The following is a 56,731-nucleotide window of genomic DNA, read 5'->3' on the forward strand; positions in this document are numbered from 1 at the left end:
CGCTGGAACACCCGGCCAACGATGCGCACACGCTCCGACTGGGAAAAATGGCCGAGAAACACGGTTTGAAGGTGGGGTATCACGGCCATGAGCAGCAAACGCCCACGTTCTGGGATACGGCCCTGGCGCAATCGCCCGCCAATGCGCTCAACTTCGACCTGGGCCATTACGTTGCCGCCGGAAACCCCGATCCGCTGGTGCTCATTAAGCAAAAGCACGACCGCATTGTGAGCATGCACATCAAAGACCGCCAGACCGCCGAGCACGGCAAAGGCAATCTGGAGTGGGGCAAAGGCGATACGCCCCTGCTGCCGGTTTTGAAACTGATGCGCGAACAGAAGTACACCTTCCCGGCGGTGGTCGAACTGGAATACAAAATACCGGAAGGGTCGAACGCCGTGGCCGAGGTGAAAAAATGCGTGGCCTTCTGCCGAAATGCCCTGAGCTAATCGCTAACCCCTTTGAAAAGCACTGATTGGCAGCCGTTTACCAAAGGCTGTGAATCAGTGCTTTTTCATGTTCTGCTTTCGCGGTCAGCTCACCCAATCGTGCTGGAGTGCGAGTTTTCAGCGGGAATTCAAAGGGATTCCGCACCGAAAAAGGCCGGTTCTGCACCCTAAAAAGCCGCCTTTGCAACATTGTTTTCCGGAAGCCGCCCGTTGGAGTAACCTTTGTGTACTGCAAGTTCAACGCAGGTTAGGTCATGAAAACAACAAAGGTTACTTCCTGCTTCCGCCCGGTTTTGATCGCGGCTCTTCTGTGCACCGGTTTTTCGGCTGCGATGGCCCAGTTTGGCCCTCCGGGGGGTGGCCCGGGCGGTTTTGGCGGTCAGGATGTGGGCCGGAAGAAACAGGAATTCACGGGTGTGACCGAAGAAGCTCCCAAGGGCAACGGCAAAATCACTGGTCTGCTGATCGACTCGACCTCCGGCAAACCCGTCGAATACGCCACAATTGCTCTGATCAGCCCCAAAACCGGTAAGCCCATCGACGGCACCACGTCCGACGACAAAGGAAAATTCGTGCTGACGAAACTGGCTCCCGGCGAATACCGGCTTCAGTATTCGTTTATTGGCTATAAAAACACCGATTCCAAAACGTTCACCATTGCCAAAGGCACCGAGTTGAACATGGGCAATGTGCAACTACAGCCCGATGTTCGCACGCTGAGCGAAGTGGTCGTAACGGGGCAGGCGGCTTTGATCGAGGAAAAAGTGGACCGGCTGGTGTTCAACGCCGACAAGGATTTAACGGCCAAAGGGGGGGATGCCACGGATATTCTGAAAAAAGTGCCGATGCTGTCGGTGGACCTGGACGGCAATGTGAGCCTGCGGGGCAGCCAGAACATTCGGGTGCTGATCAACAACAAACCGTCGACCATCGTGGCCAGCAGCGTCGCCGATGCTCTCAAGCAACTCCCGGCCGACATGATTAAATCGGTGGAGGTGATCACCAGTCCGTCGGCCAAATACGATGCCGAAGGAGCCGCCGGGATCATCAACATCATCACCAAAAAGAACACGCTGCACGGATTGACGCTGAACGTCGATGCCGGCGCGGGCATCCGGGGCTCGAACCTGGGCCTGAACGGTTCGTACCGGCAGGGGAAATTGGGAATTACCTTGGGCGGTTTTGGCCGGGCCATGTACAACCGGGCATCGTCGAGCCTGGACCAAACGACGCTGGTGAACGGAGTGCCGATGAGCACGAGCCAGACGGCCACCGCTTTTGATAAACCGTTGTTCGGGCAGTATACGCTCGGCATTGATTACGATCTGGCAAAAAACCAGTCGCTCTCGGCCAACATTCGGTACGGAACGCGGAATTTTGTCCAGCAGCAGAATCAGCTGACCAACGCCTACATCGGTGACTCGCTGCTGAATTTTACCAATCGCGATGTCAACCGGAAAGATTTGTCGAACTCCGTGGATATCAACCTGGACTACATCCGCACGTTTAAACCGCAGCAGGAGTGGAGCATTTCGACGCAGTACAGCCGGACGGGACTGACCAACAATTTCTACGCTGATCTGCTGGGCGCCGGTGACGAACTGACCGCCCGCCAGCGGAACCTCAACAACAACACCAACCAGGAAATCACGTTCCAGACTGATTACCAGACGCCCATCCGCACAAACCAGTTGCTCGAATTTGGCGCGAAAGCCATCATGCGGCAGGTCGATAGCCGGTATCAGTACCAGATTGGCGGCCCGGTTGGGGAGCTGGTTTTCGATCCGACCAATCCGGCGGGTTCACTGAATTATTCGCAAAATATTGGGGCCGGTTATGTGTCCTACACGTACGTAACGCCGAACAAATACACCTTTAAAGTGGGTACGCGGTACGAATACACGGGCATCAACGCCATCAGCGACGAAACGATGGCCCTGGCGATTCCGAATTACGGCAACCTGGTGCCGAGCATCAACGTATCGAAAAGCCTGAAAGGCGGGGTGACGCTGAAAGCCGCCTACAACCGCCGGATTCAGCGCCCCGGTTTGCAGCAGTTGAACCCCAACCCCAACGCGGCCAACCCCCAGAACATCATGATCGGAAACCCGACGCTGCGACCGGAGCTGACCGACAATTTCGAGCTGAGCCTGAGTTCGACCATCAAGAAAACCTACCTGAATGCCGCCCTGTTCGGCCGGCTCACCAACAACGCCATGACGCAGGTGCGGCTGCCGTCGGATACGCTGGCGGGCGGGATCATCACCACTTTTCAGAACATTGGGGTGCAGCGGACCTACGGCGCCAACCTGTTTTTCAACACCATGCTGACGTCAAAATGGAGCCTTAACGGCGGGCTGGACGGGTTTTACGTTTACATGCAGGGCATGACGCCGGGTGTCGATGGCCGTTCGCAGCCGATCAGCAACGACGGTTTCAGCATCGGCGGGCGGCTGATGTCGCAGTGGACCCTGAACAAAGGCTGGGGCATCCAGGGCTTCGGGTTTCTGCGCTCGCCCATGCCGCAGTTGCAGGGCACGATGGGCGGCATGTACATGTATTCGCTCGGCGTGAAAAAGGATTTTGCCAACAAACGGGGCAGCATCGGGCTGGCGGCCGAAAACTTTGCCGGAAATGGCGTGAAGATGCGCACCGTGCTGAACTCTCCGCTGCTGGCCCAGACCAGCGTGATGCAGCTCTACAACCAGAACGTCAAGCTGACGTTTTCGTACCGCATCGGTAAAATGACCTTCGAGGAGAAACGCAAAAAAAGCAAGTCGGTCAACAACGACGATGTGAAAGGCGAGGCCAATTAATCACCGGTTTTCAATCGAATCACAACCAACCTCTTGATACGTTGCCGGCCGGCCCCGCGGATTTTTCGCGGGGCCGGCCGGTTTTGGGACCAACAGATTCCTCACAATCCCCCGCGGCTGTAAACAAAAAATGCGTCCGGGTGTATTACATTCAGGAATTTACCCCAACGTGCTATGGCCACCATTTACACCCCCAAACAACAACGCGTCCTTTTAATTGTCAGTCTGATTGTCATTGCCGGTTTTATTCTGGTCGGCTTGCGGCAGTATACCATTGCCCTGCTGGGTTCCGGCATCATTTACGTGATTTTCCGTCCCTGGTTTTCCAACCTGGTGCACAAGCGCAAGTGGAACCGCCTGCTCGTTACCATCCTCCTGATTCTGTTTTCGGTGGTGGTTATCATCATGCCGTTTATGGCGCTGAGTCTGCTGCTCATCAACCGGATTCAGTATTACAGCCAAAATACCGGTCAGATTCTCCAATTGATTGAAAAACTGGAAAAAGCCACCGGCATTCAGCTAACCGATCAGGCCAACGTTAAAAATCTGGTGCAGCAGGGCGCCGGTTTTGCCAGCCGCCAGTTTCCGTCGATCCTGAGCGGTACGCTCGACGTGGTCATTTCGCTGGGGCTGCTCTACGTCGGGCTGTATTTTATTTTCATGGAGGAAGAGAAATTCATCAAGGGGTTGCGGAAATATTTGCCGTTTGAAAGCGATACGCTCGATCAGCTGGGGGAAGATCTGAAAAACATGGTGAACGCCAACATCCTGGGTCAGGCGCTGGTATCGGTGGTGCAGTCAATTTTGACCGGGATGACCCTCTGGCTTTTTGGGGTTCCGGATGCGGCTTTCTGGGGTACCGTTGCTTTCTTCTTTGCGTTCATTCCCATTTTGGGAACACCGATCGTCTGGGGCCCCGCCGGAATTCTGATGATTTCACAAGGCCAGACCGGCAACGGAATCGGCATTCTGGTCGTTGGGGCGGTGGTCATCATCAACGTCGATAACCTGCTGCGCGTGATGCTGGCGAAGCGCATGGGCGACGTTCACCCGTTTGTCACGCTGACCGGGATTGTGCTGGGCGTTCCGATTTTCGGTATTCTGGGCCTGGTAATCGGGCCGTTGTTGCTGGCGTATTTCATGGTGCTGTTTCAGGTTTTTGAAAAGCAAAACCGCAAACTTCGGCTGGAAGCCGCCCAGGAAGCCGAGCTGCTGCAACAAAAAATGGGACCATCTGCCAGGACGTAAAAAAATAGTCAAAAAAAAGTAACGCTTCGTGCGTTACTTTTTCCAATGGCGTACGTCTAATATTTTCATATTCGGCTAATGTGAAAAATAGCGCGGTAATTTTTCAAATCCGGTTATTTTCCCATTGAACCAAACCATACTGCCATTTCTGTGGCCCCCCGGTTATTCCAGGCATAATACGGAATCAGGGTGGTCGGTTTGGCCCCGGCGGCTTTCAGAACCACCACGCCCCCCAGCATATCCTTCCGGTATTCGGGCGTGAATTTCTGGTTGGGTGCCTGGGTAATGCCAAGCGCCTGACCGCCGTTATCAACGCCCTCGGCGCAGTAGACCACCGGTCCGCGTTCAATGGCGACTTTCCCCTGATCGGCTTTGACTTTCTCATGGGCCAGCACTTCGCGCACCGGCATATCGAGCGTTAAGGCCACCACGTCGCCCGGTTTCCAGGTGCGGTGCAAGCGGATATAACCGTTTTCGGGGGTTACCGAAACCGGCTGACCATTAATCGTAAGTTTAATCGCCGGCGTTTGTGGCGTCGCGTACCGGTACAAATCACCCGGCATCGGCTGGTTGGTGGCCCAGCCCGGAATCCGGATCAAAACCGGAAACGAAACCGCCTTTTTCGGCGAAACCGTCATTTTGATGGCGCCGTCCCAGGGGTAACTGGTTTGCTGCTGGATTTTAACGGCGGTTTCGTTCACTTTTACCTCGGCCTGGCTGTCGGCAAAAAGGTTGATAAACAGTTCGTTGTTGCGCAGGGCGTAGATGTAGCCGGGCAGCGAGGGCAAAAACCGGGCGACGTTGCTGGGGCAGCAGTTGACCCCAAACCAGGGCGAGCGCCGGGCGGGTTCGCCGTTGCCAAAATCTTTTTTGCCGTTTGACGACATCGGGTTGACGTAGAAAAACTGATTGCCAGCCAGCGACACCCCGCCCAGAAAACCGTTGTAGAGCACCCGCTCGAACACGTCCATGTACTTGGATTCGCCCGTCAGCAGGAACAGCCGGTGATTCCAGAGCAGATTGGCAACGGCGGCACAGGTTTCGGCGTAGGCTGCGTCGTTGGGAAGCACGTACGGATCGTCGAACGCTTCGCCGTTTTCCCGCGCGCCAACGCCCCCCGTAACGTACTGTTTGCGGGTGGTCGCGTCGTTCCAGATTTTCAAAACCGCATCCTGCAGGGCTTTGTCGTTTTGAATGGCCGCCAGATCCGTCATGCCGGCGTACAGATACTGCGCCCGCACGGCATGCCCGACAGCCTCGGTTTGCTGCACCACCGGTTTATGATCCTGAAAATAAGCCGGTCCCAGGTTGTGTGCATCCAGAAAGAGCGGCCGTTTGTCGGAGCGCCCCCGCATGTCCACGAAAAACCGGGTCAGGTCGAGGTAGCGTTTGTCGCCGGTCAGCCGGTAGAGTTTGATCAGGCCGATTTCTGTTTCCTCGTGCCCCGGAACAACGATGAGCTGACCCGGTTTTGGACCAATGGTTTTGACGAGGTGATTGGCGTTTTTAAGGGCAATGTCCAGAAAAGTCCGTTTGCCGGTGGCCTGAAAATGGGCGACGGCGGCTTCGTACAGGTGCCCAACGTTGTAAAGCTCGTGACTGCCGTTTTCGAAGGAATAGGGCGTCGGTCCGGCAATCCAGTCTTTCAGACCCGTGCTGTCCTTGAAAATGGAGCGGATGGTATACAAATATCCGTTGGATTCCTGCGCGGCCGCAATCAGGGTAATCAGGCTGTCGAGGTAGCGATCGAGTTTAGGATCGTATTGGTTCTGAAGCGAATAGGCGGCTCCTTCGGCAATTTTATAAATGTCGGATTCGTCGAAGCGCACCCCCTGGAAAGTGCCTTTTTTCAGGCCGCCCGCGACGGCGAAATTGTCCATCCGGCCGGTTTCGGTGCATTTCTGGAAAGCGTGGGGAATGGTAACGGTGCGGGCCGTTTCGAGCCGGTTATACCAAAAACCCGACTGGATTTTGACGCTGGAGAGGGGAACGGCGGTGATGGGGTAATCCTGGGCAAAACTGATTTGAAACGAAGCCAGCAGGAGAAATAAGCCAAACGAATACTTCATACGTTGCGTAAATTAGGTAATTTTTAAGAGGGTACGATCCGGAATGACGATCAGCCACCCTTCCGGGGCTTTGTGCCCCATTTGTTGGTAGAGCCGCATAAAAGACCGCATTCTGGCCTGCTGCGCGTCGTCCGGCGACTCCGTCAGGTAATTAACCAGGACCACTTTGTCGGAAAACTGCACCACCCGGTTGGGTCCACTGCGCTGCGGTTTTCCGTCGGGGCCGGTATTGACCAGAATCCGGCGGTTATTGTCACCCCGGTGGGCGGCCGAAAACAGCAGGCCAATTTCCGGATGGTCCAGAAAAACCTGCAGGGCCGCTTGCATGGCTTCCTGTTCCGAGGCCCTGAGCAGCCCGTCCGCCACCATTCGGCGAGTGGCTTTTTCGGCGTCGTTCGCGGTTTGAATCAGCGAGAGGGCCGAGCAGACTTTCTGCCACCAGGCCCGGTTTTTCTCAAATTCGGTGCTGTCGATCGTCCGCTCGATGCGCCGGAGCCGCAGCGGCTGCGTGCCTTCCCGGTTGCTGCCCAAAACCGGAAACGAATCCCCACTAGGTAACGCTCGTTTGGACGGTTGGGTTATATAATCATACAACGAATAGCTCCGCTTTTCTTCCTCCCAGCACATAGTGCCCCGAAGATCAGACAGATACGTGTAGAGCCAGAAGTCTATTCCGTTGGCATTTTTGAAACCGCCATCCTTTGCTTCTGAAAAATCCTGTTTGGCCGAGAGAATGTAAAGCCGGTCGGTGGGGCGGGTAAAAGCCACATACAGCAGGTTCATGCACTCGACAAACGTGCGGTACAGCTCGTCCTGGTATTGCCCGGCCAGGGGTGTTTCATCCAGGTCTTTCCGAATGGTAATCGATGCGGTCTGTAACCGTCTGTTTTCCTGCGGAGTAACGCCCGCGATGGTCAACTCGTCCCACTCGCCCAACGGCCCCAGCTCGGCCCACATCGTATCGTTGTTGCGCGGTTTGTGCGACCAGTCGGCAAACGGAATAATCACCACCGGGTATTCCAGGCCCTTTGATTTGTGGATGGTCTGGATGGTCACCGCATCCTGATCGGGGGGGGCACTGACCGAAACTTTCTCCTGAGCGGTGGTCCAATAAGCGAGAAAATCCGATAAATGGCTGCTGTAGCGACTGCTGAACGTCAGCACTTCGTCCATAAACCGGAACAGATAGGCGCTGTCCCGTTCGTTGGTGTAGAGGTCAAAATAGTCCGCCAGCTTTTCGGACAGTTCATAAATGCTGAGCTGCTGCAAGGCTTCCGGATCAAGCGTCGCCTTGTCGATTTTAGAAATCAGGCTGAAAATATCGCCCTCATCTTCGGCTTTGGCCATTTTGTCCATAAACTCCATCCACGCGGCATTCGGCAGGTTCGGGTTGATCAGCCGGTGGTACAAAAACAGCATGTCGTAGCGCACCATCCGGTTTTCGGGCTGGTGGAGCAACTGGAGCAGGGAAACCAGAAACCGCACCCGTTCGGACGATTGCAGCGTCAGCGAATCCTCCGAGGTCAGCGGAATGTCACTGGCTTCCAGGAAGTCGGCAATCCGGCGGGCATTTTTCTTGAACCGGCACAAAACCGCAATGTCGCCGTACTGGTAGCCATCGGCCACGGCTTGCTGAATCAGGGCCAGCGTTCGTTCCACCATCTGGGCGTTAAAATCCGGCGCATCTTCGTCGGTTTTTGCGGCATAGCGATCCGGTTTGTCAATAAAGTCGATCTGCACCCGGCCCACAACCCCCGCTTTGGCCGACGCCTGCCGGAACTGCTCGTCAAACACTTCGGTGACTTTTTCAAATTCGGTGCCGGTATAAAAGTCCGCCATGAACCGAAAAAATCGGTTATTAAACTCCACAATCGACTCGGCGCTGCGCCAGTTGGTGGCCAGCCGGTCCGGTTGCAGGTGGTGTTGCAGGCCCGACAGCCGTTCGAGGGTCATTTCGCTGGGTTCGTGCGCGGCTAATAGCGGGTCCAGTTTGCCGCTGTGCAGGGCCACAATCTGGTCCATGTCTCCGCCCCGAAACCGGTAAATGGCTTGCTTGGCATCTCCCACGGCGAGGTTAAACCGTTGGTAGGCTAAGTTGTTGTCTATTAAGGGTAGAAGGTTGACAAACTGAAGTTTTGATGTATCCTGAAACTCGTCGATCAGGATGTGGTGAAACTTTTCACCCAGCCGTTCGTAGATAAACGGAACCGGTTCTTCGCTGACGACTTTTACAATCAAGCGGTTAAATTCCGAAACGTGAATCCGGTTTTGTTCCCGCAGCAAATCGTCGCATTCCTGTTTGATCTGTTTCAGCAGGGCCACTTTTTGCAGGTGTTGCTCGATGGCACCGAACGTCCGGTAGCGCAGTCCGTTGTCCTGCCGGAGTTGTTCAATCTGGAGAATAAACGCCCGCAGGTCTTCCTTGATCGCTTCAATCTGAAGCTGCTCGGGCGTCAGGTTTTTCTTGCCCGAATGCCAGACATCGTCGTCGATGGCCTTGCGGACGTAGGTGTTGGGGTTTTCCGGAAAACCGCTCAGGACAACCCGTTTCTTGAAATAGGTGCCAACCCCCTTATCGCCGTAATAAAACGATTTCTCCGAAATACCGGCCCGCTGAATGAGCTGGTAAGCGTCCTGGGCCAATTGCTCGATTTTCTGTTCGGTGGCCCGGTTTTTCTCGCGCAGGTTGCGCCGGATGGTTCGGAAATGGTCCGGATTCAGTTCGTTCAGTTTTTGCACGAATTCGTAACTCCGGTCGCCCAACTGCCCTTTGGAAAAGTCGACGAGCGTGCCGGCCAGACCGTACCAGCTTTTGCCGTCGGAGGCATTGTCCAGGTAAAATTCCTCCAGCGCTTCCGACAGGAACGGATAATCTTCCTGCCCCACTTTTTCGAGCAGCCGGTCGATGGCCGTTTGCAGCACCACGTCCGTATCCATCTCAACCTCAAAGCTATAGGGGAGCTCCAGATCATCGGTGAAAGCCGTCACGACGCGCTGGACAAAGCTGTCAATGGTCAGGACCGAAAAGGCGGAGTAGTCGTGGAGAATGGAATGGAAGGTCGAGCGCGCCCGGTTTTGCAGGTCAAGGGGCTCCAGATTCAACTCCCTGGCCAGCTCCGAAAGCTGGGAGTTAAGATCACCGGCGGTAATTTTCTGCAGCTGTTCCAGAATCCGGTCCTTCATGTCCCGGGCGGCCGCGTTGGTGAACGTTACCGCCAGAATATGCTTAAACTGGTGATTTTCAAAACCTTTTCCCAGCTCAGTCCGGTCGCGGAGTGCCAGCTTGAGGTACTCTTTGGTCAGCGTATACGTCTTTCCCGACCCGGCGGAAGAACTGAAAATTTTAAACATAAGGAGGATAGGAGGAAGGGGGGAGAGGACGAAAAGAGAATGGCAAGAGAGGAAAAGGGCAAAAACCGCTCCTCCTTTCGGTCTATTCTGCTTTCTTCCTTTCCTTCCTTATAAATTCAATCGAATGCCCAGGCCGGATTGCAGGCCGAGGAAAAACGGCGCCGGGATCACTTCCACATAGCCACCGGTTTCCAGAAAAACCGAAAAAGGCTTGTTGGGCAAAAAGTACTCCAGACCGGCCACGCCCGACCCACCCACTGAAATGGTGTTGTCATAGAAATTAGCCGAGCTGAACCGGTCCGGAAAATACCGGCGGCTGTTCAATTGCCCACCAAATCCAAAATAATAATGCATCGATTCCGACTTGCCGAAGGAACCGTGCCAGAGGTAATGCCCCTGCACAGTCAGGCCCACATTTTTATAAACACCTTTGCGGTAACTCCGCCGGGTGCCGTAAATACCGCCAAACGTCCCGATGTTTAAATCAAAAGCGTGATTTTCACCAAAATACTTCCGGACGTTCACCCCCGCCGGTTCGCCAATGCGGAAACCGACCGCCCAGTTATTGGTCTGGGCGCGGGCGTGGTGCGTACTGGCAAGGCCAATCAATAGAAAGAGAAACAGCGGGAGGATTCGTTTCATACTCTTCAAAATACTTAAACGGTTGTGGTTAGCGAATTGGCGTAGACGTTCAGCATCGCCAGCACCTGGTCATTTTCGGATTCCGTACCGACGGTAATGCGCAGACAGCCATCGCAGAGTTTAACCCGGTGCCGGTCGCGAACGATGATTTGCTGGTCGATCAGGTAGTCAAAAACCGCCTTTGGGTCGTCAAATTTGACCAGAATGAAATTGGCATCTGACGGATAAACGTGCCGAACCAGCGGTAAATTGAGCAATTTCTGAATTAATTGGTCCCGTTGCGCCAGAATCCGGGCCACCATCGCGTCTTTCGCCGGGACGTTTTGGAGCGCCTTCAGCAACAGTTGCTGCGTAGGACCGCTGATGTTGTAAGGCGGTTTTATTTTGTTCAGGACGTCAATCAAGGCTTCGGAGGCAAAGCACATTCCCGAGCGCAGGGCCGCCAGTCCCCAGGCCTTGGAAAAGGTTTGCAACACCACCAGATTGGGGTACTGATCCAGCAGGCTCGTGAACGACGGCGTGTTGGCAAAATCGATGTACGCTTCATCGACAATCACCAGCCCGTTGAAGCGGGTTAACAGGGTTAGAATGTCGTTTCTGGCGATCAGATTGCCGGTCGGGTTGTTGGGCGAACAGACAAACAGCAATTTCGTGCGGGGCTGAATGGCCGCCAAAACCGCCGGAACATCCAGTTGAAAATCCGGTTTTAGCGGGATTTTGATCAGGTGCACATCGTTGATGGCCGCGCTCACTTCGTACATGCCGTAGGTCGGCGGCACAATCAGAATCGAATCCTGACCCGGCACGCAGGTGGCCCGCACCAGCAGGTCGATGGGTTCGTCGGAACCGTTGCCGATGAAGATCTGCGCGGGCCGGACGCCCTTGATCGGAGCCAGCCGCTCCTTGATGGTCAGTTGGTGCGGATCGGGGTATCGGTTGAAATTGTCCTCCAAAACCGCATCGTCGAACGTCGAACCGTCGAGCGTCGAACCGTCGAACGTCGAGTGTCGAACCGTCGATCCGAATGGATTTTCGTTGGCGTCCAGAAAAATGCCTTCTTTCCCGGTGTATTCATCGCGGGCGGAGGAGTAAGGCGTCAACGTCAGAATATGGGGGCGGAGAAGGGTGGTAAGGTCAAACATAAAATCTAAGTTGGTATTCAGAATCATTCGTCGCGTCCAGCTAAAGGTCGGTCCCAACGGCGGAATTTCCGTTGCCATGCAGTAGAATCTTCAACCGACGTAATTCCACTGTTATCGGCAATTTTTTCCGCACGTTAGACGAACCATTTCGCATTTTCAAGCAGGTTCGGGTTTACCACCCGCCCATTCAGGTTGGGCAGTAAAGGCAGTAAAAATGGCTTCATCCTCCGGCGAATCGATTCAATCAGCAACTGGCTCATGATTTCGCTGTTTTCAGCAAGTTAACACATTTAGCGCGAATTGGCTTCGTTCAGGCTCGCCAGTCGCAGGCTCACCGCGTGTTTGTGAGCCAGCAGCGATTCAGCTTCGGCCATTGCTTCAATGGTGGGTCCCAGCGTTTTAATCCCGTCGGCGGTAATGGATTGAACCGTGATCTTTTTCACAAAACTATCTAGCGACACCCCGCTGTAGGCCCGGGCAAAACCGTTGGTCGGCAGCGTGTGATTGGTGCCGGAAGCGTAGTCGCCCGCCGATTCGGGGGTGTAATTCCCCAGGAAAATCGAGCCGGCGTTGGTTATCTGTTCGGCTACGGTTTCGGGATTTTTGACGCTTAGAATCAGGTGCTCGGCCGCGTAGGCGTTGAGCAGGTCGATGGCCTCTGTTTCGGTTTCGACCAGAATGGCTTTGCTGTTGGCGATGGCTTTGGCGGCCAGGTCGCGCCGGGGCAAACGCTCCAGTTGCGTCACCAGCGCAATGTTGACCGTCGTAACGACCTGTTTACTGGTGGACACCAGCAACACCTGACTGTCGGCGCCGTGTTCGGCCTGCGACAACAAATCGGCGGCCACAAAAGCCGGAACGGCGGTTTCGTCCGCGTAGATGGCGACTTCCGACGGCCCGGCGGGCATATCGATGGCGATGCCTTCTTTCGCGACCAGCATTTTGGCCGCCGTCACGTATTGATTGCCGGGACCAAAAATCTTGTAGACTTTGGGGATGGATTTCGTCCCGTAGGCCATAGCCGCGACGGCCTGCGCCCCGCCAACCCGAAAAACCTGGGTAACGCCCACCAGTTGAGCCGCGTACAAAATCGCGGGGTGGTCGCTGGGGGTGCAGAGAATCACTTCTTTACAGCCGGCCAGTTGCGCCGGAATGCCCAGCATCAGAACCGTACTGAACAAGGGCGCGGTGCCACCCGGAATGTAAAGGCCAACTTTCTCGATGCCGACACTCCGGCGCCAGCACGTCACGCCCGGCATGGTTTCGATCTTTTCGACCGGCTGCAGCTGCGCTTCGTGAAAGGTCCGAATATTCCGATACGCCTGCTGAATGGCGGTTTTTAGTTCATCCGAAAGCTGGGTTTCGGCCGCAGCAAACTGGGCTTTTTGAAACGGCTGACCGGTAAACGCCAGGTTGTCAAATTTTTCCGACAGCTCGCTCAGCGCTTTATCACCCCCGTTCCGAACCTGTTCCAGAATGGGCGCAACGGCTTTTTCAATCGCTTCGGTCGACTGCCCGGGCCGGGCCAGCAAATGCGGCCATTCGGTGCGGGGAGGAAATGAAAGGATTTGCATAAGAAAGGCAGAAGGGAGCAAGGAGGAAGGGACGAAGGGGCATTTTTCCTTCCTCCTTTCCCCTCGTTCTCCTCAATAAATCATTTTTTCAATCGGAATCACCAGAATGCCCTGCGCCCCGGCGGAGCGGATGGCTTCGATGTTTTCCCAGAAATCGTTTTCGTTGATCACCGAATGAACCGAGCTCCAGCCTTCGGTGGCGAGGGGCGTCACGGTCGGGCTTTTCATGCCCGGCAGCAGTGATTTGATCTGGTCCAGCGCACTGTTGGGCGCATTCAGAACAATGTATTTATTGTTTTTTGCGGCCTGAACGGCTTTGATCCGGAACAGCAGTTTGTCGAGCAGACTTTGCTTTTCGGCGGCCAGCGCTGGCCGGGCGATCAGAATGGCTTCGGAACGGAAAATCACTTCCACTTCCTTCAACCCATTGCTCAGCAAGGTGCTGCCCGAACTCACAATGTCGCAAATGGCTTCGGCCAGACCGATACCGGGGGCAATTTCCACCGATCCGCTGATTTCGTGGATTTCCGCCGAAACGTTCTGCTCGCTCAGGTAGTTGCCCAGAATGCGCGGGTAGGAAGTGGCGATGTTTTTACCCCGCAAATCCTCAATACCGTTCCAGTCGGTGGCGCGCGGAATGGCCAGCGACAACCGGCATTTGGAAAAACCGAGTCGGTGAACGGTGTCGACCTGGTGCGTGGATTCGACGGCCACGTTTTCGCCGACAATTCCCAGGTCGGCCACGCCATCTTCGACGTAACCCGGAATATCATCGTCGCGCAGAAAAAGAAACTCGGCCGGGAAATTCGACGATACGGATTTCAGCTTGCCGGTGCCGTAATCGAAACGGATGCCACACTCTTTAAACAACTGGTACGAATCCTCGCTCAGCCGACCGGACTTTTGTAATGCAATACGAAGAATAGAAGACACTGTGAATCGGGTCAGAATTTGAAAGCGCAAAGGTATGAAAAAAACGCTCCCAAGCCGCCGACCGGCACCTTACAAATAATACTCCGCATCGAATAGTTTTTGCTGAACAGTGGCCGAGGTGACGGTATAATTAAAGCCTTTCTGGACCGAAAACGCCCCGACCTCGCCCTTCCGATTCAGGGCAATAAAACCGACCTGGAAATCTTTGGCCCGGGCCGGATCGCGCTTGACAATCCGCTCCACGGCCCGGCGGCAGGCTTCTTTGGGGGAAAGACCCTGCCGCATGAATTCGATCACCAGGTGCGAACCGCACATCCGGATCACTTCCTCACCCTGCCCCGAGCAAGTCACGGCGCCGACCTCGTTATCGACGTACAAACCGGCTCCGATGATGGGCGAATCGCCCACGCGGCCCCGCATCTTGAAGCCCATGCCGCTGGTGGTGCACATACCCGACAGGTTGCCGGCTGCGTCGAGGGCCACCGTGCCCATCGTGTCGTGATTGGGCGAGCCGTTGTCTAACTTGTTGGGAGCGAACGTTTTCTTGCTGTTTTGCGCCGGTTTTTTCTGGTCCAGTTCAACGTTGATGATCGGTTTGTATTCCGATTTGATCAGCCATGTCTTAAAGGCTTTGTCGGCGTCGGCGGACAGTTTGCCGGATTCGAGCGGAAAACCGTTGGCGACGGCGAACTGCTGCGCGCCTTCGCCCACCAGCATGACGTGGGGCGTGGTTTCCATTACTTTTCGGGCCACCGAAACCGGGTGTTTGATGCGTTCCAGAAACGCCACCGAGCCGCAGTTGAACCGGTCGTCCATGATGCAGGAGTCGAGCGTCACGCGCCCGTCGCGGTCGGGATTGCCGCCCAGCCCCACGCAGCAGTTGATGTCGTTTTCGATGGCAATGCCGGCCTGCTCCACCGCGTCGATGGCTTTTCCTCCGCGTTGCAGCACCGGCCAGGCCGCCCCGTTGGCAATGGTTCCGCTATCCCAGGTGGAAACGACGATGGGCTGGCCGGCCACCCGGTTTCCCGCAAAAACCGGGAATGGGTTCAAGCCGAAAAACGGGAGTGAAAACGTACTGAAACGCAGGAACGAACGGCGGCTTTTCATAGAATGAGTTGACGAGGGCGGGTGAAAATCGATACCAAGTGCAAGTTACGAGCAAAGTTTGGTTAAAACCTACCGGCCCTCACAACGAATTATAATAGGCAAAAACGTCCAGCAAAGCCGCCCGGTTTTTCAGATCCGGTTTTTTATCCTTCAGGTAGGCGCTGATCGGTTCTTCTTGGTCCTTCATCACGCTCAGCAGGCTTTTACGGCTGGGCGAAAACTTCGTCAGGTTCCTGCCGTCGCTGGTGTACCAGATGGCTTCCTTGATCAGTTCGGTATCTTTCGAGCCCATGCTCAGGGCGGTGTTGTAGGTCGGTTTCTTGACGTAAATCTGGTGCCGGATCAGCAGTTTCAGCTTGCCGTCGGTGATCTGCTCAAAAAAACCGCGTACGGTCGCGGGCGCGCCGGCTTCGGTGGCGTTGATAAACTGGGTCAAGCGGCCGTTCTGCTCCATTTTAAACTGCTTCACCCGTTCCCCACTGACGGCTTTTACGGTTTTGGGTTCGATCAGAAATTCCAGCGTGTTGGTCTGCACATTGAACCGCACCGGAGCGTCGATGATTTCCAGCAGCGGTTTGTGACCCGGACCGGCCATGTTCTGGTAAAACGAAACCGTAGTTTTGGCAAAAGCCGTGTCGAGGTAAGGATAGCCCAGAATCTGCCCTTCCGGTCCCGCCATCGAGTAAATGGGGATAATATCGAAATTGGAAGCCGTAAAATGGGTGTTCTGGAGCAGGGCATCGCGGGTTACGTTCGGGAGTTGCGCGCTGGCAACCAGGGGAATCAGCAGGGCGGCTGAAAAAAACAGCCGGTTGAGGTGGAAAAATGATTTCATGGCGCTCATAGGATAAGATGAAAACAAATAATTTTGAAATTCTGCTAAAATTAAAAAACACGGCAGCAAAAAAAACAGACGGGCAAAATAGAATTTGGTTGTTAAGGCAATGAAGGTACTCGTTTTGTAGATTTGTAAAGTTGTCATCCTGTTTCATCACCTAACTAATGTTCTGCATGCGGAAAATTTTCCTGACCGGTGTGCTGGCCTGGGGACTCGCCCAGCTCAGCTGGTCGCAGGTCACGTTTCCCCGAAATGGCGTTTACGACGAACGACCGGGACTCTACGCCTTTACCAATGCCACCCTAATTGTTGACCCCAAAACGACCCTCGAAGGCGCCACGCTGCTGATTCGCAACGGTCGGATCGAAGCCGTTGGCAAAACCGTCAACATCCCGGCCGGAACCGTCGTCGCCGACCTGAAAGGCAAGCGGATTTATCCGGCGCTGGTTGATATAGATTCGGATTACGGTATGCCCAAAATCAGGCGAAACCCGCCGGGCGGGGGGCGCGGGGTGCCGCAGTACGACTCCAACAAAAAAGGGGCCTACAACTGGAACCAGGCCATCCAGCCGGAAGTTGACGCCAGTGCGGTTTTTAAAGCCAACGTGCAGCAGGCCAATGAGTTGCGGAGGATGGGCTTTGGCGCGGTGGTGACGCACCCGCACGACGGCATTGCCCGGGGCAATTCGGCGCTGGTGACGCTGGCCGACGACCGGGAGAATACGGTTGTCATTCGCGAGCGGGTGGCGGGTCATTATTCGTTCAGCAAAGGCACCTCGACCCAAACCTACCCGAACTCGCCGATGGGGGCGGTGGCGCTGCTGCGGCAAACCTACTACGACGCCACCTGGTACAAGAAAGCCGGAAAAACCGCCGAAGCCAATATCTCGCTCGACGCTTTAAACCAGTTGCAGACGCTGCCCTCGGTTTTTGAAGTACCCGATAAACTGGGCGTGTTGCGGGCGGATAAGATTGGAGAAGAGTTTGGAATTCAGTACATTATAAAAAGTGCGGGCGACGAATACCAGCGGCTCGACGAAGTGAAAGCCACGGGCGCGTCACTGATTGTGCCGCTCAACTTCCCGCAGGCTTTTGATGTGGAAGACGCCTGGGACGCCGACAACGTGACGCTGGCCGAAATGAAGCACTGGGAAATGGCCCCCGCCAATCCGGGAATGCTGGCGAAAACCGGGGTGCCGTTCGCCCTGACGACAGCCAGTTTGCGGAACAAAACCGACTTTTGGGCCAACCTGCGCAAAGCCATCGAATACGGGTTAAGCGAACAACAGGCGCTGGCGGCCCTGACAACTACGCCCGCCCAATTGCTGAAAATCGACAACGAAGTGGGCAGCCTGAAACCGGGTTTGCTGGCGAACTTCCTGATTACCTCCGACAACCTGTTCAGTGCCGACAACGTAATTCTGGAAAACTGGGTGCGCGGCAAACCGTATATTTATCTGGACAAAAACGGCCCCGACTGGCGCGGAACCTACACCCTGACCATTGGCGACCGGAGCAACCTGAAGCTGAACATTACCGGAAAACCGGGCAAACCGGAGTACCAGATTCTGGCCGATACCGTCAAGATGACGCCTAAAGTGGCCCTGGCCAACGACCTGATTTCCCTGCAAGTCCAACTGGACAAAAAAAAGCCGGGCACAACCCGACTGACCGGCTACCGGGAAGGCACCGGTCTGAAGGGCGAGGGCGAACTGCCGGATGGAAAAACCGTCAAATGGTCGGCGGTTTTGGCGCAGTCATTTTCAACCACGACGGTCGCTAAAGCCGATAGCGCGAAAAAACCGGGTCCGGAAGTGGGCAAACTGCTGTATCCGTTCGTGGGCATGGGCAATCTGGAAAAACCGAAAGCCCAGACGATGCTGATCCGGAACGCAACAGTCTGGACCAACGAAAAAGGCGGGGTGCTGGCGGGTGCGGACGTGCTGGTGCAGAACGGCAAAATTGCGCAGGTCGGCCAACGCCTGAACGCTCCGGCGGGGGCGCAAATCATCGACGGAACCGGCAAACACCTGACGAGCGGCATCATCGACGAACATTCGCACATCGCGCTCTACTCCATCAACGAAGGCGGGCAGACGAGCTCGGCGGAGGTGCGGATGAGCGACGTGGTGAATTCGGAGGACATTAACATTTACCGGCAGCTGGCCGGGGGCGTCACGACCTCGCAACTGCTGCACGGTTCGGCCAACTCCATCGGTGGGCAGTCGGCGATTGTGAAGCTGAAGTGGGGCGAGTCTCCGCAGGAAATGATGGTGAAAGGGGCCGACGGTTTTATCAAGTTTGCCCTCGGCGAAAACGTCAAGCAGGCCAACTGGGGCGACGGCGTTCGGATCCGGTTTCCGCAAACCCGGATGGGGGTGGAGCAGGTCTATTTCGATCATTTCACCCGCGCCCGTGAGTATGACAACGCCTGGAAAGCATATAACGGCCTGAGTGCGAAGGAAAAGGCCAAAGCCGTTCCACCCCGCCGGGATGTGGAGCTGGACGCGCTGGCCGAAATCCTGAACAAAAAGCGGTTTATCACCTGCCACAGCTACGTGCAGTCGGAAATCAACATGCTGATGAAAGTGGCGGATTCGCTGGGCTTCAAAGTAAACACCTTCACGCACATTCTGGAAGGCTATAAAGTGGCCGACAAGATGGCGAAACACGGGGTTGGCGGCTCGACCTTTGCCGACTGGTGGGCCTACAAAATGGAGGTGAAAGACGCGATTCCGTACAATGCCGCCCTGATGGCGCGGGCGGGCGTGGTGGTTTCCATCAACTCCGACGATGCCGAAATGGCCCGCCGATTGAATCAGGAAGCCGCCAAAGCCGTCGAATACGGTGGGATTTCGGAGGAGGAAGCCTGGAAAATGGTGACGCTCAACCCGGCCAGACTGCTGCACCTGGACAGTAAACTGGGGAGCATCCGGGCGGGCAAAGACGCCGATCTGGTCCTCTGGAACGACAACCCGCTGGCGATCTACGCCCGGCCCGAAAAAACCATTATCGACGGTACGGTTTATTTTGATGCCCCGGATGAAGACCGCAAACGCGACGAGCTGCAAAAAGAGCGCGCCCGGCTGATTCAGAAGATGATAACCGCCAAAGCCGGTGGCGCGCAAACCCAACGCCCGACGTTTAGACGGCAGAGAATGTGGCACTGTGAAGACGTGGAAGGCGTAATGGCCGAGGGCGAAGAACAGGCTGGCCAGGCGAAATGAAATGGAAGACAAGAGAGAATAGACAGGAAAGACGCAAAAGTCGGTTGAAAAAAGCTTGGGTCTGCGGTCGCTCTTTTAAAATCTGAAACATGAAAAAAAGAACACTATCCATCCTGCTGCTGGCAGCATCGCTCAGCGGTTTTGCCCAGAATCCGGCTCCGGCGGGTCCGCAGACGCGGGCCGTGGCGCTGACCGGCGCGACGATTCACATTGGCAACGGGCAGGTGATTCCCAACGGCACCATCGTGTTCGACAAGGGCGTGATTACCGCCGTGGGCAACGGCGATACGCCAATCAACGGCGCGGAACGGATCGACGCCAGCGGCAAACACATTTATCCGGGCCTGATTTCTCCGGCGGCCACGGTCGGTTTGCAGGAATTTGCCTCGGTGCGGGCCACGCTCGACTACCAGGAAACCGGCTCGCTAAACCCGAACGTGCGCTCGCTGATTGCCTACAACACCGATTCGGAGGTGATTCCGACGATTCGTAACAATGGCCTGCTGATGACGCAGGCCATGCCCGACGGGGGCGTGATGGCGGGGAGTTCGTCGATCATGCACACCGACGGCTGGAACTGGGAAGATGCGGTTTTGAAAGCCGACGACGGTTTGTGGCTCAACTGGCCGGGCTACTTTGCCCGCAACTTCGATTTTGACACGTTTTCGGTGAGCCTGAAAAAGAACGAGCAGCGCCAGGACGCGATCAACGGTCTGAAGGCTACGTTTTCGGACGCCCGCGCCTACGCCGACCTGAAAAATCCGGCTCCGAAAAACCTCAAACTTGAGTCGATGAAGGGTCTGTTCGACGGCTCGAAATGCCTGTACATCCGCGCCAACTACGGCAAAGACATCATCGAAGCGGTGAAGTTTGCGAAACAACTGGGGGTGCGAAAACCGGTGATTGTTGGGGCCGAAGATGCGGGCCGGGTGATTGATTTTCTGAAGGAGAACAACGTGCCGGTGGTGCTGGGGCCGATGCACCGGCTGCCGAATTTGCAGGACGAGGACGTGTACCTGCCCTACAAACTGCCGGGGATGCTGCAAAAAGCGGGGATTCTGGTGAGCCTGAGCTACGACGGCGAGTGGTGGCGTACCCGCAATTTGCCGTTTCAGGCCGGAACCGCAGCCGGTTTTGGCGGCATCGACCGGGAGGAAGCCCTGAAAATGATTACCTCGAACACCGCCCGGATCATGGGCATCGACAACGTGGTGGGCACCCTGGAAAAAGGCAAACACGCGACGCTGGTGGTTTCGAAAGGCGATTTGCTGGACATGCGGACCAACGTGATCGAACACGCGTTCATCCAGGGTCGTCACATCAACCTCGACGACAAACACAAGCGGCTGTTCCACATGTATCGCGAAAAGTACGGGCAGCCGGATTTAGGGAAATAAGAAAGATTGCTTATAAATTGGGGAGCCTGCGGGATCAGGCTCCCTTTTTTTGTGGGTGTATGCCTTGTAGGTAGTTCGTTTTACGTTTGCACTACTGAATTACGGATTGATTCTCGGTCCGCTAAATTCGGGCAATTACGAAACGAACTGGCCCGGGCGGATGAATCCGGTATACCTGTCGTAATCGCCCACTAACGTTGTCGCATTCGCCTTGAAATGCCCGGTTTTCTTTAGCGAAATTTGCATAAACTAAAACAGAATGACATGCGAAAACTAATCGTCTTCTCAATGATTACCCTGGATGGCGTAATCCAGGGGCCAGGTGGACCCGAGGAAGATACCTCAGGCGATTTTGCGTATGGCGGTTGGGTTGCGCCTTACGATGATGAGGTATATGACGAGGTGGTAAAAAAAGAACTGGAACCGGCCGATTACCTTCTGGGCCGAAAAACATTTGAAATTTGGGAAGACTACTGGCCGAAACACGCCGATTATTGGCCCGGCATCAATGAGGGGGCAAAATACGTGTTGTCAAACACCCGAAACGAATCGGAGTGGCAAAAAACCGTATTCATTCGTAGTGTATCGGATATCGAACAACTCAAAAATTCGGAAGGTTCGGATGTTCACGTGTGGGGCAGCAGTGAGCTGGTTCACCTTCTGCTTCAAAACGATCTGGTGGACGAGCTGAGGCTCAAAATTCACCCGGTAATTTTGGGCGCAGGAAAAAAGCTGTTCGACACGGGCGCGATTCCGGTAGCTTTTAAACTGATGGAAACGATCGTCACCCCAACCGGAGTCATCATCGCCGGTTATCAACGCGCCGGAGACGTCAAGACAGGGGCCGTCGGGGCATAAAGCGCCTAAACAGGCTCTGGCAGACCTGTCCCATTCGGGGGTTGAACTTAATTTTTAGACGATGATTTTACCGAAAGAACGCGATCCCCGTCTGATCACCATCCGGCGGGGCGGAACCCTAACCGACGCTAATCATCAGTTGCTGGCCTTGTGGGCGGCTGCCTGTGCTGAACACGTCCTGCCTTTGTTCGAGCAGGTCAATGCGGACGACAAGCGGCCCCGGCAGGCCATCGAGCTGATCCGGGCCTGGGTGAAAGGCGAAATACCCATGAAACAGGCGCATCAGGCGGCTTTTGCGGCCAATGCGGCAGCCAAAGGAATGCCGGATGCGGCCCGGTATTCGGCCCTGGCTGCGGGACAGGCCGTGGCGGTAGCCCACGTTGCTGCCCATCAACTGGGAGCGGCTGCCTACGCCATCCGGGCGGTCCAGTCGTTGGCCGACGAACCTGAAAAGGAGAGCAGGGGCCGCCAGGAATGTCAATGGCAGCGGGACCAATTGCCGGATGCCATTCGTGAACTGGTTCTGGAGGACCAGATTAATCGAAATCCGATCTGTTGGTTTGTATTCCGTTGTTGAATGGGTGAAAAACCGTGCTGATGAGCTCAACGCGCGTTTAGCCTGGGTTGTCGCATATAGACTAAGTTTTCGACCGGTCAAAAGCTGACATCGAGACGTTTTAGGAAGTGCCGTCGTCAGTACTGTTCGGACTCATTGCATCAAAACGCCTGCACACGGGCCGAAAAAGGTTCCGGCGGATCGTCTGGAAATGCCAGAATGAGTCCCTATTTTTGAAAGCAGCAACAAGTTATCCGTATGAAATTAACCGTATTGATTGCCGGGATCTTTTCTTTATTAAGCGGGTTGGTACAACCTGAAATAGGGGCGCTCCTCAACACCGTAGACGCAACAAAACCGCTCACTCTTAAAAAAGAAAAACCGGTCTGGATGCTGACGTACTTTCGGCAGCGGTATCCGACCCGGATCGAGATCGACGCGCAGGGAAAAACCGTGGAGGTGCCGCTGGAAAATCCGATGCTGATCAATAAACTGCACATCGCCCTGTCCACCGACGGTCGGAATTGGACGCCCCTGAACGACAACAACCCGGTTTGGGAGCATCACATGCGTGATCCCTACGTCCGGCGCGGGCCGGATGGGCTTTGGCGAATCCTGTCGACCGGCGGGGGCGGCAAAGACCGGGAGAAAGTTGGCCCAAGCTGCCTCTATGTCACCTCAAAGGATTTGATTCACTGGCAGGTGAAAGGACCGTTGCCGCTGATGAAAGATGTGCGGGATGAGTCCGGCGCGCTGGCCCGCAACATCTGGGCGCCCGAATGGTTTTACGATGCCAAAACCGGGGACTATGTCCTGTTCTGGTCGTCCTCGTACCAGGATGCGGGCTGGAAAGAAAGCCGGCTCTGGTACAGCCGAACCCGCGACTGGAAAACGTTTACTCCGGCCAAAGTCCTGTTCAATCCGCCCTATTCCGTGATCGACGGCACCCTGCTGGAACACCAGGGAACGTACTATCTCTACCACAAAGAAGAAGAATTCGGGGCTAAAACCGGTGAACGGCGGGCCATCCGGGTTGCTACCGCGAAGAATCTGGAAGGACCCTATACGGTTATCGAGGGACATCTGAACAAGGGACAGCTCGTTCCGGTCATCACCGAAGGACCGACCGTCATGGAAGATCCCAAAAAACCGGGTTGGCTGTTGCTTTACGACTACTGCATGACCAACCGGTTCGGTGTTTCGTCCTCGCCGGATCTCATTCACTGGACCGTGGAAGCGAACGTCAGCTTTCCGTCGGAAGCCCGGCACGGTTGTGTTTCGTTGTTAACCGCCGAAGAAGCCCGGACGTTGCAGGCCGCGTATCCGGGTAAAAAGGAATAATTCGTAGCATACGACAAATTTCTTACCTTCGGATTGGCAACCCTTTAAGACTATGCGCACGTTGAGCATTGAAATATCAGACCTTGAGTATGAAAAATTTGGGATCAGAAACGACCAGCTTTCATTTTCGGAGTTTGTGGACGTCATAAGCCGGGAAATTAGCCGGCAGAATCTCAAAAAATCCGTTGAGCTGGCCGAACGTTACGGATTGTCCGGGATGACGATGGAGGAAATTTCCGAAGAAGTAAAAGCCGTCCGGAAAAATGCGGCTCATCCTTGACACGAACGTCTTTGTATCTGCCCTCATTCAGCGGAGCTATCCTTACTTTATTGTTGACCGCCTTTTCACCGATAGGCGTTTACAGCTTTGTATCTCAGGCAAACTTTTTGCCGAGTACCTTGGCGTCCTGAACCGTGAAAAATTTGCCCGGATCCCAGACTTTCATGCGCGGGCACAGATCCTGCTTGTGGATATCGAAAGCTATTCGTTATCATTTGAACCAACGAAGACCATTGACCTTATACATGACGAAGCCGACAATAGACTTTTAGAGCTTGCTGAAACCTGTCTGGCAGATTATCTCGTGACCGGGAACATCAACGATTTTACCATGACAGACTACAAGGGAACAAAGATTGTTTCGCCCAAAGATTTCTTTGAACTTTTGAACAAATAGCATGAACGCTCCGCAGCCTATTCGCAACCCAAAACCGTAACCACTTATGCAACAGAACCTTCTCTGGACCGGCCGCGAATACGATTCGCTGGAAAACTGCCTGGTTGAACTGGGAGAAACCGGGGCTGAAATCACCTCCACGATCATCGGGCGGTACGGGGAGAAAATCTATCAGGTCGATTACCGCATTCGGACCAACCAGCAGTGGGAGACGCTTGCACTGGAACTCAAAAGCCGGCATTCCAACCAGACGCAGGTGATTCAGCTGGAAAGCGATGGTACCGGAAACTGGTGGCTCAATGGCGAGAAGGCGGACGAGTTCGCGGGGTGTATCGACGTTGATATTCCGCTGACTCCCTTCACCAACACCCTGCCCATCCGGCGGTTGAACCTACGTCCGGGCCAGACGCAGGAGATCCGGGTGCTTTACTGCGATTTGCTGGAGTGGCAACTAAAACCGGTTCGGCAACTCTATACCTGCCTGTCCGAAACGGAGTACCAGTACGAAAACGTGCCGAACGATTTTGAAGCCACCATTCAGGTGGACGAATTCAAACTGGTGGTCGATTATCCCCAATTGTTTGTCCGGACGGCGGTTTTACCGACCGCGTACAACGAAGGCGGTTTTCTCCCCAGACTGAACCGGCCGATATAAACAAATAGCGTATATTTGGAGAAACCAGCAGACCATGACGAAACAAGCGATCATCGAGCGGACCATCAAAGCGATTAATCTGCTCCCGGCCGATAAAGCCGAGGAAATTTCCGATTTTGCCGATTTCGTCAGTAAGCGCTATGAAGCAGATCAGCTAACGCAAGGCATTCAAAAGTTGAGTGCGGAAAGCACGGCTTTTGAATTTTTAAAAACCGAAAAAGACCTTTATACCGAAGACGATCTAAAGCAAGTGTACAATGGCGAAAGGTGACATTGTACTCATTACATTTCCTTTTACTGACCTTAGTGGCAGCAAGTTACGACCGGCCGTAGTATTGACCGATACCCGCCTTGACTTGACGGTTTGCTTTATTACAACCCAACTGGATTGGCAGGAACCGACAGACGTTTTGTTGTCGCCAAATGCCGCCAACGGATTAAAAAGTTATCATTGATTCGGTTAAGCAAAATTGCCACTCTCGACCGTTCTCTGGTGAAAGGACTTCTGGGCCAACTTTCAACGCCAGAGACGACTGATTTAAACTACAAGCTGAAAATCTTACTCCAACTGCTCTGATTGGATGCGTCCTCTTCGGGCTGTTGTCCGGACGGCAGCCTCAAAAACCGCCTATCGCTGATCGGGTAGTTTCCGCCCAGGTTGATCTTTTCGCGTTAATCGCCCGTTCTGATGGCCGCCGAACTGATGAAAAAACCGCTCCTGTTTCTGTTCTTACTTTTTCCCTTTCTGGGAGTGGCCCAGCAACAGGCCGCCAACCGCCCCACGCTCGTGGCTGGCATTCCCGTCAACTACCGGGAAGACTCCGTTGGCTCGTACGTGCTGCCGGATTTATTGACCTGCGCCGATGGTCGGGCGGTGACCAGCGCCAAAATCTGGACCCAGAAACGGCGGCCCGAACTCCTGAAGCTGGTCGAAGAAATCCAGTTTGGCAAAATGCCGTCGCGGCCGAAAGACCTTCACTTTCAGGTTTTTGACCCGGGCACCCCGGTTTTTAACGGCAAGGGGATTCGGAAACAGGTGACGGTGTATTTTACCCGCGATACCGCCGAACACAAAATGGACCTGGCCATTTACCTGCCCAGCGCGGTCCAAAAACCGGTGCCTTTGCTGCTCAATATTTCCTTTGTTGCCTATAACCAGCTCATCGACGACCCCGGTTTGCGGGTCGGCACCGTCTGGTCGCGCGACGGCCAGAAAGTCCGGGCCGATAAACCGACTTCCTTCGGCAAACTCAACATGGAACAGTTTCTGGATGCCGGCATCGGTTTTGCCACGGTCTATTACGGCGCGATCGAACCGGATTTTAAGGAGGGCATCCGGCACGGCATTCGGAAAGCCTACCTGAAACCGCAGCAAACCGCACCAGCCACCGACGAGTGGGGGGCGATTTCGGCCTGGGCCTGGGGGCTCAGCCGGGCAATGGATTACCTGGAAACCGACAAACAGATTGATTCAAAGCGGATTGCGTTGCAGGGTGCTTCGCGGCTGGGCAAAACCGTGCTCTGGGCGGGCATCCGCGACCCCCGGTTTAAGGCGGTGGTGGCCAGCATTTCGGGCGAAGGCGGGGCCGCCCTGAGTCGGCGGAATTTTGGCGAAACCGTCGCCCATATTACCGACTCCACCCGCTATCAGTACCAGTTTGCGAAACGCTACCACAGCTATGCCGACAAGCTAAGCAGCCTGCCCATTGATGGCCACGTTCTGGTTGCCCTCATGGCGCCCCGGCCGCTGTTGCTCCAGACCGGCAGCACGGATTACTGGTCGGACCCGAAAGGGGAATTTCTGTCGGCGTTGGCTGCCGCTCCGGTTTATCAGCTTTTCGGCGAAACCGCCCCGACGACCCGCACGATGCCCCCGGCGGAAGACTCATCGTTGCTGATGAATACCCTGGGCTACTTTATGCACGAGGGCGGCCATGCGGTTTTGCCGACGGACTGGCCCCGCATCCTGGCTTACCTGAAAAAACACCTGTAAGGCTCCAGGCTGGGTTTAAGCGGATCGCGCTGAAAAACAGCGGCTTTGGGTAAGATACAGTCAGGATTTTTCGAATAGAATCCGTATTTTTCCTGCCTAAACCCCTGCCCTCATGCGACAGCCGCAAGCAACCGTTCTTTACCGCTGGTTCAACGAAGTCTGGAACCAGGACAACGAAAAGGCCATTGAAACCTATTTGGCGCCCGATGCGCTGGCGCACGGCATTTTGACCGAGGAGCAGCCGAAGGGCCCCGAAGGCTTCAGGATGTTTTTCAGGAGTTTTAGAAGCCAGTTTGGGGATATAACGATCGATGTTGAAGACGTGATCAGTCAGGATGGGATTGAGTCGGCCCGGATGACGGTCACGGCTACCCATACCGAAACCGGCAAAAAAGTGACGTTTTCGGGAATCAGTATGGCGCGTATCGAAGACGGAAAAATTGCCGAAGCCTGGAATACCTATGACTTCCTGGGCATGCATCAGCAATTGGGGCAAACCCTGGGGCCGGTTTCGGAGTAATGGTATTGTCTACCGTCGTCCTTTCCAAAAACCGCTCGGGTCCTGCTTATGCCAACCGTTAAAAAACCGACCGTCAAACCCGTCAGCAAAAACAACTGGGCCGACTTTGAGGCTCTTTTTCAATCGAAAGGAGGACCAGGTTACTGCTGGTGCATGGCCTGGCGGAAGACGAAGGAGGAACTGAAACACAACACCTCGGCCAACCGGAAAAGATGGATGAAGGAACGAGTGGACGATCGAACTCCGGTCGGGCTGCTGGCCTACCTGGACCAGGAACCCATTGCCTGGTGTTCCATTGCGCCGAGGGACACCTATCAGCGACTCGGGGGTGACGAAAGCCTGGAAGATGTTTGGTCGATTGCCTGTTTTTTCATCAAAAAAGAAAACCGGGGCCAGCGCCTGACGGAAGTCCTGATCGGGGAAGCCAAAAAATACGCGAAGAAAAAAGGCGCCAAATACCTCGAAGCCTACCCTGTGGAGCCGGATTCGCCCAGCTACCGGCACATGGGTTTTGTGCCGATGTTTGAGAAAACCGACTTTTCGTTTGTCAAAAAAGCCGGGTCCCGGCGTCACGTCATGACCTGCAAACTCTGACCAAAAACCGCCCATGCAGCTTGAAACCCACCAGGCCAACGGCCAAAAAACCGCTGAGCTCATTTCGGACGCCATTCTCATTTCCAATGCCGAAGACGGCCTGGATTTGTTGGGAAACTTATATTATCAGGGCTTCGACAACCTTCTGCTGTACGAGAAAAACATCACGCCGGCTTTCTTTGATCTAAAGACGGGCATCGCGGGCGAAATCCTGCAAAAATTTTCGAATTACCGGGTTCGGCTGGCCATTGTCGGGAATTTTGCGTCGTATCAGAGCAAAAGCATGAAAGACTTTATGTACGAAAGCAACAAAACCGGGCACATTACTTTTGTTCAGTCCAAAGCCGAAGCACTCAACCGACTCCTGAAATGACCCACTTTCTCGGCGGCTATTTCCTGCTCAGACTTAAGCCGTTCGCCTGGTCGCCGACCGGACAGGCGGTCTATACCGCCAGCACCTGCCTCAACGACTCCCTGCTGAATACCTGGTCGTATTCGTGGACGAATAAGGCTTCGGAAAAAGACGAAGCGGTCAAAGAAAACTTCGACCTGGACGACGGCCGGCTTGCCCTCCTCCGGGCGTGGGTCGATGAGAAGCACACTACGGGCGTTGTGGGCTGGATGAGCGTTTTTGGCGACCGGGCGAGTGCGCTGGACTACAAACGGCGGTTTTTCGCGCATCTGAACGGTGTCGAAACCCTGGCTGTGTATTTCAATGAACAGCAGACGGCGGACCTGCTGCGGGAATTTGCCCCCGAATCGGAACGCATTGGCGCCATCGGGCTGTATCAGACGCTGCTGAAAAAAGAACGGGAAACGGAAAATTCGGCCGAAATTCTCATCGGTTTTGACCTGATCGGCCTCGAATCCAGCGGAAATTTTCATTCGTTTCATTGCCACGGGATTGGCGGGGAGTTGGCCGACCGGTTTGGCCTTACTCTGAACCACTACGGTCTTTTTGACGACTGTGCCGACTGGAAACCCGTGCTGCATGCGCTTAATACCGGCGAAATCGGGGCCGAGCCCGTGCCCTGGTACGTCGCCAAAGTCAAATTGCTTTCGTCAATTTAATGATATGCCTTACAATGAACAATTAGCCGACCGGGTTCGGGAGCGGCTGGCCGAGTTGCCCAATTTGGAGGAAAAAGCCATGATGGGCGGTCGGCTCTTTCTGTACAACGACAAAATGTTACTCGGGGTCATTGAGGACGAATTGTTGTGCCGCATTGATCCGGAAATTTACGAGCAGTTGCTCGAAAAAAACGGGTGCCGCGTGATGTATTCCGGCAAGCGCCCCATGAAAGGCTACGTGCTGGTGGACGAAAGCGGCCGGCGAACCCAGAAAGAGTTTGAGGAGTGGATCAACCTGACGCTGGCCTTTAATCCCAAAGCGAAATCATCCCGAAAAAAATGATTCACACGCTGGAAACCGCCTGGTCCGCAAATCAGACGCTTGCGGACCGGGCGGTTTTTACCAGGGACTGACACCCGTTTCCGGATTGTTGTCGGTGCTGAAAAAACCGCCGGTCGGGCCGTCCGCATCCAGCGTGGCGTATTTGACGAGCTGAGCCGCAGCGTCCTCCACCCGTCCGGTGCCCCGGTGGTGGTTAAAATCGGTGGCCGTAAAACCCGGATCGACGGCGTTGACCTTGAAGACCGAATCGCGCAGTTCGTAGGCCAGCACCACCGTGTAGGCATTCAAGGCGGTTTTGGAGGGAATGTAGGCCGCACCTTTAACGGCGTAGTATTTCCAGGCCGGATCGTTATGTAGCGTCAGCGACCCCAGCCCCGAGGTGACGTTGACGATGCGGGGCGCTTCGGCTTTCCGGAGTAAATCCAGGAAAGCCTGCGTAACTTGAATGGGGCCGAAAAAGTTGGTGTCGAACACCTGCCGGATGATGGCCGGGTCCGTTGTCGTGGCGGCTTGGGGCATGCCTCCGCTGATGCCCGCGTTGTTGATCAGGACATCCAGCACGTCTGTTTTCTGCCCGATCTGCTGGCGGGCTGCGGCTACCGATTCGGGGGTATTGACGTCGATTTCAATTCCTTCGACCTGCGTGAATCCTTCGGCTTTCAGCGCTTCGACGGCCTGCTGGCCCTTTGCCAGATCCCGGCTTCCCAGGTAAACAAAATAACCGCTGCGGAGTAACTGGCGGGCGGTTTCGTAGCCGATGCTTTTGTTGGCACCGGTGATCAGGACTTTTTTCATGGGTGTTGTGACGGTAAAAACCGGGTTACTAAGTACGGCACAAACCTACGGCTGCGGTTTTTGGAAATCGGTGCACGGTTTTCGGTTTCAATGGTACATTTCGCGGGTGGCGGTTCGGTATTCTACCGGCGTCTGGCCGGACAGGCGTTTGAAAAACCGGTTAAAGTAGGAGGCATCCTCAAAACCGAGTTGGGCCGTGATCTCCTTCACCGACAGATCGGCGTGGAACAGCAACCGTTTGGCTTCCAGCACCAGCCGTTCGTGAATGTGCTCGATGGCGGTTTTCCCGCTTTGTTTTTTAATCATCTCGCTCAGATGGCCGGCCGACAGATGCAGCAAATCGGCGTAGGCCGCTACGTCATGCAGGTCCCGAAACCGGGCTTCCACCAGCTCCTGAAACCGGTTGACCAGATGCCGGTCGGTTTGCCGGCCCCCGTGCCCGAATTGTTCGGTGTACAGCCGGCTCAGGTAAAGGAGCAGCACCCGCAGATAAGCCGCCACCAGTTCGTTTTGCCAGTCGCCGGTTTGTCGGTATTCGGTGGTGATTTTAGCCAGGGTGTCTTCAACAAACAAGACATCCGTGGGCGATAACTGAAGCGCGTGGCCATGCTGCGGATTCTGGATGAGGGGCAGTTTTTTCAACAGCCGGTTGTCGTCGAGGGCCAGAAATTCTTCCGTAAAACAAAGCACCGTGCCGGTCAGCGGTTTTGTTTCTTCCTTCAGGTGAACCTGCTGCGGCACCGTAAAATAGAAGGTATTGGGTTGGAGCGTATACGGTTTCATGTCGACCCAGTGACGGCTGACGCCCTGTTTGACGTACACCAGCAGGTAGTAATCTTTGCGGTGCGGAACCAGAAAAGCGTCGTTCTGGGGTTGCTGCTGGTCATTCACCTCCAGAATACGGAGCAGGTCGCTGCCGCTGCCGTCCAGCGGTTCGAGCGGATAGGTGAGAATGGTCGATTCCGGCTTAAAGACGTGCATGGGGCCGAATGTTGATACGGTTTTCCGGTTTTTCAGTAGGCTTGTTCCACCTGGCGGAGTTCTTCCAGAAAAGCCGGTCGGCGCGGATTTCGTTCCTTCAACTGCTGAATCAGGGCATTCATTACCGGAACGCTCTCCGGAATATCCTGTTTCAGTTGCCCGATGAGTTGAGCCAGCCGCCGGTACTGCGGTCGTTCACTGGCGTTTTTGCCCAGCTGTTCCACAACTGGCAGGTACAGCGTCAGCATCTCCGCCGGAAACCGGGACGCCAGATGCGGGTGCACCTGCTGAAGCCGGTCGAGACTGGGCGATTGGTCCACCAGCGCCAGCAGGGCCGTCCACTGTTTCTCTTCAACGTAAATCGGCGCTAACTGGTGAAAAACCGTATCGGCTTCAAAATACCAGTGTGCTTTGGATTGGCGGGCCTGTTGCCCGGCGGTTTCGGTCACGCGCTGAATCAGGGATTGGTATTCCAGCGTCCATTCCTTCGCCGAAAAGGTTTGTTTCCACTGCCGGTAGTAGGGCAGGGAAAAAGGACCCTCAAATGCCAGTGTGCGGGTCAGGTGGCGGATGGCCGGAATGTCTTTTTCCAGGTAGGCCACGTTGAGCAGTGCTTCTTCCCACTGCCGGACTGTGCCGGGCTGGTTTTTCTGTTCGGCCAACCGAATACCGTCCTCGATCAACGCCCGCGCCCGGTCGTAATGCAGGGCTTCGATGGCTTCCGAAACGGCTTCCCGACGCACTTCGACAAGATCCAGACTGGCCCGAATCAACGCAGCGGCTTCGTGGGTCCGGCCGAGGGCTTTCAAAAACCGGATGCGGGTGGTGCGCAGCAGGCTTTGCGGGTAATCGCTGGGACTGCCCTGGTGGAGCGGCAGCAGCCGGTCGATCAGGGCCAGAAACGTCGTCGGTTCGTGCCGCTTCAACGCCAGTTCAAATGCGGCATCCAGCAGTTGCCTGCCGAAATCGCCGAAGCCAAAATAAACCGGCTGCTGCAATTGATCCGCCAGAAAATCAAAGAGTTGATCCCGAAGCGGCTGGGCGGTTTCCGCCGATTCGGCCAGCGGGTGCAGCACCTTCAGGGTCTCCGAAACCGCATCGCCGAGATGCCCCGCCGAGTCGTCGCTCTGTTGCAAAACCGCCATCAGTTCCACCAGCACCACCCGGGCTATCGTCAGGGCGTCGCGGTAGTTTTGCCGGGCCAGCAACTGCTTTCCACCGGCCAGAATCTGGGTCATTTCCCGGGCCAGCCGGGCCGCCGAACGGGACTCGACGAAACCCCGGGTCGAGTGGGTTTTAATCGCTTTTCTGACCAGTTCGGTGTAGTGTTTGCCCACGTCGATGCGCTCATCCTTGTCGGCAAAATGAAGCTGCAACCGGCTGGCAAACGTTTTGTCGGAAGCCGCGTAGGCGACCACAAACTGCCGGAGTTCGTCGGTGGTTACTTTTTGCAGCAAATTTTCGACGGTCAGCTTTTGGGGGCTTTTTTTGCGATTTGCTTTCGACTGATTCAGCGTTTCGCGCAGCGCAAACAAAACCGCCACGGTATGCGGGCAGGCCGGGATTTCGGCGGGGCAGTCGCAAAAGAAGTCCGCAATGGTGCGGCCCGCCAGCTGGATTTCGACCGAATACACCTCCGACCCTTCAACTTCGGCATTCCAATGGGTGTCGCTGGCTTGTTCGAGGTACAAAACCGCCCTTTGCGTAAAAAAGTGGCGACCTTTTTGCACGGTGTTTTTATCAAGTTGGCGGTCGAACGTATCGAGGGTCAGCATGGGAAAAGAAAAAAGCCGTTCCGGATTGATCCCGTAAAAGTAAGAGAGTTCGGAACGTGGTGGTCAACTTGGCTTTTTTTGCCAACTTTGTTGCCGGAGCCGACTTCGGAAAAACCGGCGTTGAGTGGCGTGGTGGTAAACAAGTAGTTCGATTTATCAGCTAAATACTGATTCATGATTCGCATTTTTCAACAGGATGAAACCGCCGTTCGCAAGATTCGGGATATTGATTCATTTTTGGACACCGAACGAACGCTGTGGGTGGATTTGCAGAACCCGTCGCGGGAGGAAACCAAGAGCGTGGAGGAGAAGTTCGACGTGAACTTTCAGACGCAGCAGGAGCAGGCCGAAATCGAAAGCAGCTCGCGGTACATCGAGGAAGATGAGTTTCTGATTGCGAATTCCAATTTTCTGATTCCGGATAAAGAGCAGATGTACGTGACGGTGCCGGTGAGTTTTATGCTCAAGGACGACACGCTGTTTACGTACCGGAACGCCGATTTACGCTCCTTTGCCGATACAGTCAAGAAAATCAAATCCCGGCGATCGGTGTTCAACGACGGCGCGCAGATTCTGATTACGATTTTTGAATCCCGAATCGACCACGACGCCGATTTGATCGAGCTGGTTTCGCAGGAAATCAAGGCCATCAACCGGCAACTGGACCTGGATGCCAAGCTCGACCGCGAAATGCTGCTGAAAATCAACGACTACCAGGAACTGACGATGTCGATTCGGGAAAATGTGGTCGATAAGCAGCGCGTTATTTCGTCCATGATTCGCAGCGACGGCTGGTTTACCAACGACGAACAGCAGCGGCTCCGGACGCTGATCAAGGACATCAATTCGCTGATCGACCATACGAATTTTATTTTCGAGCGGCTGGAATTTTTGCAGAATACCTTCCTCGGTTTGATCGACCTGGAGCAAAACCGCATTGTCAAGATCTTCACCGTGGTGTCGCTGGTTTTTCTGCCGCCAACCCTGCTGGCGAGCATCTGGGGCATGAACTTCACCCACATGCCGGAACTGAGCTGGTCGCTGGGCTACCCGCTGGCGCTGGGGTCCATCGTCTTGTCGTCGCTGGTCACGCTTTTGATTTTCCGCCAGAAAAACTGGCTGTAAACCACCCGTCCGAATAAATTCCCGTGGGTATGTTACTTTTTAAGGGTTCCGACTTCTCAACAAGTAGAACTTTAAACATGACCCCATGGAGCCTTCTCAATTATCGGTTCAGAATGTGTACGATCAGGTTGCCGCGTTTGCCACGCTGTACGGATTTAAAATTTTATTAGCCATTGTCATCCTGATTGTCGGTCTGTGGCTGGCCAATCAGGCCGTGAAAATGCTGGCGAAAGTGATGAGCAAACGGCAGGTGGACCGCGACGTGCAGCCGTTTCTGCTTTCGCTGGTGAGTGTGCTGCTCAAAGTGCTGGTGCTGTTGAGTGTTGCCAGCACCCTGGGCGTCGAAACCACTTCCTTTGTGGCCATCATCGGCGCGGCTGGCCTGGCCGTTGGTCTGGCCTTGCAGGGCAGCCTGGCCAACTTTGCGGGGGGCGTTCTGATTCTGACTTTCAAACCGTTCCGGGTGGGCGATCTCATCAGTGCGCAGGGCTTTACGGGCCATGTGGAAGCCATTCAGATTTTCAATACGGTTTTGGTCACGCTCGATAACCGCACCATTATACTGCCCAACGGCGCCCTGTCTACCTCCCCAATGACGAACATATCCGGCAAAGGAACGATCCGGGTGGATATGGTTTTTGCCGCCGGGAACACCAACTCCGTCGATAGCGTCAAGGCGTCGATCCAGCGCGTGGTGGAAGCCTGCCCGTACGCCCTGAAAAACCGGGACCACGATATCCTGGTCACCAAGCTCACCGAACTGGCTTTCCACTTTGATGTGCGGGTCTGGACCAGCAGCGAGACGTATTGGGAAACCTACTATTTTGTTCACGAGGGAATTGCGCGGCAGTTTGCCCTGGACGGCATCAAAGGGCCGCAACCCGGTATTCAGGTTTTCGGGGATTTCAGTTCAGTGGGGAAATAGCGTGTTGACGTAGAGGTGTATCGCCGAGTTAAGCGGAGAAATACTCTGCTTAACTCCACGATACACCTCACTTCACCCATAACCGACTTAAAACCGGCCAGTGATCCGAAATAAATACGTTGTCTTTCATGATCGGCAGGTAGTCGTGCCGGTTGACTTCGATGCCCGGACCCACCAAGATAAAATCAATGACCGGGCCGCGCTGGTCGGTTTTAAAACCGTTGTACGTGCTTTTGCCGCCGGTATGCGGGTTTTTCGAAAGCCGCTCGGTGTTGGTCAGCTTAAAGGCCGAATCATTCATCAGGGTTTGTAACGCGGGTGAGATTTCCGGGGTGTTAAAATCGCCGGTCAGGACGACGGGCAAACCGTTGCTCAATTCTTTTGTTCTGGTAATCAGTAATTTGGCGCTGTTCTGGCGGGCGGTTTCACCCAAATGATCGAAGTGCGTGTTGATCACGAACAGCTGCGTTTCCGTCCGCTTGTCCTGAAAAATGCCGTAGGTGGCGACGCGCGGCAGCGCGGCATCCCAGGACTTGCTGCCCGCTGCTTCGGGCGTTTCCGAAAGCCAGAAGGTGCCGTGTTTGAGCAGCTCAAACTTCTGTTTGTTGTAAAAAATGGGGGAAAACTCGCCCTGGGTTTTGCCATCGTCCCGGCCCACGCCAATCCAGGCATACTGGGGCAACTGATCCTGCAAATCCGCAATCTGCCCGGCCAGCGCTTCCTGGATTCCGGCAAAATCCACCTGATAATCGCGGATAACCCCCGCGGCCAGTTCCCGGCGATTGGGCCAGGCATTCAGGCCGTCTTCCGGGGTGTTGTAACGAATGTTGAACGACAGAACATTCACAGGCAGTCGGGCGGTTGCGGGCGAAACCGGCTGGGCCGAAAGCGACGTAAGGAAGCCGAACAACGCCAGAATCAGAAAACGTAATTTCATGCCGGGATGGATTTGATCGCGACGAAGTAAACCGTCGGTATTGGGAAAACCAACTTCCCGTCTGTATATTTCAGGAAGCAGACTGCCAGGGGACGGTTTTACCGGTTGTTCGTGGCGCCTGATCCCCCGCCGGTTTTTCGGAGCCGTAATGGCCCGAAACCGCGCGGACGCTCAAGGCCCTCTAATACCCGGTTTTTTCTACCGGGCTGTTGCTGAACTTTCACGTAAACAACTAAAATTTCTGATGCACATGACTACGCAACCGCTTTCTTCCGCCGGTCTTCTGGTTTGGACGTTCCAATTCTGGCGTACCTATTTTGGACCCATTTCGCTCTGGATGCTCTTTGCCGCGCTGGGTCGAGCGGTGCAGATGAAGATTTTCGGCCCCATTCCTTCGTCCCTGTTCGTGAGCCTGGAAATCCTGGTCGAAGCCGCCCGGATCATCACCATTCTGGTGATTGTCGGGCACGGAAACTGGCGGCAGGGCGTCCAAAATCTGGGCGTTCTGTTTCGGTTCAAAAAGCAGCAATGGCGCGAAACCGGGCGGACAGCTCGGACCATGTTGCGCCTGCACTGGCCGGTTTTGCTCGGCAATCTGCTGTTGTTCAGTTTGCTGGCCTACGGATTTAACGCAATCAACCGGTTGATCGCCGAGCACCGGGCGGTTTTTTACGGACTGAAAGACTTTGGATTTATGCACCAGGCCGCCACTTCCATGCCGCTGTTTTTTTTCCTGAAAAACCTGACCGTGATTCCGTTTACCGTTATTTTTGAATACGGTTTATTCATGGCCCTGGCCGGAAAGCTGCCCCGGTTTTCGGGAAACGAGCACGTAGCCGTTTTCAAAAAGTAACGAAGCCCGCCCGCCGGAAGGGATGATGAACTCCCTTCCGGCGGGCGGACAGGCGGCAGTTATAAGGTCACCGGAACATTTCCTTCGGCAATCCGGATCAGATCGGCAGTGGTGAAATGCTTCCCGTACCGGTAAGGCTCCCAGCAGGGCAGGCTAGGCTTCCAGAATGGATTCTGGCTCAGAAAGGAGGTGTTATCACCTTCCAGCAAGCCGACAAAAACCTCCGTAACGATGCGGGCTCCCACTGCACCCAGTTTAACGCCCATCTGCTGTACTTCCGCTTCCTTGAGAATGTAGTACCAAAGGGGCGTACTGTTTTCAAAATTGACCTTGTATGGCTTGAGTTCGGCTAATTGATCGGCTTCCAGGGGCTGCAACCGCATGGCATGGGCGATCCGCTGACCGGAGGGCAGGCTGAACGTCAGACCGCGCAGTAAGTTGCGTGAGGCCAGGGAAATGACTTCGCCCCCACCAAAACCGAGCAGTTGAAACAACGGGGATGATAGCTTCGTGTCGATCAGCTTGTTGGGGCGTGTGCTGCCATCGCCCAGGTTAAAAAACGTGTGCCAGTCGATAAACCGCCGTCCCGACCGCTTTCCACCCCGCAGGTCGTCGGGGTCCGGGTTGGTTGGGTCGGCGGCAAAATCAAAAATGTCGGCAAAGAACGGCGCCGGATTGGGCTGGTTCACCGTACCAAAATTGGCCCGGTAGGAGGGCCGGATCTGGCTGTGCCCGAAGCGGTAGGCGGCAACGGAAAACTCAACCGGGATGAAGGGCTGGTTGTGCCAGTTGTAAAACTTCCGGCCATTTTCCAGCACATCCCTGACCACGTCTTCCCCACAAAGCAGCGGCAGAAACTCGTGAAGAATGATCCACTGGTAATGCCAGCGAACCAGTTCCTGAGCTTCGGAGTAAACAACGGAGGGCGATTTGGTCGGGAACTTCGTGCGAATTGCCTCCACCAGAACGTTATGGAACCGCAGAAACAATACCTGCAACTGCGACACGATCAGGTTTTCGTCGTTTCTCGGATCGCCGATCAGCGCCGTGTTCTGCCCGTTGCGGGGGACGTCGAATTTGTCAATGCCGTCTTTCCCCTGCGAACCGAGGGGATGCAGGAGCATTTTGATGCCTTGCCCGTCGGACTGATCGTACAGGTGCGGAGAGGCCCCCGGTCCGCTGCCGTACACATTGTCGAGCGCCAAACTCGGTGTGCGGAAATTTTCAATAAACTCCGGGTCCGACTGACGTTCCAGACTGGAAGTGGGATCGAACGTAATGTCGTGGTCAATAAATTGGCCCAGAAAGGTCATGCCGGCGCTCATCACCGGAGCGTTGGGGTTGTTGACCTGCAAGGCGGGATTCGTGATCAAATCCGCCGGATTTTGAGTAAGGTCATCTTTGGCATCCATAAGACCCCCTTTCTTGCCGATGTCTTTCAATGCATCTCTTACTTTCTGACTGTCCTGGGCAAAGGGGGGAAGGGACGGAAACATTCGGCCAAACTTTCCTTTGTCGTAAAACCGGGAAGTAAATGGAATAATGTCCTGATAAAGTGCGCCATGCCTGGTCATGATTTTGTGTGTTTAAGGGTGTTCAACGTGAGAAAAATAAGCGAATTGAAAAAAGAGAAGCAGCGGTATTTGCCTGATAATAAGCTCTGAACTGCGTCAGAAAAGCAACGAATTGGTACAAATGTGAGGTATTAATTGCCGCGACACTAGCGGATATCTACTGCTTTTTAGGGCGTATTTTTACTGGATTTATTGGTGCTGGTCCCGATTAACCTGAATTGATTTTCACGCTAAATATGGGTGGGCCGAGGCACGAGTTGTCAGTAAGGAAACCTGGTTATATGCGGTTTTCGAAGGCTTATTTCCACGCGGCTGTGGTGTAAACCGGTATGGGTTTCTTTTAAAATACGCGTGACTTCCGACCGGAGCCTAAGTAAACCGGCAATCCGTTAACATTTAGTCCTGAATCTGCTTGTGCATAGTAGCTGTAAACAGACCACTCACTATGCAAACGATCCTATCACCCAAAACCGGCGCGCATTCGGTTGCTGCGCTGCCGGAAAAAAATACCGTAAAGCTGACGATTAATGGATCGGTTCACCACCTGGAGCTGGCTCCCTGGACCACCTTACTGGACGCTCTGCGGGAATACCTTCACCTGACCGGAACGAAAAAAGGCTGTGACCACGGCCAGTGCGGAGCCTGCACGGTCCTGGTCGATGGCAAACGGATCAACTCCTGCCTGACGCTGGCCGTCATGAAAGAAGGCTCGGAAATTACTACCATCGAGGGACTGTCGGACGAAAGTGGCCTGCATCCGTTGCAAACTGCCTTTATTGAACACGACGCCTACCAGTGCGGGTATTGCACACCGGGGCAGATCTGCTCGGCGGTGGGCCTTCTGAACGAAGGGAAGGCCAAAACTGCCGACGACATTCGCGAATTAATGAGCGGCAACATCTGCCGGTGCGGGGCTTACCCCCACATTGTCGATGCCGTTCAGGAAGTGATGCAAGCTAACCCCAACGCATAACGGTATGAACAGTTTTTCGTATGCCCGGCCCGGTGATATCGAGACCGCCGTGGGTGAACTGAAGGCGCACGAAGGTGCCAAATTTATCGCGGGGGGCACCAACCTGCTTGACCTGATGAAAGAAAATGTCGAACGGCCCAACCGGCTTGTCGACATCAACCACCTCGCCCTGAAAACCATTGAAGACACCGGCGACGGTGGCCTCCGGCTCGGTGCGCTGGTGACCAATGCCGATACGGCCTACCACGAACAGGTCGAAAACCGCTATCCGCTGCTTTCGAAAGCCATTCTGGCGGGTGCATCACCCCAATTGCGCAACATGGCGACCAACGGTGGCAACCTGTTTCAGCGCACCCGCTGTTATTATTTCTACGATACCACCACACCCTGCAACAAGCGTGAACCCGGTTCGGGCTGTAGTGCGGTGAACGGGTTCAATCGCATTCACGCCATTCTGGGAACGGAAACGGTTTTGCCTGAATTGCAGTGTATTGCAACGCATCCGTCGGATATGTGCGTGGCCCTGGCCGCACTCGAAGCCGTCGTTCGCGTGACGGGACCCACGGGCGAGCGGACCGTGCCGATCGCGGATTTTCACCGCCTGCCCGGCAACGAGCCCTGGCTCGACAACACCATCCAGCCCGGTGAACTGGTGACGGCCATCGACCTGCCCGCCAAAGGGTTTCCGAACTATTTTACCTACATCAAACTCCGTGACCGGCAATCGTACGCTTTTGCGCTGGTGTCGGTCGCGGTGGCCCTGGAAATTGAAAATGACCGGATCACCACCGCCCGCATTGCGCTCGGAGGAGTGGCTCACAAGCCCTGGCGCAAGCCCGAAGCCGAAGCGATGCTGGTTGGTCAAACCGTTGCGGAAGCGGATTTTCCGGCCGTCGCCGAAGCAATTCTGAACGGGGCGACGGGGTACGGACACAATACCTTTAAAATTGAACTGGCTCACCGCGCCATTGTCCGGGCGCTGAAACGGGCCGCTAAACTGGAACCGGAATCATGACTAAATACATCGGAAAATCCATCAACCGCGTCGATGGCGTCGCGAAGGTGACGGGAAAAGCCAAGTATGCCGCCGAATATTTCGCGCCGGATCTGGCCTACGGCTACGTGGTTTCCAGTTCCATCGCCAAAGGAAAAATTACCCGCATTCACGCCGATGAGGTGCTGCAGATACCGGGCGTCATTCAGGTATTTTCGCACGAAAACCGCCCCGGTCTGGCGTGGTTCGACCTTAGTTACAAGGATCAGGATGCCCCGCCGGGTTCGCCGTTTCGCCCGCTGCGCGACGCGAAAATCAGCTACAACGGTCAGCCGATTGCGCTAATCGTTGCCGAAACCTTTGAAATTGCCCGGTATGCCGCTTCCCTGCTGCGGATCGAGTACGAACAGGAAGACCACGAGACGGCGCTGGAACACAACCTGCAACGGGCCCGGGAGCCGAAAACCGGGGTTGCCAGCCTGTTAAAACCGCCCCCACCCAAGCCGCGCGGTGATGCTGAAAAGGCGTTTCAGGCCGCACCTTTTCAAACGAGCGGCCAGCACGTACATTCCGCCGAACACCACAATCCGATGGAGATGTTTGCCAGCACAGTGGTGTACGAGAAAAATGGCAAGCTGACCATTTACGACAAAACGCAGGGGGCTCACAACAGCCAGCTGTATGTTTCGCAGGTTTTCGGTCTAAAATTCAAGGATGTGCGGGTGCTATCGCCTTACGTGGGTGGGGCGTTCGGCTCCGGGCTGCGCCCGCAATACCAGCTGTTTTTAGCGGTTTTGGCCGCGCTGGAACTGAAACGATCGGTGCGGGTGACGTTGACTCGCCAGCAGATGTTTACGTTTGGTCACCGCCCGGCCACGGTCCAGAACCTTTCCCTCGGTGCTACGGCCGAGGGAACCCTTGATGTCATTCAGCACGATGCGGTAGGCGAAACGTCCCGCTTTGAGGATTATACGGAAATCGTCGTGAACTGGGGCGGAATGCTGTATCCGGCTCCAAACACCAAATTTACGTACAAGCTGGTACCGCTCGATGTGTACACGCCCCTGGATATGCGGGCGCCCGGGGGCGTTACCGGCGCTCCGGCGCTCGAAATGGAAATTGATGAACTGGCGCACCAGGTGGGCATGGACCCCGTCGAATTCCGGCTCAAGAACTATACCGAAAAGGATATGGACAGCGACCTGCCGTATTCGAGCAAGGAACTTCGGGCGTGTTTCCGGCAGGGGGCCGAACGGTTTGGCTGGTCCGGCCGGAATCCCGAACCGCGCTCCATGCGCCGGGGTCATACGCTCATCGGCTGGGGCATGGCCACCGGGATCTGGGATGCCAATCAGATGTTTGCGCGGGCCGAAGCCGTCCTGACCGTCAACGGCAAACTCCGCGTCACCAGTGCTACCGCCGACATTGGCACCGGTACGTACACGATCATGACCCAGATTGCGGCCGACACGCTCGGGATGCCCATCGAAGACGTAATCTTCCGGCTGGGTGATTCGGATATGCCGGTGGCACCCATCGAGGGCGGTTCCTGGACGGCAGCAACCGTGGGCTCGGCGGTGAAAGTAGCCTGCGAGGATTTGGGTAAAAAGCTGTTTAAAATGGCCCAGAAAATGCCCCGTTCGCCATTCGCAAAAGCCACGGTTGAGGAAGTGGTGTTTGCCGATGCGCACATTCGCCTGAAAGCCAATCCGGCCCTGGCGGTTTCGCTGCTGGACATTGTCGGGCAAAACGGCGGGCGGGCGGTCAGCGAAACTTCGACGGCCTTACCCAATGCGCTCGAGCAACGGAAATACGCCCGGGCGGTGCATTCGGCCGCTTTTGTGGAAGTCGAAGTCGATGAGGACTTTGGCACGGTTCGGGTGACCCGGGTGGTGACGGCGGTGGCGGGTGGACGGATTCTGAATCCGAAAACCGCCCGGAGCCAGATCATTGGCGGCATGGTGTGGGGCATCAGCAAAGCCCTCGAAGAAGAAAGTGTCCTGGATCATCAGTCCGGGCGGTTTATCAACCACAATCTGGCCGAATACCACGTTGCCGTCAACGCGGATATTCAGAATCTGGACGTGATATTCGTCGAGGAACACGATACCATTGTCAATCCGCTGGGCGTAAAAGGGCTGGGCGAAATCGGAATTGTGGCAATGCCGGCGGCAGTGTCCAATGCGGTTTTTCACGCGACCGGAAAGCGGGTGCGAAATTTGCCGATTACCCTGGATAAATTATTGTAAATGCGGTTAAACCCTGGGGCCGGTAAACAGTCAAAGGAGCGCAGTGCCACTTTTAATGTCCGATGGGCCATGAAAACACGACGAATCTTGCCGGCTTTGGGGTTATTCTTATTCTTTCTGATCGCACTGTCCGGGCCGCAGACCCTGCTGGCCCAGCCCGGTGTCGATCGGCCCGTTGACTCGTTTTACGATGAACTGGAACCGTACGGAGAATGGGTGCCAAACTCCACCCACGGCCGGGTCTGGATGCCGGAAGTAGATGCTGATTTTCAGCCGTATGCAACGAACGGGCACTGGGCCATGACTGAATACGGCAACACCTGGGTGTCGGATTACGACTGGGGCTGGGCGCCGTTTCACTACGGACGCTGGCAGTTCGACGATTATTACGGACGCTGGATCTGGATCCCCGACAGCGAGTGGGGACCGGCCTGGGTGAGCTGGCGTTCGGGGGGCGGTTATTACGGCTGGGCTCCGCTCGGACCGGGCATGAACATCAACGTGAACATCAACCTTCCGTTCAATTACTGGACGTTTGTGCCGCAACTCTACCTCACCAGCCCGCGCGTCTACAACTACTGCATCCCGCGCACCCGGGTGGTCAATGTCTACCACAACACGACGATCATCAACAACGTCTACCGGTATAACAACCGGAACTACGGGTATGGGCCGCGCCGGGAGGAAATCGAGCGGTACTCCCGCCGGAGCGTGCCGGTGTACCGCGCCAACGATGTGGTTCGCCGGGGTACGGTCGGCGCACGGGGCGGTAACGGTTCTTCGTACCCGTCGGACCGCTTTAATAACCGGGGTGATTATACCGGAAACCGCCGGGGCGAAATGGCCGACAACAATCGGAACTACGATCGCGCCAACCGTCCCAATTACCCGGGCAGCCGGGGCGATAATGCAAGCAATCGGAACGACGGTTTTCCCAACCGTCCGGATTTCAACAACCGGACCAGCGACGAAAACCGGAATCGCCCCGATTTTAACAATCGCACGAACACCGACAATTCGGTTGAGCGTTCGGATCGGAATGACTGGAACCGCAACCGGCCCAACCGCTTCGAAAACCCATCCGACAGCCGCGGCAGCCGGACCTACAACCCCGAAAGCAGCCGGCCCTCGTTTGAGCGCCGGTCGGAAAACCGGTCGATGCCGCAGCCGGATCCGTCCAGCCGCCGGGAAAGCGGATCGCGCAGCGGAGGCAACGAAGGCGCCCCGCAGCGGGCGGAACGCAGTCGGGAGTCGTTTCAGCAACGCGCTCCGGATCAGGCGACCCGCCAGTACCAGGAGCGCCAGAACTCCTCCAATCGGGGCGGTGGCAGCCGGCGGGGTCCGCAGTAAACAACATAAACCATCTGGAACCGGTGGGCTTGGGCGGCATGGATTCCGTCCGGGCCCACCGGTTTTTTTCAGGACAGGCGGGACAGGATTTTGTAATCAATGTAAAACGTTCCGAACGGAATGAAGCAGGCGACAAGGACTTTCCAGGTGGTTTCCAGGAATTTCCACCGGCGCTCGATGCCGACACTCAGCGTATTGACCACGAACAGTACAAACAACAGGCCGTGCACCGGCCCCAGGGCTTTCACGAAGGCAGGATCGCCACCGAGGTATTTGAGGGGAACGGCAATGCCAATCAGCAGCAGGAGGGAAAGACCTTCCAGAAATCCGAGCAGCCGTAACCGCCCGAGTTTGGTTTGGAGGAATGGTAGCATGATTAAAAAGAGCGTAAATAAGGGCGATTTGCCAGGGGGGAAAACGGCCAGGGAATGGCCACAAAAATGAGGAGCAGCGCGATGAGGTACCAGATGGTCATGGTCCGGAATTTTGCCGTTGCGGTTTCTTCCCGTTTCGATGCCGCCGAGCCGATGGTGATGAAAAGAACCGCCAGCGTCATCAGCGTCAGGTGGATCAAACCGAAAAACAGAAACTCGAACTGCTTGCTGGCCTGGCCAAAATTCGATCGGAAGTAACTGATCATCGGGCTGTTGAAATACAGAGTATACCCAATCAACAGCTGAACGTGGGCAATGGTGGCCGTGATGTGCCGGATCGAATTGTCGCGTTTCGTGTACAGTTTCGAGTTCAGCCAGCCGGTCAGTCCCCGGTAACTGGCGTACAGCAGACTCACTAAAACCAGCCAGCGGACGGCCGAATGGAGCAGTAATAAATAGACGTACATGCTTTGCGTTGTTTTGAGGATACAAAGGTCGTAAGGCTCCTAAAACCGGGGTAGGATGGATAAGGCGGTTTTTAGGATTTTTCAATCATCCGGCGAAATTCGGAAGGGGTCTGGCCTTCGTATTTTTTAAACAGCCGCGTGAAGTAGGAAGGATCATCGACGCCCACTTCAAGCGCCACCTCGCCGACCGACAGTGCGGTTTGGCAGAGCAGCACTTTGGCTTCGAGCAGAATGGTTTCGTCGATCCAGCGGGTAGGCGATTTCCCGGTAATGGCTTTGACGGTTTTGTTCAGGTGGTTGGGCGTAATGTGGAGCAGCGCGGCATAATCCGTGACCCGGTGCTTGGTCCGAATCAGCGAGAAAAGCAGTTCCCGAAACCGGTTCGTAATGCTGACCCCAGCCACCGGATCGCTGGTGGACGCGGGCTGATACACCCGGTTTACTTCACACAGCAGCGTGATCAGATACGCCTGAAGCAGGTCGGGGTTGTGCAGCCCGTTTTGCTCGTAATCGGCCAATAACCGGGCAAAAAGCGGGCGAATATAACCGGCGGCCTGCGGGTCGGGTTTAATCCTGGGATTGCCCCAGACCCGTAAAAAATCAAACTCGCTCAGTGACGTATGCTTGATGATTTTTCCGATTAAAAAGTCATTTTGAAAACCGCAGATGTAGCCCTTGTTCCATTCGTTTTCGCGGAACGAAAACACCTGACCGGCGGGCACAAACAGCAGTTCATCCGCCCGAATGGTGTATAGTTCGCTGCCAATTTTGATGCTGGCTTCACCTTCGGTGATGTACAGGCAGGACGTGATGGTGGAACGGGAGGCCGGTACCGGCCGGGTGACGAACTGGTACATGTCCTCCACGCGCATGATGAAGAATTGGCCCACCTCGCCCCGGAAAAACGCCCCCAGTTCCTGCGAAGGCATGAATTTTTCGGTAAACGCCCGCGTATCGTACAACCGGATTTTACGCATGCTTCCCGAACGAATTGGTTTTCAGCCGGTCAATCATCATGATCGCCCGGTCAACGCGAATCTGGGGATTCTTAGCCCCGTCCACGTAGTAGAGGATGGCGCGTTGTTGGCTGGGCGTCAGCGCGTGAAACAGGCGGTTTCCCTCTTCGTCGATGGCAAACAGTTCAATCAGCTCCTCAGGCATTTTCCGGCCGTATTCACTCTCGTCTTTCCAGATCGCGGCCCGAACGACATCCCCCATTTTTAACTTTCCCTGCTGGCGGATGGGCGTTCCAACGCTGATGTAAAAGGTGCCGTCGCCTTTGGGCCGGAGCGCGCAGTGAAACTCCACCGTGCCGTTCAGCCGGCACAGCATCCGAACCGGTTTGGTCCGCGTAAATTGCTGGGCCACCTCGTCGGGAACCGCCATGTAATGCGTTCGGTCCCGTTGCTCAAACCGCTCGATGACGGACTCGAATTGAACCGGTTTTGTGGATTCGGTGGACATGGGCGCTTCAAAGGTTTCGGCTGACCGGCTGATCACGGCCTGCCAAAATACCGGTTTTCGCCAAGTTTACAAACCGAGTTGGAACGATACTTTTACGGCAAAAGGCGTCATGTGCGGATTCTGCCGGTAGGTGAGTCGGTGAAGGGCTTCGACGCGCACCAGCTTGAAAATGTTTTCTATTCCGTAGCCCACTTCCGCGTACGGAGCGCGCTGCAGTGAATAAACCGGCGCCAGCGGTTTTCCCGAACCATCCTGCGTGGCAATCAGATTGCGGTTGGCCGCGCTCAGGCTTCCCCACAACACCTTGCCCGACACAAAACTGCGCCAGCCCAGCCGCCGAATCAGCGGAACGCGGTTGGTGAGCAGTCCCTCAAATTTGTGTTCCAGCGAAACCGTGGCGTACCGGTCGCTGACAAACTCGGCGTAATTCATCAGGTTGAACGCGTTGCGGTTGTAAAACGGCGATTCGTTGCCGACGTGGACCTGCAAAAGCGGATAGGGCAGGGTTGAGGGAGTAAAACCGGCCTGAACCGAGTACTGCGTCCGGCCGAACAATCCCCACCGCAAGGTGTGATCCAGCTGAAACTGCCATTTGTGGTAACCGCCAAACGTGCCGCCGTCGAACGCCGTCGTTCCGTAGGTATACCGCAGGCTGATGAGGGGGGCGGTTTCGGTGGCCCGGCGCTGAATCCGGCGTTTCGTCACCCGGCGGCTGGGAATCCGTCCCGGCGCGTACCGCATTTCGAGAAACGCTTCTTTGCCCCAGAAACTGGCGTTGCGTACGGTTTGCTGGGAGTCCTGCGTCAGCGGGAAGGCCAAGGGAAAAAGCGGATCGATGTGCCGGTAGCGAATCCCCGCCGTTTGAATGAAATCCGCTCCAAAATCGCGTTGGATGGCCAGCGAAGTTTCATTCTGATAAAACGCATGACGGAACTGACCAAACCGGCTGGTGGTCCGCAGGAACGGGTTGTCGGCTAAATCTTCGGTACGGAACCCGAGTTGTTCCAGGTCGTAACTGCTCTTTAACGTAATCAGCGTTAACGGGCTGCGCGTCAGAATGTAATTGACCTCGCCCCCCATTTTCCAGACTTTGTCGCGGGTGCCGTAGGCTCCGTAGCCCGACAGCTGCCAGGTTCGGCTGAACGCGGGATTGGTTTGCAGACCCAGCCGAAACCGGTGGCCTTCCACCGGATTGTGGGCCCACAGCGAAAAAACCGACCCCACTTCGACGCCTTTGGTCAGCGGAACATAACCGCCGTTGAGCACAAACTGGCCGCTGCGGCTGATGAATTTAAAAACCGGCAGGTTCCGGACCGTATCCAGCAGGGCGCGCGTCTGCTCGTTTGTTTGGGCTTCGGGCGTCTGCTGCCGCTGGGCCTGCCAGTAGTCGGCCGAACTCTGCCGGGCATCGTCGGCCACCTGCACCTCCGTGTCAAAGAACCCGACCGGCTGGGGCCAGCCCACCAGCGGCTGGCGGGCGGTGGTCAGGTAATCGACCGTGGCCCCGAAGGTGTTTTTGACGACTTCACCCACCTGAACCGTCAGCCGGGTGGTTTCGGGCAGCCAGACATCCGCCGTATCGCTGGTGGTTTCGTACGTCTGGTTAATCGCAATCTGATTGATAAAATTAACGTTGGCCGCAGCCCCAACCTGCGCTTCGATCTGCACGAGGGCATAACTGAGCGTATCGATCCAGAGTTTGCCCCTAAACACCAGATCACGCTCGTTTTTCGGGTCGAAATCAATGACGTAGCAGGTGTGCAGACCTACCTGGGCCGTGTCGGCCAGAAAGTATTTATAAGCGGTTCGGCCACCCGCAGCCAGGGGCGATATAAACTCTTTTTTAAACAGGCTGACGGTGTTCCGGTAAAAATTGAGGGTGTTAAAACCGGCTCCGGTAAACATCGTGATGAAGCTGTCGTCGGTCAGTCCGGCGCTGCTGATGTTGGTTTTGAGAATATGCTCTTTCTGGCGTTCCGGCTGCCGACGGGCGTAAACCCGGGAGACGGTTTCCGAAAAAAAGACGGGGATGGCCGTCAGCGGTTTTCCCGGCCCTTTTTTCTCCAGCGAACGCAGCACCGTTTGCACGGCGGGACGTTGGCGAAACCGCTCAGATAACGCACTGATCTGAATGGAGAGCTGGCTGTAGGCTTCGTATTCGTAGCCGTTGAGCTGTCCGAAATCGTGCCGCGACCGGCGGGCGTCGACCTCCCGCAGAATCCGGTACGCCGGATTTTCGCCCGCCCGAATCACCACTTCGTTCAATTGCGTGGCGACCGGTTTTAGTACGACCTGAATGGTTTGTTCCGTTGCGGTTTTACTAATTGCCACCGTGGTGGTCTGATAACCCATTGCCGAAACCAGCAGCGAATCCGCCCCCTGGCTCAGGATGAAACGAAATTGACCATTTTCGTCGGCCTGGGTGCCCACCGGTTTTCCCTTAACGGCGACGGAGGCAAAAGGAACGCTGGCCCCCGACGGGCTTTCGGTGATGGACCCAATTACGGTTTGGGCGCCGGGCGCCGTTTGCCCAAAAACCGCCCAGCTGGTCAGGAAAAAGAAGCTAAAAACGAAGCGAATGGAATGCGGAAAAAACCGGCGGGTGCCGGGCATTGGGGTGAACCTTAAATCCTTCATGGTGTTGTTTACTGTTTTGAATACAGCTGAGACCACAAAGGTGGACTTTACCCCTATGAAGGAAACGCGGGGATTGACTGAACGGTGATTTCGGGCGGCTGAACTGACCGATTTTTGAACTGGATTGCTAGGCGGAAGGTGGGCGGTTCGAAGCCAGCCGGGCGTAATAGACCGAATCCCGGAACTGGCCATTGAAGCAAATATTTTCCTTGAAATGCCCTTCCTTCCGAAAACCGTTGCGTTCCAGAATCCGGGCGGAAGCGGTATTTCGGGGATCGACAACCGCTTCGATGGAGTGGAGGTTCAGGATTTGAAAACCGTAATCGATGACCGCCCGAAGGGCTTCCTGCATCAGCCCGCTGCCGTGGTGAAGCGGATGCAGCAGGTAGCCCACCTCAGCCCGCTCGTGTTCCTTCAGGATTTTAACGAACCCGATGGTGCCGATGAGGGCCGGTGAATTTTTGAGCGTGATTCCCCACGTAATGCGCTCGTTGTTGCGGGCGGCCTCCCTGAAGTCTTTGATCAGCAGCGCGGCATCGTCCACGGTTTTCGCCAGCGGCCGGGCAATAAACCGCATGATGTCCGTATCGGAGCGCAGGCGGAACAGCTCCTGTTGATCCGACGGTTCCAGTTGCCGCAAAACCAGGCGTTCCGTTTCCAGTGTCGGAAACGGAGTGAAATTAATCGTTAGCATAACTTTATTGGGCATCCATTCGCTATTCGATGTTCGTTATTCACTATTCGTTATTCGATATTGACTTAAAAACAGAATAACGAACACCGAATAGTGAATAACGAATAGTGAACACCGAACACCGTAAACCAAAAACCGTAAACCGTCAAGCAATCAGGGGCGTATCCAGTTCCGCCAGCGAAGCCATAATCTCTTCCTGCGTTACTTCGTGCTCCACCAGTTTGCCCGACAGATACTGTTCGTAAGCGCCCATGTCAAAATGGCCGTGTCCGCAGAGGTTGAATAAAATCGTTTTGGAAGTGCCCTCTTCTTTGGCCCGTTCGGCTTCCCGAATGGCCGTGGCAATGGCGTGGGTGGCTTCGGGCGCGGGAATAATGCCTTCCGTTTTGGCAAACTTGATTCCGGCTTCGAAGCATTCCAGTTGTTTCAGGGCCTGCGCTTCAATGAGCTGGTCGTTCAGCAATTGACTGACAATGGCCCCCGCGCCGTGGTAGCGCAAACCGCCCGCATGGATGGGCGCCGGAATGAAGTTGTGACCGAGCGTGTACATCGGAATCAGGGGCGTCATGCCAACCGTATCGCCCAGGTCGTAGCGGAACACCCCGCGCGTCAGTTTGGGGCAGGAGGCCGGTTCGGCGGCAATGCAGCGGATTTTTTTGCCTTCCTGCAGGTTGTAGCGGAGAAACGGAAACGTAATGCCGGCGAAGTTGGAACCACCGCCGAACGGGGCCACGATGATGTCCGGAAAATCACCGGCCTGTTCGAGTTGTTTGATGGCTTCCAGGCCGATCACCGTCTGGTGCATCAGCACGTGGTTCAGCACCGAGCCGAGGGCGTATTTGGTATCCTCGTCCTGAAACGCCAGCTCGACGGCTTCTGAAATGGCGATGCCGAGGCTGCCCGGCGAGTTGGGATCGCCCGCCAGAATTTTCTGCCCGGCTGCGGTACGGTTCGAGGGCGACGGATACACGCTGGCACCCCAGGTGTTCATCATCAGTTTGCGGTACGGTTTTCCGTCGTAACTGGCCCGCACCATATACACCTCGCATTCGATGCCGAACAACTGGCAGGCAAAACTCAGGGCGCTGCCCCATTGTCCCGCGCCGGTTTCGGTCGTAATGCGCTTAACGCCCGCCTGTTTGTTGTAATACGCCTGCGGAACCGCCGTGTTCGGTTTATGCGAGCCCGCCGGACTGACGCCTTCGTATTTGTAGTAAATTTTGGCGGGCGTGTCGAGCAATTTCTCCAGCCCGTAAGCCCGGAACATCGGCGTGGGTCGCCAGATTTTATAAATCTCCCGCACCTCGTCCGGAATGTCCACCCATTGATCGGTCGTGACTTCCTGTTTAATCAACTCCATCGGAAACAGCGGGGCCAGCATGTCCGGACCAATCGGTTCTTTGGTGCCGGGGTGCAGGGGCGGCAGCGGTTTGTTGGGCATGTCGGCCACGATGTTATACCATTGCTCGGGAATGTCTGATTCGGTCAGGAGAAATTTTTTCTGTGCCATCGGTTTAGGCGGTTTTGGTGGTAAGGAAGCCCTAACTTAGCAATTTACCCGCTGTGTTGTGATCATTATTCGACAAATTAAACCGGAAGAAACGCATCCGCTGCGCCACGCGGTGCTCTGGCCCGACAAACCCCGGGCCTATGTGAGGCTTGACGAAGACGCGGAAGGCTGGCATTTCGGCGCTTTCCGGGAGGACGAACTGGTGGCGGTTATTTCCTTGTTTGAGCAAGACGGCATCGCCCGGTTCCGAAAATTGGCGACCCGCCCCGATTGCCAGCGCCAGGGTGTTGGAACTCGTTTGTTGCAGCAGGTGATCGAGGAAGCGCGACGGCTGCGAGCGCACACGCTCTGGTGCGACGCCCGGCTGTCGGCGGCCGATTTTTACCGGCGCTTTGGCATGGAACCCGAAGGGGCGGTTTTTTACAAAGGGGAGATTCCGTACTCGAAGTATGTGCTGAAAATAGCCGGTAAAACAAAACCGCCCCCGGTTTAAATCGGGGGCGGTTGATTAGTTAAAGCTATTTTTCATGCTGTTGTGCAGCGTTCGGGGACTCCAGTAGCCGCTGGCGATGATCCGGCGAACGCTGAGCAGCGGATTTTCGTCGTCGCGTTTCTTTTCGGCGAGTTGATACGCGCCGAGGTAGCCGCGTTTTTTCAACTCCACCGTCGCTTCGTGGTTCCACAGGCCGAACGGATAGGCAAAATGCCGGACCGGTTTTCCGGTGATGGCTTCCAGTTTTTTCGTCGGTTCTTCAATCTGCGTCACCCAATCCTGGCCCTGGTATTTCTTGACGTTGTGGTGGTCCCAGGTGTGGCAGCCGATGGTGTGGCCGCGGTCGGCCAGGTCCTTGATCTGCGCTTTGTCCATGTAATGCTGGTAGCCCCGGCGGCCAATCGACGCGGTCATGATGAAGAACGTTCCTTTAAAACCGTGTTGCTCCAGAATCGGTGCGGCCAGGCTGTGCTGTTCCTCATCGCCATCGTCGAAGGTAATCAGGACCGGTTTTTCGGGCAGGGGCGCGCCGGTGGTCAGGTAGGCATAGAGCTGGTCGGGCGAAATGGAATGATAGCCGCTGTCGGCCAGCATCTTGATCTGATCCTTGAACACCTGCACCGGCATGATGTAGGACCGGGCATTTTCCGAATCTTTCGGCCTCCATTCGCGCACCTGGTGGTAGCACAGGATCGGCACCTGCCTGCGACTCAGAATGGTGGCGGCATCGGCGATTTTACTGGCCGGGATGGTGGTCGGGTCCACCGTGGTTTCGGGCAAACTGGCGGTCAGTGAAGCCGGTTTTGCTGTCGCAACGGCCACGCTGCCGGTTTTTACATCCGTGGTTTGCTTATTTTCGCTGGTTTGGGTACAGGTAATTACGGTTGCGGCAGTCAGTAAGGAGATGGCAAGCGGAATCAAGCTACGGTTGGGGGCACTCATCTTCATCCGGGCGACACGAATTTTTGGTGAACGTTGATTTGTCGTCGGGCAATATACGCAAAAGGTTTCTTTGGTAACTACAGGAAAATAGATAAAATTACCCGCCAATCGACGGTCGATTGATTACACCTTGACTACCAGATCAGATGGAGAATCCTACGGATGCCGGAGCGCGCGCGGGCCGGACTTCTGCGAATAAAATAATCACCCTGATCCGGGAAAGGTGGCCCGAATACGTGCTCGAAATTCTGGTCATCATCGTCAGTATTACCCTTTCCTTTTTGTTTGACGAGTGGCGGGAAAGGCAGCGCAAAGCCGAGGTCGAGCAGTTTTACCTCAAAGGGCTCGCCAGCGATATTGAAACCGACCGGCGGGAACTGGTCAAGGTCATCCGCGAAACGGAGCTGGTTTTGCAAAATGCCGAAAAACTGGTCCGGATCAGTGAGCGGCCGGTATCGCCCGATTCGTCGCGGCTGGTTTTGGATGCGATCCGGTTCATTATGAAACGGCCCCGCTTTATCGCCGAAGACGTAACTTTTCTGGACTTGAAAAGCACCGGCAATATGCAAATGATGACGAACCCGGTTTTGAAGCGGACCTTGTTTGACTATTACAACAAATACGAGTCCGTCACGCGGGTCGAGAATGCGGAACTGGATGCGGTAACGTCGATTTCCGGCCCTTTTCTCATCAGCCGAATTCCGTTTCTGGGCGGAAACAGCCGCGAAGTCGTGCAGTATCTGGGGCAAACCCCGTTTCGGAATATTCTGTTCCTCCGGCAGACAAACCGGACGGAACTGCTGGACGGCTACCAGCAGCTGATGAAACTGGCGCTCACCATTCAGAAACTGGTGAAAAAACAGCTACCCGCCGGTGAGGGGGCAAAATAGCCGGGCTCTATCCTAAACCGCAGCCTGCTCTTCCTTTTTCAGCCGCCCATCCAGCCAGAACGTGCCAAACGGCACCAGCGACGCAATAAAAGCGATCAGAACCCGGCCCACCGACCAGCGCCGGTCGAACGTGACGGCAATGAGGGTCAGGATGTAGGCAATAAACAGCACCCCGTGCGCCCAGCCAACGTATTTGACCGCCAGGGGCCAGCCCGCCATGTATTTCAGGGGCATGGCGATGCCGAGCAAAACCAGGTACGAAATACCTTCCAGAATGCCAACCAGACGAAAGCGGCTGAGGGGCGTTTTAAGCGAAAATGTCATCGTTTTGGGAAATAAAAACCGGATCGGGTGTAACCGAAAAACAAAGGTACGGACGAATCCGATCCCAGGAATCATTTCCTTTCTTTTTAGAATCGGCAACCCGGTTTTAGGGGGCGTCGAATCCGTAGCGGTTCCGGACTGACGCGGTTTTTCGGCCTTCGACGCCCTGTTAAATTTTGTTAAGCTCCCCAGGCAGGGTTTTATTTCTTCCCGGACCGACTCACCTTTGTGGACACACCAACGGAAACGATGAAATACACGGCTTTACTTTATGGCAGTGTTCTGCTCAGTAGTCTGGTCGCTTGCCGCGAATTGAAAACGGACCCTCCCCAAACCTCCACCTACCAGATGCCCGAGCAAATCGCGGATGGCTGGGCGGTGGCGTCGCTTCAGAGTCAGGGGATGGAGGTAAAACCGCTGGAACAATTGACGGATCAGGTGCTGACGGAGCAATACCGCAACATTCACAGCCTGCTGGTTTGCCGAAACGGAAAACTGGTTTACGAAAAGTACTTCAACGGGTTCACGCGCGCGGTGCCTGAAAACATTTACTCGGCGACCAAAAGCATCACTTCGGCCCTCATCGGCATTGCTGTGGACCAGGGAGCGATCAAAAGTCTGGACGGGAAGGTGATCGATTATTTTCCGGAATACGCCGATTTGCCGAACCTGACACCCGCCAAAAGACAGATCACGATCCGGGATTTGCTGACGATGCGGTCGGGTTTGGCGTGCAACGACGATGATCCCCAATCGCCGGGAAATGAAGCGCGAATGTACACGTCGCCGGACTGGATTCGGTATACGCTGGACCTGCCGATGCAGAACAATCCCGGCAGCGTATCGCAATATTGCACCGGGGGCGTGGCGGTTTTGGGCGGCATTCTCCAGCGGGCAACGGGCAAAACCGTCGAGGAGTTTGCGCAGGCTAATTTATGGAAACCGCTCGGAATCAATCCCATTCGCTGGGATCGGATGCCCACCGGACCAGTCAATACCAGTGGCCGAATGTTTATTCGGCCGCGCGACATGGCCAGGATTGGACAGTTGTTTCTGAACAAAGGGCAGTGGGAGGGTCGGCAGGTAATCTCCGCCGGTTGGGTGGAAGAATCGACCCGAAAACAGGTAGTGCTCCGCGGCCAGGAATACGGTTTTTTGTGGTGGCGCCGGGAGTTCGTTCTCGACACCAGGCGCGTTCCCGCCTACTACGCATCCGGAAACGGCGGTCATTTTATTGTGGTTCTGCCAACCGAAAACCTCGTAGTGGTGTCAACCGGCGGCAACCTGAATTCCGAACTCACCGCCCAGATTTTTGGTATGATCCGGTTTCAAATTCTTCCCGCTTTGCTATGAATAGATGGGGAAAAACGTTGCTCATCATGGGTTTGCTGACGATCGGCGGTCGCCGGGCCGCCGGGCAGGATCAAAGTCGGTTTTTAGGGCTCACCGTCGGAGCGGCTCCCCTGCAAATCAAGGATTTTTTCCATTCCGATTACACCTATCGGGGGACCGGAATCGGCTTGCAGGCTTTCTACCGGCAGGAACGACTCAGAACCCAGTGGCAACTCGAAGCCGGTTACACGCGGGCGACCCCGCAATCCATCGTTTCCCGGCCCGCGTCAACCCGCCTGATCGATGCGCTATTCAATTACCGGTGGCGGTTTTCGAGGGTTCACCATCCGGAGAACCGGCTGCACCTTTTCGGTGGCGCGGGCGTGCGGTTCGTGAGCAACACCACGAATTACAGCCCGGATATCAACGTCCGCACGGTTTTGGCAACGGCGGCTGCGTCCCTGGGCGGGTCGGCAAACGGGGTGTACCGGATCAACGCGAAACAACAGATTCAGGCTCAACTGTTTCTGCCGCTCATCAATGCGGTTTATCGACCCAATTATGAATATGCGGGTCGTGATCAGTTTACGGTCAGTCGGGTGGGGCAAAATGGTCTGTTCGATGGGCAGATTCGTTACAGTTACCAGTTGAGTAAACCGTTGCAGGTTGTGGGTACCTATCAGGTTACCTATTTCCGGTTCGAGCAACCCCGTCCGGTCATCGGGGTCCGGCAGGGGGTTGGCGTTGGAATCCAGTGGCGGTTTTAACGGAATGAAGGCCCCTACTTTTTCCGTCGGTCGTACTTTTCCCGCAGCAAAGAAACCGCATTCGGACCGCCCTTGTGCTGACCAAAAATCCGCAAATCCAGGGAAAGCCGGTTGGGTTGGTCATCCGGTTTGGCTACCATGAGAAAGGCGCTGGTGGCCCGCTGCTCCCCGCAACGTTTGTCGCCCCCGGCTGCGGAACCGGCTTCGAGCGCCCGCATCAGAATCGCATCGATCCGCAGCCCTTCGCTGCGGCCTTTCAAAACCGCATCGAGCACGACCTGTAATTCCTGTTCGTTGGTCAGGATGTTGCCCTGCACCGAAACCCCGCGCGCCGTTAGGGCGCCCCGGGACGGATGCGTTTCGGCCCCCGTATAGGTCCGGGCCGCATCCGGATGGGCCAGGGTGATCACGGCGTATTGCTGCTCTTCAAATTCAAATTCCGGTTTTTTCAAAGCCGCAATAATTTCGGCGGGAGAGGCCCCGGCCCGAATCAGGGCCAGCCCTTTTTCGCGGGCTTCGTCGTTGCTCATTGCCTGGACAATGATGCCCCCTTTTCCCGGGACGATCTGGCCAATTCCGTAGCAATTTGGTGAACAGGACGCCCCGGCAATGCCAATTTCGCCGGTTTTTTCGTCGATGATCAGGATCGACCAGGTGGCAAAAGCGGGGAGCGCCAGAAAAAGGAGAAGGAGTGAAGTAGCGATTCGTTTCATAAGCATTCTGCGGGTTTTTTCTGGAGATGCCTAAACCGGTTTTGGAGTTGCACGCGAGGGCTAATTAATCTATACCCATTTGCCAAAACAGATAAAGGCAAGCCGAAGCCTGCCTTTATCACCTTTTCTAAAAAAGTATTGGTTAACCGACGCTGCCTTCCAGGCTGATTTCCAGTAATTTCTGGGCTT

55 protein-coding genes (2 of these 55 only partly in view) are annotated in these 56,731 nt (G+C 55.4%); 30 read left to right on the plus strand and 25 right to left on the minus strand.

Going from position 1 to position 56,731, the window contains the following annotated elements; all coding sequences use genetic code 11:
- The 3 genes from ACYVHX_RS23990 to ACYVHX_RS24000 form a co-directional block, all read left to right on the plus strand.
- A protein-coding gene (locus tag ACYVHX_RS23990; RefSeq protein WP_460674238.1) for a sugar phosphate isomerase/epimerase family protein crosses the window boundary here: on the plus strand, positions 1-449 show its 3' end. 592 nt of this gene lie to the left of the window's left edge; the window shows 449 of its 1,041 coding nt (coding positions 593-1,041); its start codon lies beyond the left edge, outside the window; its stop codon occupies positions 447-449.
- 332 nt (positions 450-781) lie between these two features.
- On the plus strand, positions 782-3,265 hold the full coding sequence (locus ACYVHX_RS23995) for a TonB-dependent receptor (protein ID WP_460674696.1): 2,484 nt from the start codon (positions 782-784) through the stop codon (positions 3,263-3,265).
- 174 nt (positions 3,266-3,439) lie between these two features.
- Positions 3,440-4,513: an AI-2E family transporter gene (locus tag ACYVHX_RS24000; RefSeq protein ID WP_460674239.1), complete on the plus strand. Its 1,074-nt coding sequence runs from the start codon at positions 3,440-3,442 to the stop codon at positions 4,511-4,513.
- Positions 4,514-4,626: 113 nt separating this feature from the next.
- Here ACYVHX_RS24000 and ACYVHX_RS24005 read toward each other — a convergent pair whose 3' ends face one another.
- The 9 genes from ACYVHX_RS24005 to ACYVHX_RS24045 all read right to left on the minus strand — a co-directional run bounded on the left by ACYVHX_RS24005 (position 4,627) and on the right by ACYVHX_RS24045 (position 16,169).
- A complete protein-coding gene (locus ACYVHX_RS24005) occupies positions 4,627-6,582 on the minus strand; it encodes a glycoside hydrolase family 127 protein (protein ID WP_460674240.1) in 1,956 nt (651 codons plus the stop codon).
- A gap of 12 nt (positions 6,583-6,594) precedes the next feature.
- Entirely contained in the window at positions 6,595-9,933 is a 3,339-nt protein-coding gene (locus tag ACYVHX_RS24010) for a UvrD-helicase domain-containing protein (protein ID WP_460674241.1), read from the minus strand.
- A 108-nt stretch (positions 9,934-10,041) separates the two neighbouring features.
- Positions 10,042-10,575 carry a hypothetical protein gene (locus tag ACYVHX_RS24015; protein WP_460674242.1) on the minus strand — a complete coding sequence of 178 codons (534 nt, stop codon included), beginning with the start codon at positions 10,573-10,575 and terminating at the stop codon, positions 10,042-10,044.
- Positions 10,576-10,589: 14 nt separating this feature from the next.
- Entirely contained in the window at positions 10,590-11,717 is a 1,128-nt protein-coding gene (hisC, locus tag ACYVHX_RS24020) for a histidinol-phosphate transaminase (protein WP_460674697.1), read from the minus strand.
- Between the two features lie 134 nt (positions 11,718-11,851).
- Complete coding sequence (locus tag ACYVHX_RS24025; RefSeq protein ID WP_460674243.1) at positions 11,852-11,977, minus strand: hypothetical protein; 126 nt, start codon at positions 11,975-11,977, stop codon at positions 11,852-11,854.
- Positions 11,978-12,007: 30 nt separating this feature from the next.
- Complete coding sequence (hisD, locus tag ACYVHX_RS24030; RefSeq protein WP_460674244.1) at positions 12,008-13,291, minus strand: histidinol dehydrogenase; 1,284 nt, start codon at positions 13,289-13,291, stop codon at positions 12,008-12,010.
- A gap of 72 nt (positions 13,292-13,363) precedes the next feature.
- The gene (gene hisG / locus ACYVHX_RS24035; RefSeq protein ID WP_460674245.1) at positions 13,364-14,224 is read right to left on the minus strand and encodes an ATP phosphoribosyltransferase; all 861 of its coding nucleotides are present in this window, start codon (positions 14,222-14,224) and stop codon (positions 13,364-13,366) included.
- A 69-nt stretch (positions 14,225-14,293) separates the two neighbouring features.
- Positions 14,294-15,334 carry an isoaspartyl peptidase/L-asparaginase family protein gene (locus ACYVHX_RS24040; protein ID WP_460674246.1) on the minus strand — a complete coding sequence of 347 codons (1,041 nt, stop codon included), beginning with the start codon at positions 15,332-15,334 and terminating at the stop codon, positions 14,294-14,296.
- A gap of 79 nt (positions 15,335-15,413) precedes the next feature.
- Entirely contained in the window at positions 15,414-16,169 is a 756-nt protein-coding gene (locus ACYVHX_RS24045; RefSeq protein WP_460674247.1) for a hypothetical protein, read from the minus strand.
- Between the two features lie 176 nt (positions 16,170-16,345).
- Between ACYVHX_RS24045 and ACYVHX_RS24050 the strand changes: the two genes are divergently transcribed.
- From ACYVHX_RS24050 to ACYVHX_RS24125, 16 genes are all read left to right on the plus strand, one after another.
- The gene (locus ACYVHX_RS24050; RefSeq protein WP_460674248.1) at positions 16,346-19,399 is read left to right on the plus strand and encodes an amidohydrolase family protein; all 3,054 of its coding nucleotides are present in this window, start codon (positions 16,346-16,348) and stop codon (positions 19,397-19,399) included.
- 89 nt (positions 19,400-19,488) lie between these two features.
- Positions 19,489-20,796, plus strand: a complete 1,308-nt coding sequence (locus tag ACYVHX_RS24055; protein WP_460674249.1) for an amidohydrolase family protein — start codon at positions 19,489-19,491, stop codon at positions 20,794-20,796.
- Between the two features lie 240 nt (positions 20,797-21,036).
- On the plus strand, positions 21,037-21,654 hold the full coding sequence (locus ACYVHX_RS24060; protein ID WP_460674250.1) for a dihydrofolate reductase family protein: 618 nt from the start codon (positions 21,037-21,039) through the stop codon (positions 21,652-21,654).
- Positions 21,655-21,715: 61 nt separating this feature from the next.
- On the plus strand, positions 21,716-22,231 hold the full coding sequence (locus ACYVHX_RS24065; RefSeq protein WP_460674251.1) for a putative immunity protein: 516 nt from the start codon (positions 21,716-21,718) through the stop codon (positions 22,229-22,231).
- Between the two features lie 237 nt (positions 22,232-22,468).
- Positions 22,469-23,551, plus strand: coding sequence for a glycoside hydrolase family 43 protein (locus ACYVHX_RS24070; protein ID WP_460674252.1), 1,083 nt, complete (start codon positions 22,469-22,471; stop codon positions 23,549-23,551).
- A gap of 52 nt (positions 23,552-23,603) precedes the next feature.
- Positions 23,604-23,831 carry a hypothetical protein gene (locus ACYVHX_RS24075; protein WP_460674253.1) on the plus strand — a complete coding sequence of 76 codons (228 nt, stop codon included), beginning with the start codon at positions 23,604-23,606 and terminating at the stop codon, positions 23,829-23,831.
- Positions 23,815-24,228: a putative toxin-antitoxin system toxin component, PIN family gene (locus ACYVHX_RS24080; protein WP_460674254.1), complete on the plus strand. Its 414-nt coding sequence runs from the start codon at positions 23,815-23,817 to the stop codon at positions 24,226-24,228. Before ACYVHX_RS24075 ends, ACYVHX_RS24080 begins: the two co-directional genes overlap by 17 nt.
- Before the next feature lie 46 nt (positions 24,229-24,274).
- Positions 24,275-24,883, plus strand: a complete 609-nt coding sequence (locus ACYVHX_RS24085) for a putative glycolipid-binding domain-containing protein (RefSeq protein ID WP_460674255.1) — start codon at positions 24,275-24,277, stop codon at positions 24,881-24,883.
- 34 nt (positions 24,884-24,917) lie between these two features.
- The gene (locus ACYVHX_RS24090) at positions 24,918-25,154 is read left to right on the plus strand and encodes a hypothetical protein (protein WP_460674256.1); all 237 of its coding nucleotides are present in this window, start codon (positions 24,918-24,920) and stop codon (positions 25,152-25,154) included.
- Positions 25,141-25,338: a type II toxin-antitoxin system PemK/MazF family toxin gene (locus ACYVHX_RS24095; protein WP_460674257.1), complete on the plus strand. Its 198-nt coding sequence runs from the start codon at positions 25,141-25,143 to the stop codon at positions 25,336-25,338. The genes ACYVHX_RS24090 and ACYVHX_RS24095 overlap by 14 nt, the downstream gene beginning before the upstream one ends.
- Before the next feature lie 233 nt (positions 25,339-25,571).
- The gene (locus ACYVHX_RS24100) at positions 25,572-26,876 is read left to right on the plus strand and encodes an alpha/beta hydrolase family protein (RefSeq protein ID WP_460674258.1); all 1,305 of its coding nucleotides are present in this window, start codon (positions 25,572-25,574) and stop codon (positions 26,874-26,876) included.
- A gap of 112 nt (positions 26,877-26,988) precedes the next feature.
- On the plus strand, positions 26,989-27,396 hold the full coding sequence (locus ACYVHX_RS24105; protein ID WP_460674259.1) for an ester cyclase: 408 nt from the start codon (positions 26,989-26,991) through the stop codon (positions 27,394-27,396).
- Positions 27,397-27,444: 48 nt separating this feature from the next.
- Entirely contained in the window at positions 27,445-27,990 is a 546-nt protein-coding gene (locus ACYVHX_RS24110; RefSeq protein WP_460674260.1) for a GNAT family N-acetyltransferase, read from the plus strand.
- A gap of 13 nt (positions 27,991-28,003) precedes the next feature.
- Positions 28,004-28,363 carry a DUF4180 domain-containing protein gene (locus ACYVHX_RS24115; RefSeq protein ID WP_460674261.1) on the plus strand — a complete coding sequence of 120 codons (360 nt, stop codon included), beginning with the start codon at positions 28,004-28,006 and terminating at the stop codon, positions 28,361-28,363.
- Entirely contained in the window at positions 28,360-29,061 is a 702-nt protein-coding gene (locus tag ACYVHX_RS24120; RefSeq protein WP_460674262.1) for a hypothetical protein, read from the plus strand. The genes ACYVHX_RS24115 and ACYVHX_RS24120 overlap by 4 nt, the downstream gene beginning before the upstream one ends.
- Positions 29,062-29,065: 4 nt before the next feature.
- Positions 29,066-29,404, plus strand: coding sequence for a TfoX/Sxy family protein (locus ACYVHX_RS24125; RefSeq protein WP_460674263.1), 339 nt, complete (start codon positions 29,066-29,068; stop codon positions 29,402-29,404).
- 57 nt (positions 29,405-29,461) lie between these two features.
- Here the strand turns inward: ACYVHX_RS24125 and ACYVHX_RS24130 are convergent, their stop codons facing one another.
- The 3 genes from ACYVHX_RS24130 to ACYVHX_RS24140 form a co-directional block, all read right to left on the minus strand.
- Positions 29,462-30,199 (minus strand): SDR family oxidoreductase, encoded by a 738-nt coding sequence (locus ACYVHX_RS24130; protein ID WP_460674264.1) that lies wholly within the window; start codon positions 30,197-30,199, stop codon positions 29,462-29,464.
- An 87-nt stretch (positions 30,200-30,286) separates the two neighbouring features.
- Entirely contained in the window at positions 30,287-31,180 is an 894-nt protein-coding gene (locus ACYVHX_RS24135; RefSeq protein WP_460674265.1) for an AraC family transcriptional regulator, read from the minus strand.
- Positions 31,181-31,212: 32 nt separating this feature from the next.
- Positions 31,213-32,955, minus strand: coding sequence for an SWIM zinc finger family protein (locus ACYVHX_RS24140; protein ID WP_460674266.1), 1,743 nt, complete (start codon positions 32,953-32,955; stop codon positions 31,213-31,215).
- A 174-nt stretch (positions 32,956-33,129) separates the two neighbouring features.
- Between ACYVHX_RS24140 and corA the strand changes: the two genes are divergently transcribed.
- Complete coding sequence (gene corA / locus ACYVHX_RS24145; RefSeq protein WP_460674267.1) at positions 33,130-34,080, plus strand: magnesium/cobalt transporter CorA; 951 nt, start codon at positions 33,130-33,132, stop codon at positions 34,078-34,080.
- A gap of 85 nt (positions 34,081-34,165) precedes the next feature.
- Positions 34,166-35,005, plus strand: a complete 840-nt coding sequence (locus ACYVHX_RS24150) for a mechanosensitive ion channel family protein (protein WP_460674268.1) — start codon at positions 34,166-34,168, stop codon at positions 35,003-35,005.
- Positions 35,006-35,072: 67 nt separating this feature from the next.
- Here the strand turns inward: ACYVHX_RS24150 and ACYVHX_RS24155 are convergent, their stop codons facing one another.
- Positions 35,073-35,942: an endonuclease/exonuclease/phosphatase family protein gene (locus ACYVHX_RS24155; RefSeq protein ID WP_460674269.1), complete on the minus strand. Its 870-nt coding sequence runs from the start codon at positions 35,940-35,942 to the stop codon at positions 35,073-35,075.
- A 250-nt stretch (positions 35,943-36,192) separates the two neighbouring features.
- Between ACYVHX_RS24155 and ACYVHX_RS24160 the strand changes: the two genes are divergently transcribed.
- On the plus strand, positions 36,193-36,795 hold the full coding sequence (locus ACYVHX_RS24160) for a hypothetical protein (protein ID WP_460674270.1): 603 nt from the start codon (positions 36,193-36,195) through the stop codon (positions 36,793-36,795).
- A 59-nt stretch (positions 36,796-36,854) separates the two neighbouring features.
- Here the strand turns inward: ACYVHX_RS24160 and ACYVHX_RS24165 are convergent, their stop codons facing one another.
- Complete coding sequence (locus ACYVHX_RS24165; RefSeq protein WP_460674271.1) at positions 36,855-38,369, minus strand: peroxidase family protein; 1,515 nt, start codon at positions 38,367-38,369, stop codon at positions 36,855-36,857.
- Positions 38,370-38,814: 445 nt separating this feature from the next.
- Between ACYVHX_RS24165 and ACYVHX_RS24170 the strand changes: the two genes are divergently transcribed.
- From ACYVHX_RS24170 to ACYVHX_RS24185, 4 genes are all read left to right on the plus strand, one after another.
- Complete coding sequence (locus ACYVHX_RS24170) at positions 38,815-39,342, plus strand: (2Fe-2S)-binding protein (RefSeq protein ID WP_460674272.1); 528 nt, start codon at positions 38,815-38,817, stop codon at positions 39,340-39,342.
- Positions 39,343-39,346: 4 nt separating this feature from the next.
- Positions 39,347-40,357: an FAD binding domain-containing protein gene (locus tag ACYVHX_RS24175; RefSeq protein ID WP_460674273.1), complete on the plus strand. Its 1,011-nt coding sequence runs from the start codon at positions 39,347-39,349 to the stop codon at positions 40,355-40,357.
- Complete coding sequence (locus ACYVHX_RS24180) at positions 40,354-42,585, plus strand: xanthine dehydrogenase family protein molybdopterin-binding subunit (protein ID WP_460674274.1); 2,232 nt, start codon at positions 40,354-40,356, stop codon at positions 42,583-42,585. The genes ACYVHX_RS24175 and ACYVHX_RS24180 overlap by 4 nt, the downstream gene beginning before the upstream one ends.
- A 69-nt stretch (positions 42,586-42,654) precedes the next feature.
- Positions 42,655-43,935, plus strand: coding sequence for a DUF6600 domain-containing protein (locus ACYVHX_RS24185; RefSeq protein ID WP_460674275.1), 1,281 nt, complete (start codon positions 42,655-42,657; stop codon positions 43,933-43,935).
- A 68-nt stretch (positions 43,936-44,003) separates the two neighbouring features.
- On the opposite strand, the gene ACYVHX_RS24190 is transcribed toward ACYVHX_RS24185, so the two are convergent.
- The 7 genes from ACYVHX_RS24190 to ACYVHX_RS24220 all read right to left on the minus strand — a co-directional run bounded on the left by ACYVHX_RS24190 (position 44,004) and on the right by ACYVHX_RS24220 (position 51,081).
- A complete protein-coding gene (locus tag ACYVHX_RS24190) occupies positions 44,004-44,309 on the minus strand; it encodes a DUF3817 domain-containing protein (RefSeq protein WP_460674276.1) in 306 nt (101 codons plus the stop codon).
- Between the two features lie 2 nt (positions 44,310-44,311).
- A complete protein-coding gene (locus ACYVHX_RS24195; protein ID WP_460674277.1) occupies positions 44,312-44,776 on the minus strand; it encodes a hypothetical protein in 465 nt (154 codons plus the stop codon).
- Between the two features lie 71 nt (positions 44,777-44,847).
- Positions 44,848-45,753, minus strand: coding sequence for an AraC family transcriptional regulator (locus ACYVHX_RS24200; RefSeq protein WP_460674278.1), 906 nt, complete (start codon positions 45,751-45,753; stop codon positions 44,848-44,850).
- Positions 45,746-46,240, minus strand: coding sequence for a YdeI/OmpD-associated family protein (locus tag ACYVHX_RS24205; RefSeq protein WP_460674279.1), 495 nt, complete (start codon positions 46,238-46,240; stop codon positions 45,746-45,748). The genes ACYVHX_RS24200 and ACYVHX_RS24205 overlap by 8 nt, the downstream gene beginning before the upstream one ends.
- Positions 46,241-46,306: 66 nt before the next feature.
- The gene (locus ACYVHX_RS24210; RefSeq protein ID WP_460674280.1) at positions 46,307-48,877 is read right to left on the minus strand and encodes a DUF5686 and carboxypeptidase-like regulatory domain-containing protein; all 2,571 of its coding nucleotides are present in this window, start codon (positions 48,875-48,877) and stop codon (positions 46,307-46,309) included.
- 127 nt (positions 48,878-49,004) lie between these two features.
- A complete protein-coding gene (locus tag ACYVHX_RS24215; protein ID WP_460674281.1) occupies positions 49,005-49,571 on the minus strand; it encodes a GNAT family N-acetyltransferase in 567 nt (188 codons plus the stop codon).
- Positions 49,572-49,716: 145 nt separating this feature from the next.
- The gene (locus tag ACYVHX_RS24220) at positions 49,717-51,081 is read right to left on the minus strand and encodes a TrpB-like pyridoxal phosphate-dependent enzyme (protein ID WP_460674282.1); all 1,365 of its coding nucleotides are present in this window, start codon (positions 51,079-51,081) and stop codon (positions 49,717-49,719) included.
- Between the two features lie 58 nt (positions 51,082-51,139).
- On the opposite strand from ACYVHX_RS24220, the gene ACYVHX_RS24225 reads away from it, so the two are divergent.
- Complete coding sequence (locus tag ACYVHX_RS24225) at positions 51,140-51,574, plus strand: GNAT family N-acetyltransferase (protein ID WP_460674283.1); 435 nt, start codon at positions 51,140-51,142, stop codon at positions 51,572-51,574.
- Between the two features lie 15 nt (positions 51,575-51,589).
- On the opposite strand, the gene ACYVHX_RS24230 is transcribed toward ACYVHX_RS24225, so the two are convergent.
- Entirely contained in the window at positions 51,590-52,516 is a 927-nt protein-coding gene (locus tag ACYVHX_RS24230) for a polysaccharide deacetylase family protein (protein ID WP_460674284.1), read from the minus strand.
- 146 nt (positions 52,517-52,662) lie between these two features.
- On the opposite strand from ACYVHX_RS24230, the gene ACYVHX_RS24235 reads away from it, so the two are divergent.
- Positions 52,663-53,406 carry a hypothetical protein gene (locus ACYVHX_RS24235; RefSeq protein ID WP_460674285.1) on the plus strand — a complete coding sequence of 248 codons (744 nt, stop codon included), beginning with the start codon at positions 52,663-52,665 and terminating at the stop codon, positions 53,404-53,406.
- A 12-nt stretch (positions 53,407-53,418) separates the two neighbouring features.
- Here the strand turns inward: ACYVHX_RS24235 and ACYVHX_RS24240 are convergent, their stop codons facing one another.
- Complete coding sequence (locus ACYVHX_RS24240; protein ID WP_460674286.1) at positions 53,419-53,730, minus strand: DUF3817 domain-containing protein; 312 nt, start codon at positions 53,728-53,730, stop codon at positions 53,419-53,421.
- Positions 53,731-53,958: 228 nt separating this feature from the next.
- Between ACYVHX_RS24240 and ACYVHX_RS24245 the strand changes: the two genes are divergently transcribed.
- Together ACYVHX_RS24245 and ACYVHX_RS24250 are read left to right on the plus strand one after the other, a co-directional pair.
- Positions 53,959-55,083, plus strand: a complete 1,125-nt coding sequence (locus ACYVHX_RS24245; RefSeq protein ID WP_460674287.1) for a serine hydrolase domain-containing protein — start codon at positions 53,959-53,961, stop codon at positions 55,081-55,083.
- A complete protein-coding gene (locus tag ACYVHX_RS24250) occupies positions 55,080-55,829 on the plus strand; it encodes a hypothetical protein (RefSeq protein ID WP_460674288.1) in 750 nt (249 codons plus the stop codon). Before ACYVHX_RS24245 ends, ACYVHX_RS24250 begins: the two co-directional genes overlap by 4 nt.
- A gap of 14 nt (positions 55,830-55,843) precedes the next feature.
- Here ACYVHX_RS24250 and ACYVHX_RS24255 read toward each other — a convergent pair whose 3' ends face one another.
- Entirely contained in the window at positions 55,844-56,542 is a 699-nt protein-coding gene (locus ACYVHX_RS24255) for a DUF1028 domain-containing protein (RefSeq protein WP_460674289.1), read from the minus strand.
- Positions 56,543-56,684: 142 nt separating this feature from the next.
- Positions 56,685-56,731, minus strand: partial view of a Fe-S cluster assembly protein SufB gene (gene sufB, locus ACYVHX_RS24260; protein ID WP_460674290.1) — the end only. It continues 1,399 nt past the right edge of the window; 47 of the gene's 1,446 nt are visible here — the last part of the coding sequence; its start codon lies beyond the right edge, outside the window; it ends in the stop codon at positions 56,685-56,687.

The sequence above is a fragment of the Larkinella ripae genome (assembly GCF_054780775.1).

Coding starts and splice junctions, on each gene's coding strand:
- ACYVHX_RS24100 (WP_460674258.1), top strand. CDS start 25,572: ATGGCCGCCGAACTGATGAAAAAACCGCTCCTGTTTCTGTTCTTACTT.
- corA (WP_460674267.1), top strand. CDS start 33,130: ATGATTCGCATTTTTCAACAGGATGAAACCGCCGTTCGCAAGATTCGG.
- ACYVHX_RS24135 (WP_460674265.1), bottom strand. CDS start 31,180: ATGCACGTCTTTAAGCCGGAATCGACCATTCTCACCTATCCGCTCGAA.
- ACYVHX_RS24115 (WP_460674261.1), top strand. CDS start 28,004: ATGCAGCTTGAAACCCACCAGGCCAACGGCCAAAAAACCGCTGAGCTC.
- ACYVHX_RS24065 (WP_460674251.1), top strand. CDS start 21,716: ATGATTTTACCGAAAGAACGCGATCCCCGTCTGATCACCATCCGGCGG.
- ACYVHX_RS24205 (WP_460674279.1), bottom strand. CDS start 46,240: ATGTCCACCGAATCCACAAAACCGGTTCAATTCGAGTCCGTCATCGAG.
- ACYVHX_RS24120 (WP_460674262.1), top strand. CDS start 28,360: ATGACCCACTTTCTCGGCGGCTATTTCCTGCTCAGACTTAAGCCGTTC.
- ACYVHX_RS24175 (WP_460674273.1), top strand. CDS start 39,347: ATGAACAGTTTTTCGTATGCCCGGCCCGGTGATATCGAGACCGCCGTG.
- ACYVHX_RS24220 (WP_460674282.1), bottom strand. CDS start 51,081: ATGGCACAGAAAAAATTTCTCCTGACCGAATCAGACATTCCCGAGCAA.
- ACYVHX_RS24170 (WP_460674272.1), top strand. CDS start 38,815: ATGCAAACGATCCTATCACCCAAAACCGGCGCGCATTCGGTTGCTGCG.
- ACYVHX_RS24010 (WP_460674241.1), bottom strand. CDS start 9,933: ATGTTTAAAATTTTCAGTTCTTCCGCCGGGTCGGGAAAGACGTATACG.
- ACYVHX_RS24130 (WP_460674264.1), bottom strand. CDS start 30,199: ATGAAAAAAGTCCTGATCACCGGTGCCAACAAAAGCATCGGCTACGAA.
- ACYVHX_RS24230 (WP_460674284.1), bottom strand. CDS start 52,516: ATGAGTGCCCCCAACCGTAGCTTGATTCCGCTTGCCATCTCCTTACTG.
- ACYVHX_RS24105 (WP_460674259.1), top strand. CDS start 26,989: ATGCGACAGCCGCAAGCAACCGTTCTTTACCGCTGGTTCAACGAAGTC.
- ACYVHX_RS24235 (WP_460674285.1), top strand. CDS start 52,663: ATGGAGAATCCTACGGATGCCGGAGCGCGCGCGGGCCGGACTTCTGCG.
- ACYVHX_RS24240 (WP_460674286.1), bottom strand. CDS start 53,730: ATGACATTTTCGCTTAAAACGCCCCTCAGCCGCTTTCGTCTGGTTGGC.
- ACYVHX_RS24090 (WP_460674256.1), top strand. CDS start 24,918: ATGACGAAACAAGCGATCATCGAGCGGACCATCAAAGCGATTAATCTG.
- ACYVHX_RS24040 (WP_460674246.1), bottom strand. CDS start 15,334: ATGAAAAGCCGCCGTTCGTTCCTGCGTTTCAGTACGTTTTCACTCCCG.
- ACYVHX_RS24165 (WP_460674271.1), bottom strand. CDS start 38,369: ATGACCAGGCATGGCGCACTTTATCAGGACATTATTCCATTTACTTCC.
- ACYVHX_RS24180 (WP_460674274.1), top strand. CDS start 40,354: ATGACTAAATACATCGGAAAATCCATCAACCGCGTCGATGGCGTCGCG.
- ACYVHX_RS24155 (WP_460674269.1), bottom strand. CDS start 35,942: ATGAAATTACGTTTTCTGATTCTGGCGTTGTTCGGCTTCCTTACGTCG.
- ACYVHX_RS24190 (WP_460674276.1), bottom strand. CDS start 44,309: ATGCTACCATTCCTCCAAACCAAACTCGGGCGGTTACGGCTGCTCGGA.
- ACYVHX_RS24085 (WP_460674255.1), top strand. CDS start 24,275: ATGCAACAGAACCTTCTCTGGACCGGCCGCGAATACGATTCGCTGGAA.
- ACYVHX_RS24000 (WP_460674239.1), top strand. CDS start 3,440: ATGGCCACCATTTACACCCCCAAACAACAACGCGTCCTTTTAATTGTC.
- ACYVHX_RS24185 (WP_460674275.1), top strand. CDS start 42,655: ATGAAAACACGACGAATCTTGCCGGCTTTGGGGTTATTCTTATTCTTT.
- hisD (WP_460674244.1), bottom strand. CDS start 13,291: ATGCAAATCCTTTCATTTCCTCCCCGCACCGAATGGCCGCATTTGCTG.
- ACYVHX_RS24025 (WP_460674243.1), bottom strand. CDS start 11,977: ATGAGCCAGTTGCTGATTGAATCGATTCGCCGGAGGATGAAGCCATTT.
- ACYVHX_RS24125 (WP_460674263.1), top strand. CDS start 29,066: ATGCCTTACAATGAACAATTAGCCGACCGGGTTCGGGAGCGGCTGGCC.
- ACYVHX_RS24055 (WP_460674249.1), top strand. CDS start 19,489: ATGAAAAAAAGAACACTATCCATCCTGCTGCTGGCAGCATCGCTCAGC.
- ACYVHX_RS24160 (WP_460674270.1), top strand. CDS start 36,193: ATGACTACGCAACCGCTTTCTTCCGCCGGTCTTCTGGTTTGGACGTTC.
- ACYVHX_RS24050 (WP_460674248.1), top strand. CDS start 16,346: ATGCGGAAAATTTTCCTGACCGGTGTGCTGGCCTGGGGACTCGCCCAG.
- ACYVHX_RS24255 (WP_460674289.1), bottom strand. CDS start 56,542: ATGAAACGAATCGCTACTTCACTCCTTCTCCTTTTTCTGGCGCTCCCC.
- ACYVHX_RS24215 (WP_460674281.1), bottom strand. CDS start 49,571: ATGCTAACGATTAATTTCACTCCGTTTCCGACACTGGAAACGGAACGC.
- ACYVHX_RS24210 (WP_460674280.1), bottom strand. CDS start 48,877: ATGAAGGATTTAAGGTTCACCCCAATGCCCGGCACCCGCCGGTTTTTT.
- ACYVHX_RS24195 (WP_460674277.1), bottom strand. CDS start 44,776: ATGTACGTCTATTTATTACTGCTCCATTCGGCCGTCCGCTGGCTGGTT.
- ACYVHX_RS23995 (WP_460674696.1), top strand. CDS start 782: ATGGCCCAGTTTGGCCCTCCGGGGGGTGGCCCGGGCGGTTTTGGCGGT.
- ACYVHX_RS24140 (WP_460674266.1), bottom strand. CDS start 32,955: ATGCTGACCCTCGATACGTTCGACCGCCAACTTGATAAAAACACCGTG.
- ACYVHX_RS24045 (WP_460674247.1), bottom strand. CDS start 16,169: ATGAAATCATTTTTCCACCTCAACCGGCTGTTTTTTTCAGCCGCCCTG.
- ACYVHX_RS24075 (WP_460674253.1), top strand. CDS start 23,604: ATGCGCACGTTGAGCATTGAAATATCAGACCTTGAGTATGAAAAATTT.
- ACYVHX_RS24110 (WP_460674260.1), top strand. CDS start 27,445: ATGCCAACCGTTAAAAAACCGACCGTCAAACCCGTCAGCAAAAACAAC.
- ACYVHX_RS24095 (WP_460674257.1), top strand. CDS start 25,141: ATGGCGAAAGGTGACATTGTACTCATTACATTTCCTTTTACTGACCTT.
- ACYVHX_RS24080 (WP_460674254.1), top strand. CDS start 23,815: ATGCGGCTCATCCTTGACACGAACGTCTTTGTATCTGCCCTCATTCAG.
- ACYVHX_RS24015 (WP_460674242.1), bottom strand. CDS start 10,575: ATGAAACGAATCCTCCCGCTGTTTCTCTTTCTATTGATTGGCCTTGCC.
- ACYVHX_RS24005 (WP_460674240.1), bottom strand. CDS start 6,582: ATGAAGTATTCGTTTGGCTTATTTCTCCTGCTGGCTTCGTTTCAAATC.
- ACYVHX_RS24150 (WP_460674268.1), top strand. CDS start 34,166: ATGGAGCCTTCTCAATTATCGGTTCAGAATGTGTACGATCAGGTTGCC.
- ACYVHX_RS24250 (WP_460674288.1), top strand. CDS start 55,080: ATGAATAGATGGGGAAAAACGTTGCTCATCATGGGTTTGCTGACGATC.
- ACYVHX_RS24070 (WP_460674252.1), top strand. CDS start 22,469: ATGAAATTAACCGTATTGATTGCCGGGATCTTTTCTTTATTAAGCGGG.
- ACYVHX_RS24200 (WP_460674278.1), bottom strand. CDS start 45,753: ATGCGTAAAATCCGGTTGTACGATACGCGGGCGTTTACCGAAAAATTC.
- hisC (WP_460674697.1), bottom strand. CDS start 11,717: ATGTTTGACCTTACCACCCTTCTCCGCCCCCATATTCTGACGTTGACG.